50 protein-coding genes (2 of these 50 only partly in view) are annotated in these 56,475 nt (G+C 71.3%); 16 read left to right on the top strand and 34 right to left on the bottom strand.

Annotated elements, in window-relative coordinates; all coding sequences use genetic code 11:
* A protein-coding gene (locus GIS00_RS08015; RefSeq protein WP_322097680.1) for a MarR family winged helix-turn-helix transcriptional regulator crosses the window boundary here: on the bottom strand, positions 1-368 show its 5' portion. 109 nt of this gene lie to the left of the window's left edge; only the first 368 of its 477 coding nucleotides appear in the window; it begins with the start codon at positions 366-368; the stop codon falls past the left edge of the window.
* A 110-nt stretch (positions 369-478) separates the two neighbouring features.
* Between GIS00_RS08015 and GIS00_RS08010 the strand changes: the two genes are divergently transcribed.
* From GIS00_RS08010 to GIS00_RS08000, 3 genes are all read left to right on the top strand, one after another.
* On the top strand, positions 479-994 hold the full coding sequence (locus GIS00_RS08010) for a hypothetical protein (protein ID WP_154767636.1): 516 nt from the start codon (positions 479-481) through the stop codon (positions 992-994).
* A complete protein-coding gene (locus tag GIS00_RS08005) occupies positions 991-1,236 on the top strand; it encodes a hypothetical protein (RefSeq protein WP_154767635.1) in 246 nt (81 codons plus the stop codon). Before GIS00_RS08010 ends, GIS00_RS08005 begins: the two co-directional genes overlap by 4 nt.
* A 71-nt stretch (positions 1,237-1,307) precedes the next feature.
* On the top strand, positions 1,308-1,745 hold the full coding sequence (locus GIS00_RS08000; RefSeq protein ID WP_154767634.1) for a VOC family protein: 438 nt from the start codon (positions 1,308-1,310) through the stop codon (positions 1,743-1,745).
* Here the strand turns inward: GIS00_RS08000 and GIS00_RS07995 are convergent.
* Positions 1,714-2,520 (bottom strand): hypothetical protein, encoded by an 807-nt coding sequence (locus GIS00_RS07995; RefSeq protein WP_154767633.1) that lies wholly within the window; start codon positions 2,518-2,520, stop codon positions 1,714-1,716. The two genes, GIS00_RS08000 and GIS00_RS07995, sit on opposite strands and share 32 nt — an antisense overlap.
* 137 nt (positions 2,521-2,657) lie before the next feature.
* Here GIS00_RS07995 and GIS00_RS07990 point away from each other — a divergent pair, with 137 nt between their 5' ends.
* Positions 2,658-4,934 (top strand): LLM class flavin-dependent oxidoreductase, encoded by a 2,277-nt coding sequence (locus GIS00_RS07990; RefSeq protein WP_154767632.1) that lies wholly within the window; start codon positions 2,658-2,660, stop codon positions 4,932-4,934.
* A gap of 362 nt (positions 4,935-5,296) precedes the next feature.
* On the opposite strand, the gene GIS00_RS07985 is transcribed toward GIS00_RS07990, so the two are convergent.
* Complete coding sequence (locus tag GIS00_RS07985; protein WP_196073168.1) at positions 5,297-6,046, bottom strand: SDR family oxidoreductase; 750 nt, start codon at positions 6,044-6,046, stop codon at positions 5,297-5,299.
* A gap of 66 nt (positions 6,047-6,112) precedes the next feature.
* Between GIS00_RS07985 and GIS00_RS07980 the strand changes: the two genes are divergently transcribed.
* The 3 genes from GIS00_RS07980 to GIS00_RS07970 all read left to right on the top strand — a co-directional run bounded on the left by GIS00_RS07980 (position 6,113) and on the right by GIS00_RS07970 (position 8,449).
* Positions 6,113-6,931 (top strand): nuclear transport factor 2 family protein, encoded by an 819-nt coding sequence (locus GIS00_RS07980; RefSeq protein WP_154767630.1) that lies wholly within the window; start codon positions 6,113-6,115, stop codon positions 6,929-6,931.
* The gene (locus tag GIS00_RS07975; RefSeq protein ID WP_154767629.1) at positions 6,928-7,455 is read left to right on the top strand and encodes a VOC family protein; all 528 of its coding nucleotides are present in this window, start codon (positions 6,928-6,930) and stop codon (positions 7,453-7,455) included. Before GIS00_RS07980 ends, GIS00_RS07975 begins: the two co-directional genes overlap by 4 nt.
* Positions 7,456-7,615: 160 nt before the next feature.
* On the top strand, positions 7,616-8,449 hold the full coding sequence (locus GIS00_RS07970) for a PhzF family phenazine biosynthesis protein (protein WP_154767628.1): 834 nt from the start codon (positions 7,616-7,618) through the stop codon (positions 8,447-8,449).
* Between the two features lie 16 nt (positions 8,450-8,465).
* Here the strand turns inward: GIS00_RS07970 and GIS00_RS07965 are convergent, their stop codons facing one another.
* The 3 genes from GIS00_RS07965 to GIS00_RS07955 form a co-directional block, all read right to left on the bottom strand.
* A complete protein-coding gene (locus tag GIS00_RS07965) occupies positions 8,466-9,218 on the bottom strand; it encodes an SDR family NAD(P)-dependent oxidoreductase (protein ID WP_154767627.1) in 753 nt (250 codons plus the stop codon).
* Positions 9,215-11,308, bottom strand: coding sequence for a 3-hydroxyacyl-CoA dehydrogenase NAD-binding domain-containing protein (locus tag GIS00_RS07960; RefSeq protein ID WP_154767626.1), 2,094 nt, complete (start codon positions 11,306-11,308; stop codon positions 9,215-9,217). Before GIS00_RS07960 ends, GIS00_RS07965 begins: the two co-directional genes overlap by 4 nt.
* Before the next feature lie 110 nt (positions 11,309-11,418).
* Entirely contained in the window at positions 11,419-12,240 is an 822-nt protein-coding gene (locus GIS00_RS07955) for an alpha/beta fold hydrolase (protein WP_196073167.1), read from the bottom strand.
* Positions 12,241-12,357: 117 nt separating this feature from the next.
* Here GIS00_RS07955 and GIS00_RS07950 point away from each other — a divergent pair, with 117 nt between their 5' ends.
* Positions 12,358-13,191: an SDR family NAD(P)-dependent oxidoreductase gene (locus tag GIS00_RS07950; RefSeq protein ID WP_196073166.1), complete on the top strand. Its 834-nt coding sequence runs from the start codon at positions 12,358-12,360 to the stop codon at positions 13,189-13,191.
* A 32-nt stretch (positions 13,192-13,223) separates the two neighbouring features.
* Positions 13,224-14,024 carry a nuclear transport factor 2 family protein gene (locus tag GIS00_RS07945; RefSeq protein WP_154767624.1) on the top strand — a complete coding sequence of 267 codons (801 nt, stop codon included), beginning with the start codon at positions 13,224-13,226 and terminating at the stop codon, positions 14,022-14,024.
* Here the strand turns inward: GIS00_RS07945 and GIS00_RS07940 are convergent.
* From GIS00_RS07940 to GIS00_RS07875, 15 genes are all read right to left on the bottom strand, one after another.
* A complete protein-coding gene (locus GIS00_RS07940) occupies positions 14,008-15,690 on the bottom strand; it encodes a class I adenylate-forming enzyme family protein (RefSeq protein WP_154767623.1) in 1,683 nt (560 codons plus the stop codon). The two genes, GIS00_RS07945 and GIS00_RS07940, sit on opposite strands and share 17 nt — an antisense overlap.
* Positions 15,691-15,777: 87 nt before the next feature.
* Positions 15,778-18,015, bottom strand: a complete 2,238-nt coding sequence (locus GIS00_RS07935) for a molybdopterin-dependent oxidoreductase (protein ID WP_154767622.1) — start codon at positions 18,013-18,015, stop codon at positions 15,778-15,780.
* 4 nt (positions 18,016-18,019) lie between these two features.
* Complete coding sequence (locus tag GIS00_RS07930; RefSeq protein WP_154767621.1) at positions 18,020-19,174, bottom strand: thiolase family protein; 1,155 nt, start codon at positions 19,172-19,174, stop codon at positions 18,020-18,022.
* Positions 19,167-19,652 carry a MaoC/PaaZ C-terminal domain-containing protein gene (locus GIS00_RS26850; RefSeq protein ID WP_196073165.1) on the bottom strand — a complete coding sequence of 162 codons (486 nt, stop codon included), beginning with the start codon at positions 19,650-19,652 and terminating at the stop codon, positions 19,167-19,169. The genes GIS00_RS07930 and GIS00_RS26850 overlap by 8 nt, the downstream gene beginning before the upstream one ends.
* Positions 19,649-20,074 (bottom strand): hypothetical protein, encoded by a 426-nt coding sequence (locus tag GIS00_RS26845; RefSeq protein ID WP_196073164.1) that lies wholly within the window; start codon positions 20,072-20,074, stop codon positions 19,649-19,651. The genes GIS00_RS26850 and GIS00_RS26845 overlap by 4 nt, the downstream gene beginning before the upstream one ends.
* A gap of 11 nt (positions 20,075-20,085) precedes the next feature.
* Positions 20,086-21,249, bottom strand: coding sequence for an acyl-CoA dehydrogenase family protein (locus tag GIS00_RS07920; RefSeq protein ID WP_154767620.1), 1,164 nt, complete (start codon positions 21,247-21,249; stop codon positions 20,086-20,088).
* Positions 21,250-21,317: 68 nt separating this feature from the next.
* Positions 21,318-22,289, bottom strand: coding sequence for a zinc-binding dehydrogenase (locus tag GIS00_RS28875; RefSeq protein WP_322097679.1), 972 nt, complete (start codon positions 22,287-22,289; stop codon positions 21,318-21,320).
* 24 nt (positions 22,290-22,313) lie between these two features.
* Positions 22,314-23,483, bottom strand: coding sequence for a CaiB/BaiF CoA transferase family protein (locus GIS00_RS07910; protein WP_154767619.1), 1,170 nt, complete (start codon positions 23,481-23,483; stop codon positions 22,314-22,316).
* Between the two features lie 30 nt (positions 23,484-23,513).
* Entirely contained in the window at positions 23,514-24,212 is a 699-nt protein-coding gene (locus GIS00_RS07905) for an ABC transporter ATP-binding protein (RefSeq protein WP_230312926.1), read from the bottom strand.
* Entirely contained in the window at positions 24,193-24,978 is a 786-nt protein-coding gene (locus GIS00_RS07900; RefSeq protein ID WP_154767618.1) for an ABC transporter ATP-binding protein, read from the bottom strand. Before GIS00_RS07900 ends, GIS00_RS07905 begins: the two co-directional genes overlap by 20 nt.
* Positions 24,975-25,877 (bottom strand): branched-chain amino acid ABC transporter permease, encoded by a 903-nt coding sequence (locus GIS00_RS07895; protein ID WP_154767617.1) that lies wholly within the window; start codon positions 25,875-25,877, stop codon positions 24,975-24,977. The genes GIS00_RS07900 and GIS00_RS07895 overlap by 4 nt, the downstream gene beginning before the upstream one ends.
* Complete coding sequence (locus tag GIS00_RS07890) at positions 25,874-26,770, bottom strand: branched-chain amino acid ABC transporter permease (protein WP_154767616.1); 897 nt, start codon at positions 26,768-26,770, stop codon at positions 25,874-25,876. The genes GIS00_RS07895 and GIS00_RS07890 overlap by 4 nt, the downstream gene beginning before the upstream one ends.
* A 93-nt stretch (positions 26,771-26,863) precedes the next feature.
* On the bottom strand, positions 26,864-28,141 hold the full coding sequence (locus tag GIS00_RS07885) for an ABC transporter substrate-binding protein (RefSeq protein WP_154767615.1): 1,278 nt from the start codon (positions 28,139-28,141) through the stop codon (positions 26,864-26,866).
* A 154-nt stretch (positions 28,142-28,295) separates the two neighbouring features.
* Positions 28,296-28,823, bottom strand: coding sequence for a nuclear transport factor 2 family protein (locus tag GIS00_RS07880; RefSeq protein ID WP_196073163.1), 528 nt, complete (start codon positions 28,821-28,823; stop codon positions 28,296-28,298).
* Complete coding sequence (locus GIS00_RS07875) at positions 28,820-30,493, bottom strand: class I adenylate-forming enzyme family protein (protein WP_154767613.1); 1,674 nt, start codon at positions 30,491-30,493, stop codon at positions 28,820-28,822. The genes GIS00_RS07880 and GIS00_RS07875 overlap by 4 nt, the downstream gene beginning before the upstream one ends.
* A 178-nt stretch (positions 30,494-30,671) precedes the next feature.
* On the opposite strand from GIS00_RS07875, the gene GIS00_RS07870 reads away from it, so the two are divergent.
* The 3 genes from GIS00_RS07870 to GIS00_RS07860 all read left to right on the top strand — a co-directional run bounded on the left by GIS00_RS07870 (position 30,672) and on the right by GIS00_RS07860 (position 33,376).
* Positions 30,672-31,616 (top strand): LLM class flavin-dependent oxidoreductase, encoded by a 945-nt coding sequence (locus GIS00_RS07870; protein ID WP_154767612.1) that lies wholly within the window; start codon positions 30,672-30,674, stop codon positions 31,614-31,616.
* Complete coding sequence (locus tag GIS00_RS07865) at positions 31,613-32,416, top strand: SDR family oxidoreductase (RefSeq protein WP_322097678.1); 804 nt, start codon at positions 31,613-31,615, stop codon at positions 32,414-32,416. Before GIS00_RS07870 ends, GIS00_RS07865 begins: the two co-directional genes overlap by 4 nt.
* 114 nt (positions 32,417-32,530) lie before the next feature.
* Positions 32,531-33,376: a TetR family transcriptional regulator gene (locus GIS00_RS07860; RefSeq protein ID WP_154767611.1), complete on the top strand. Its 846-nt coding sequence runs from the start codon at positions 32,531-32,533 to the stop codon at positions 33,374-33,376.
* On the opposite strand, the gene GIS00_RS07855 is transcribed toward GIS00_RS07860, so the two are convergent.
* A complete protein-coding gene (locus GIS00_RS07855; protein ID WP_322097677.1) occupies positions 33,339-34,505 on the bottom strand; it encodes an acyl-CoA dehydrogenase family protein in 1,167 nt (388 codons plus the stop codon). The genes GIS00_RS07860 and GIS00_RS07855 overlap by 38 nt on opposite strands.
* Positions 34,506-34,721: 216 nt before the next feature.
* Between GIS00_RS07855 and GIS00_RS07850 the strand changes: the two genes are divergently transcribed.
* On the top strand, positions 34,722-35,510 hold the full coding sequence (locus GIS00_RS07850; RefSeq protein WP_154767610.1) for an SIMPL domain-containing protein: 789 nt from the start codon (positions 34,722-34,724) through the stop codon (positions 35,508-35,510).
* A gap of 368 nt (positions 35,511-35,878) precedes the next feature.
* On the opposite strand, the gene GIS00_RS28870 is transcribed toward GIS00_RS07850, so the two are convergent.
* On the bottom strand, positions 35,879-38,167 hold the full coding sequence (locus tag GIS00_RS28870; RefSeq protein ID WP_322097675.1) for a bifunctional lysylphosphatidylglycerol flippase/synthetase MprF: 2,289 nt from the start codon (positions 38,165-38,167) through the stop codon (positions 35,879-35,881).
* Between the two features lie 580 nt (positions 38,168-38,747).
* Here GIS00_RS28870 and GIS00_RS07840 point away from each other — a divergent pair.
* Positions 38,748-39,941: a ScyD/ScyE family protein gene (locus GIS00_RS07840; protein WP_154767609.1), complete on the top strand. Its 1,194-nt coding sequence runs from the start codon at positions 38,748-38,750 to the stop codon at positions 39,939-39,941.
* A gap of 12 nt (positions 39,942-39,953) precedes the next feature.
* On the opposite strand, the gene GIS00_RS07835 is transcribed toward GIS00_RS07840, so the two are convergent.
* From GIS00_RS07835 to GIS00_RS07800, 8 genes are all read right to left on the bottom strand, one after another.
* Positions 39,954-41,273 carry a DUF1501 domain-containing protein gene (locus GIS00_RS07835; protein ID WP_196073162.1) on the bottom strand — a complete coding sequence of 440 codons (1,320 nt, stop codon included), beginning with the start codon at positions 41,271-41,273 and terminating at the stop codon, positions 39,954-39,956.
* A 76-nt stretch (positions 41,274-41,349) separates the two neighbouring features.
* Positions 41,350-42,876, bottom strand: coding sequence for a DUF1800 domain-containing protein (locus tag GIS00_RS07830; RefSeq protein ID WP_154767607.1), 1,527 nt, complete (start codon positions 42,874-42,876; stop codon positions 41,350-41,352).
* Between the two features lie 185 nt (positions 42,877-43,061).
* Entirely contained in the window at positions 43,062-43,673 is a 612-nt protein-coding gene (locus GIS00_RS07825) for a hypothetical protein (protein ID WP_154767606.1), read from the bottom strand.
* Positions 43,673-44,140 carry a MarR family winged helix-turn-helix transcriptional regulator gene (locus GIS00_RS07820; RefSeq protein ID WP_154767605.1) on the bottom strand — a complete coding sequence of 156 codons (468 nt, stop codon included), beginning with the start codon at positions 44,138-44,140 and terminating at the stop codon, positions 43,673-43,675. Before GIS00_RS07820 ends, GIS00_RS07825 begins: the two co-directional genes overlap by 1 nt.
* Before the next feature lie 63 nt (positions 44,141-44,203).
* The gene (locus GIS00_RS07815) at positions 44,204-46,699 is read right to left on the bottom strand and encodes an ABC transporter permease (protein ID WP_154767604.1); all 2,496 of its coding nucleotides are present in this window, start codon (positions 46,697-46,699) and stop codon (positions 44,204-44,206) included.
* 2 nt (positions 46,700-46,701) lie between these two features.
* On the bottom strand, positions 46,702-47,496 hold the full coding sequence (locus GIS00_RS07810) for an ABC transporter ATP-binding protein (protein ID WP_154767603.1): 795 nt from the start codon (positions 47,494-47,496) through the stop codon (positions 46,702-46,704).
* Between the two features lie 167 nt (positions 47,497-47,663).
* Entirely contained in the window at positions 47,664-48,365 is a 702-nt protein-coding gene (locus GIS00_RS07805) for a response regulator transcription factor (RefSeq protein WP_154767602.1), read from the bottom strand.
* Positions 48,362-49,600 (bottom strand): sensor histidine kinase, encoded by a 1,239-nt coding sequence (locus GIS00_RS07800; protein WP_154767601.1) that lies wholly within the window; start codon positions 49,598-49,600, stop codon positions 48,362-48,364. Before GIS00_RS07800 ends, GIS00_RS07805 begins: the two co-directional genes overlap by 4 nt.
* A gap of 115 nt (positions 49,601-49,715) precedes the next feature.
* On the opposite strand from GIS00_RS07800, the gene GIS00_RS07795 reads away from it, so the two are divergent.
* Positions 49,716-51,773, top strand: a complete 2,058-nt coding sequence (locus GIS00_RS07795) for an NAD(+) synthase (protein WP_230313318.1) — start codon at positions 49,716-49,718, stop codon at positions 51,771-51,773.
* Positions 51,774-51,825: 52 nt separating this feature from the next.
* On the opposite strand, the gene GIS00_RS07790 is transcribed toward GIS00_RS07795, so the two are convergent.
* Positions 51,826-52,179, bottom strand: a complete 354-nt coding sequence (locus GIS00_RS07790; protein ID WP_154767599.1) for a histone-like nucleoid-structuring protein Lsr2 — start codon at positions 52,177-52,179, stop codon at positions 51,826-51,828.
* Between the two features lie 572 nt (positions 52,180-52,751).
* Between GIS00_RS07790 and GIS00_RS07785 the strand changes: the two genes are divergently transcribed.
* Positions 52,752-54,248: an MFS transporter gene (locus GIS00_RS07785; protein ID WP_154767598.1), complete on the top strand. Its 1,497-nt coding sequence runs from the start codon at positions 52,752-52,754 to the stop codon at positions 54,246-54,248.
* Here GIS00_RS07785 and GIS00_RS07780 read toward each other — a convergent pair.
* Both GIS00_RS07780 and GIS00_RS07775 read right to left on the bottom strand, forming a co-directional pair.
* The gene (locus GIS00_RS07780) at positions 54,227-54,943 is read right to left on the bottom strand and encodes a DUF429 domain-containing protein (RefSeq protein WP_196073161.1); all 717 of its coding nucleotides are present in this window, start codon (positions 54,941-54,943) and stop codon (positions 54,227-54,229) included. The two genes, GIS00_RS07785 and GIS00_RS07780, sit on opposite strands and share 22 nt — an antisense overlap.
* A gap of 40 nt (positions 54,944-54,983) precedes the next feature.
* Positions 54,984-56,475: the 3' portion of a SulP family inorganic anion transporter gene (locus GIS00_RS07775; protein ID WP_154767596.1), read on the bottom strand. 11 nt of this gene lie beyond the right edge of the window; only the last 1,492 of its 1,503 coding nucleotides appear in the window; its start codon lies beyond the right edge, outside the window — the gene reads right to left on this strand; it ends in the stop codon at positions 54,984-54,986.

Genomic DNA, 56,475 nt, shown 5'->3' with positions numbered 1-56,475 from the left:
GGTGGGATCTCCAACGCCTTTGTCCGCAGTGCGCGACCGGGGCCGGTCAGCGTCACCGCGAGCAGCCGCTCGTCGGTCGTCGAGCGCCGTCGCTCGACCAGACCGGAGGCCTCCAGGCGCTTGAGCAACGGCGAGAGCGTGCCCGGGTCCAGGTCCAGCACCTCGGACAGCTCCTTGACCGACCGCGGATCCTTCTCCCACAGCGCCAGCATCACCAGGTACTGCGGGTGCGTCAGCCCCATCGGTTCGAGCAGCGGCCGGTACAGCGACAGCACACCCCGCGACGCCACGACGAGGGCGAAACACACCTGCTGATCGAGCGTCAGCGGATCGTCGGGTGGGGCAGCGGTAGCGGGCCTGTTGGTCACGGTTCCATGCTACGCCATTGTTTGCCACACCAATCATTGCCGCACCGCTTCATCGGATCGGACAAACTGCCGTTCCGGTGTCATGCTGGTCCACGCCATCGTTCTCGCAGGTGACGAGCGGATCGGAGGGCCAGTCGTCGATGATCAACGAGACCTACCGGTTCGCCTACGACCTCGCCGATGCCCGGCTGAAGGAACAGCTGCAGACGATCGCGGATCTTCGGACACGCTCGGCCGGGCTGCTGGCCGCTGCCGCGATCGGCACCTCCTTCACGGCGGGTCTGGGCTTGTTCGGCGCCGATCAGTCGTCCCCCGAGTACCTGCTGCCCACCTGGGCGACGTGGGTGCTCGCGGCGGTGGTTCTCTCGGTCGGTGGTTGCGCGATGTTCGTGCTGTTCCCGGTGAAGCGGTGGGCGTTCGGCATCAACGCGCTGGACGTGCTCGACGAGGAGTCGCGGAGAGATGCCAACAAGATCCTCCGGATGGCGACTGTGAGTGCAAGCCGCGCAGCGGACAGGAACCAGCCGTTGATCGAGCGGCGGTTCAACGCGTACCGAGCCGGCGTGGCACTGCTGGTCGGGGAGGTTGCCGTGTTGATGATCGCGATCGGAGTCGGGCGCCCATGACCGAGGACGAGTTCCGCATCCGTGAAGGGTCGAACTTCGGCCCGCCGCAGCCGTACGGATCGCCGGAGAATCCGATGGACCGGCCACATACCGGGGTTCCGTTCGCACCCGGCCAGGCCCCGTCGATGGAATTCGTCCCGGCGCCATCCGCACAAAGGTCCCCGGGCACACTCCGGTTCGTCCTGGTCGGGCTGCTGGTGATCCTGGTCGCCCTCGTCGTCCTTCTCCTGGTGTTGATCTGACGCCCCAAGAAGTCTCTACTCCCGACGAGAGTCCCGATTCCGGTAAGCGCGAGGCGGGAACCGCCGGAAACATGGCCATCATCGACAGTTCCGGTTTCTCCCACGTCCGGCTCACCGTCAGCGACATCGCCCGGTCCAAGGCCTTCTACTCGCAGGTGTTGGGCTGGCCGATCGCCGTGGACATGTCCGACCACGTGGACGAACCGGGGGTCCGTGAGGCTCCCGAGAAGTTCTACGGCGGCACGGTGTTCAGCACGCCCTCCGGCGCACTCCTCGGGCTTCGCCCGGTGGCGCCCGGTGACAGCGTCTTCGATCCGGACCAGGCCGGTCTCGATCACGTCAGCTTCGCGGTCGCGTCCCGGGACGACCTGGTCGCGGCGGCGGAGCGCTTCTCCGCGGAGGGCATCGAGCACGGTGAGGTCATCGACCTGACCGCGGCCGGCATGGCGATCCTGTCGTTCCAGGACCCGGACGGCATCAACCTGGAGTTGTCCGCTCCGCTGGGCTGAGCAGATCGGCAGGGGCGCCGGCACCGTTGCGGAGAGCGTCGACCACCTGACGGGCGAGAGCACTGTGGGCGATCAGGGTGCGATGCTCGACCCCGAACACGGCGAGCCCGAGATCATCTGCGGCGTCGTCGATGTCAGGTGGCTGGTCGGGATCGGCCGACAGGAAGACGATCGGTCCGCCGGGAGCAACACGACGGATCGCATCAGGCGACGGCGCGGACACCACGACGCGCAACCGCCCGTCGGCGGCACCCAAGCGGCGCATCCAGGCCTCGGCCGCGCGCTGGTCCGTGCCGGCCGGCGGCACCGGTCCGTACGGTCGCCAACGACCTCCCACCTGGCGGGACCAGACCGTACGGGCCGCGTCCTCGGCCACCGCGGCGAGCCCCTGACTCCGCAGATGTCCCCAGCGGATGCGTCGCTCCTTCACCCGGTGCCGGCCGGCCACCGTGCCGAACACCAGCGCCACCAGGACCGCGCCCACGCAGATCAGCACGGTGAGTCCGGGGACCGGGCGGGCTGCGCTCGATCCGATGACGAGCAGGCTGACGTCGACAGCCACGGCCCAGGCCAGGGCGAACGCGAGGGAACCGGCGAAGAGTCGACCCCGGGCCGGCACCGCCGCCTCGGCCTGCGCCCGCACGCCGTCAGCCAGATCGGCGGGCACCCGGCGGACGATCTCCGCCAGCGGCATGTCGCTGTCCGCCCAACGCGCGGCCGCGTCCCACGCCTGCTGCTGCAGGGTCGACGTGGTGACCTCCGGCGGGGTTGCCATCCCGCCATTCTCGCGCGACGACGCGCGCGGCACACCATCGCCTCGACGTCCAGGAAGCGATCAGCCGTTGGCTAGGAATTTCGAAGTAACTTCTCCGTGGTTTGCACCGGGTGCGCTCACCGGCGCAGACTCGGAGCATGCCCGACTACCACCGGCCGCTCAGCTTCGGCACGTTCCTCACCCCGGTGAACGATCCGCCGTCCCAGCCGGTCGACCTCGCGCGGCGCAGCGAGGAGTGGGGCTACGACCTCGTCACCTTCCAGGACCACCCCTATCAGCCGACCTTCCACGACACCTGGACCTTGCTCTGCTGGGTGGCTGCCCGCACCACCACGATCCAGTTGTCGGCGAACGTGCTGAACCTCCCGCTGCGCCTGCCGGCGGTCGCGGCGCGGGCGGCGGCGAGTCTGGACCTGCTGTCCGGCGGCCGGGTGCAGCTCGGCCTGGGATCGGGCGCCTTCTGGGACGCGATCGAGGCGATGGGCGGGCGCCGTCTGACGCCGGCCGAAGCGGTGACCTCCCTGGAGGAGGCGATCGGGATCATCCGCGGCGTCTGGGATCCCGCCGAGCGCCGACCGTTGCGGGTGGCCGGCACCGTGTACTCGGTCGACGGCGCGAAGCGTGGGCCGGCACCGGCGCACGACATCCCCATCCACATCGGGGCCTACAAGCCCCGGATGCTCCGCTTGGTCGGGCGCTCGGCCGACGGCTGGCTGCCGTCGCTGCCGTACCTGCAGCCCGGGGATCTCGAGAAGGGGAACCGGACGATCGACGATGCCGCGGTCGCGGCCGGGCGGGATCCGCGCGAGATCCGGCGGCTGCTCAACGTGATGGGGCAGTTCGGTTCGGCCCGGGCCGCCGACAAGATCCTCACCGGGCCCCCGGCGACCTGGGTCGAAGACCTGCTTCCGCTGGCCGTCGAGCAGGGCGTCGACACCTTCGTCCTCGGCTCCGACGACCCGTACTCGCTCCAGATGTTCGCCGAGGAGGTCGCGCCTGCGCTGCGGGAGGCGGTCGCGGAGCACCGTGGCCCGGGTGCCGCCGATCTCGCCCCGGTGCGGAGTGCAGAGGTGCGCGCGCGTCGACGACCGGGAATCGACTACGAGGCCGTCCCCGCCCGGCTCACTGCGATCGAGCCCGGGGACGCGCGGTTCGGCCGGGTCCGCAACACCTACATGCGCGGCGGCTCACCGGGTCTGGTCCTGCAGGCCGGATCCGTGCAGGACGTGGTGACCGCACTCGAGTTCGCCCGCCGGCAGCAGGTCCCACTGGCGGTGCGCAGCGGCGGCCACGGCATCAGCGGGCGGTCGACGAACGACGGCGGCATCGTGATCGACCTGGCCGGGATGAACGAGATCACCGTGCTGGACGAGGCGCGGCGGATCGTCCGGCTCGGCCCGGGGGCGAGGTGGGGCGAGGTGGCCGCGGCCCTCGACCCGTACGGCTGGGCGCTCAGCTCCGGCGATTACGGCGGGGTCGGCGTCGGCGGGCTGGCCACAGCGGGCGGGATCGGCTGGCTGGCCCGTCAGCACGGGTTGACCGTCGACCACCTGCGCGCGGTTGAGATCGTGCTCTCGGACGGGACTCTCGTGCGGGCCGACGCGGAGCACGAGCCGGATCTGTTCTGGGCGGTGCGGGGCGCCGGGGCCAACTTCGGCATCGTCACGGCGTTCGAGTTCGAGGTGGACGAGGTCGGTGACGTGGGCTGGGCCCAGCTCGCGATCCGGGTGGACGACATCGCCGACTACCTGGTGCGGTTCGGTGCGGTGATGGAGGCAGCGCCCCGCGACCTGACCTGCTTCCTGATCATGGGCGCGACCCGGCCCGGGCGGCCGCAGGTGGCCCAGCTGATGGCAATGGTGGACTGCGACGACCCGGACACGATCATCTCCCGCCTGCAACCGCTCGCCGACACCGGACCGCTGCTGGACCAGTCGGTCTCGCTCACCCGGTACGCGAGCGTGATGAACAACGCCAGCCCGGCCGCCCACAACGGTCAGGGTGACCCGGTGGCGAGATCCGGTCTGATCGACCACCTGACCCCGGCGTTCACCTCCGGGATCGCCGGCCTGCTCGACGCAGGCACCAGCTATTTCTTCCAGATCCGCTGTGTCGGCGGTGCTGTCGGCGACGTCGATCCTGCCGCCACCGCCTACGGCAACCGGTCGGCCAACTTCTCGGTGATCGCGTTCGGCGGTGACAGGGCGCGGCTCGACGACCGCTGGGACGCCCTGCACCCGCACTTCTCCGGCCTGTACCCCAGTTTCGACACCGACCTGCGCGAGGCGAGACTCGACGATGCCTTCCCACCCGCGACCATCGCGCGGCTGCGCGATCTCAAGCGCCGCTACGACCCGGACAACGTGTTCCGTGACAACTTCAACATCCGTCCCGAGCAGGCGGTGACCGGCTGAGGTCGGTGGGGCGGTCGGGTTCAGTGCCTGCCCTGGCGAGCGAGAGCTGCTACAGGCGTGAAGTTCTCGAGTCCGGCGGCAGCGGGTGGGTGGTCGCGTTCACTGCTTGCCCTGACCACCGAGAGCGGCTGCAGGCATGGAGTTCTCGAGCCGGCCGGCGGTGGGGAGTTCCTTCACGGTCCTCAGATTGACACCACGTGTACCTGAACGGCCCCGGAGGCAGCGGCCCTCCGTAGTTCGCCTTCCCTGGCCCGTCAACCACAACGGATCCGTCGCCATCCCCATTCGTTGGCCGAACAACCGTCTGGAGAACGGATGTCGGGCCAACGAACTGCGGGACGTCCGGTTCCCGGGGCAAGGAATCAGAAGGCCATGCCACCGTTCACGTCGAGGATGTGGCCGGTGACGAAGGAAGCGTCCTCGGAGCAGAGGAAGGCCACCGCTCCGGCGATGTCGGCCGGCGTGCCGGCGCGGCCGAGCGGGCTGGCCGCACGCATGGCCGCCTGTGCTTCCTCCGGCATCGCCGCGGTCATGTCGGTCTCGATGAAGCCGGGCCGGATGCCGTTGACGGTGGTGCCGGCACGGGCGAGCTCGGAAGCCCCGGAGCGGACCAGTCCGACAACCCCGGCCTTGGCTGCGATGTAGTTCATCTGGCCGAAGTTGCCCGCCTTGGCCACCACCGACGAGATCAGCACCACCCGGCCGGGCCCAGGTGCGCGCAGCCACGGCGCGCAGGCCCGTAGACCGTTGAACACACCGGTCAGGTTGACGGCGATGACGGCGTCCCAGTCCTCGTCGGTGAGCTTGTGGAAGGCCTTGTCGCGCGTGATGCCGGCGTTGCCGATGTAGCAGTCCAGGCCGCCCATCTCGGCAGCGGCCTTCCCCACGGTCGCCCCGAGGCCGGCCGCATCGGTGACGTCCGCGCCGTACCCGAAGACCCGGCTGCCGGTGGCCTCGCCGATGGCAGCGGCGGTCGCCAGTGCTCCCTGCTCGTTCCGGTCGACCAGGGCGACGCTCATCCCTTCCTCGGCGAGCCGCCGACCGATCGCGGCACCGATGCCCTGGGCGCCCCCGGTGACCAGGGCCTTGCCGACTGCGAACCGGGACGTCATCCCGACACCTCCATCACCGCCGCGCACGGCATCGACATTTCTACCAACCGATTGTAAGGTAACCGGATGCCCGGCCCGGACCTGCATCCGCTCAGCGCACTGCTGCGCCGATACGCCTATTCCTACACCGCATCTCACGACCTGTCGATCATCGGCGAGCTGATGGTGGACGACTACGAGCTGCTGATGGGCCCGTTCGTGGCCCGCGGCCGGGAGCAGCACTACCGGCCCGCGACCGAGAAGCAGTACCGGCAGTACCCCGGGCTCGGATTCACGGTGCACGAGCTGCTCAACAACGGCTCGCGCGCCGCGTTCCGCTTCTCCGAGCACGGCCGTTCGCTCCGCAACGGGCAGGACGCCGTCTGGCGCGGTATCAGCCTGTACGAGTACGACGGGGAGCGGTTGACCCGGTGCCGGGTCGAGCAGGACTACGAGTCGCGGCAACGGCAGGCCGCCGACGGACGGGCCGACGTCATCCCCGCGCCCGCGATGGATCCGTGGACCGCCCCGCCCGCGCCTGCGGACGCCGCGGGCGAGCAACTCGTTCGGGACCATCTCTGCAGCGCAGCGTTTCTCACGGCGCCGGGGATCGTCTTCGACGCCGAGGACGCGGGTGACCATCCGGAGAACCGGGTGCGGCTCGATGCCCCGACCGTGGAGGTGCTCGACCTGTTCGGCGCCGGCCCGGCGGTGGCCGCGCACGTGGCGGTCGACGGCAGCTACCTGGGCGGCCTCGGCGACGGGTTCGCGTCGGCCGTCGGCTCGACCGCGCGGCTGTACGCCACCGCCATCCTGCACGTCGCGCCGGCCACCGGGGACATCACCGGCCACGTGGTGACCGACCGGCTGGCCTGCGGTCGCCGACTCTCGGCGGCGATCGCATGACCGCCCTCCCCGGCGGACTGCCCACGGGTTCGCTGCCGGACGCCGCCTTCGAGGTCTTCCACACCGGCTTCGTGGTCTCCGACATCGAACGCGACATGGCGGATCTCAGCCGTCTGCTCGGAGTGCGCTGGACGCCGATCGAGGACCGCACGATGGTGCTGAAGGGCCCGGACGGCCCGGTGCGGCCGGAGATGCGTCTGGCCTACACCGTCGAGGGCCCGCATCACCTCGAGGTGATCCAGGCCGTGCCCGGCACGCTGTGGGCACTGCAGCCGGTCGGGGTCGGCGGCATCATCGCCCCGCACCACATCGGCGCCTGGTGCGACGACGTGCCCGCGGCGTCCGCCGCGCTCGCGGCATCCGGGTCCCCGATGCTGGCCACCTACGACTCCGGCCAGGACGGCGCGTCCGGCTTCGCCTACCACCGGCTCCCCGGCGGCGTGCTGCTGGAGATCTGCGCGTCGTCCCGGCGGCCCGGGTTCGAGGCATGGTTCGCCGGAGGACCCTTCCCGGTCGGCAACTGAGCCCCCCCCCGGTCGCGGAGCCGGTGCACCGCGATGGGACGACGAGAGCGGGCGCCTCTGGTCGCAGGCGGGAACAATGGAAGCGCCCGACGACGCAGCGGGTCTGCCGCCGATCGGGACGGGCGCGCAGCAGCGGCCACCGCCGTGACAGGGTGTTCCCATGCGCTTCAGCCAGATCGACGTGTTCACCGATGAGTTCCTGCTGGGCAACCCGGTCGCGGTGGTGCACGACGCGGACACGCTCGACGACGCGACGATGGCCGCGTTCGCCCGGTGGACGAACCTCAGCGAGACGACGTTCCTGCTGTCCCCCACCGACCCGGCCGCCGACTACCGGCTGCGGATCTTCACCGCGGCCGGCGAACTGCCGTTCGCCGGCCACCCCACCCTCGGATCCGCCCGGGCCTGGCTGGAGGCGGGAGGAGTCCCCCACCGGTCGTCCGAACTCGTCCAGGAATGCGGCGTCGGGCTGGTGCGGGTGCGGATCACCGACCAGCGGCTGGCCTTCGCGGCGCCGCCGCGGCTGCGGTCCGGACCGGTGTCCGAGGCGGACCTGGCTGCGGTGTTGGACGGTCTCGGGCTGAGGCCGGACGAGATCCTGGGTGCGCAGTGGGCGGACAACGGTCCGGGCTGGCTGGCGGTGCTGCTGCGGGGCGCCGACGCCGTCCTGGCGCTGCAGCGCGAGGAACTTCGGCTGGACGGCGTCCCGAACATCGGCGTGGTCGGCGCCTACCCGCCGGGCTCGCCCGCGCAGTACGAGGTTCGGGCCTTCGTGAGCCGAGAGGGAGAGGACCCGGTGACCGGTAGTCTCAACGCCTCGATCGCGCAGTGGCTGATCGGGGCCGGCATCGCGCCGCGCTCCTACCTCGCGTCCCAGGGCACCCGGTTGCAGCGGCGCGGCCGGGTGTCGGTCGAGGCCGTCGGCGATGACATCTGGGTGGGCGGCGGCACTGTCGTCGGCATCACCGGCGAGGTGGCACTCGGCGCCGACTGACGCCGGCCCACCCGGGTCAGACGGTCAGCGGGTCGGTGTCCAGGGTGCTGTCGAAGCCCATGGTCACCGAGGTACCGGTGATGCCGTCGGCCTCCGGGCCGGTGAACCGGCAGATCTGCTCGGCCACCTCCTCCGGCTCGATCAGCCGGCCCCAGGTGGACAGCGCGCCGAGCTTGGCCTCGGCCTCCTCGATCGGACCACCGAGCAGCTCGGCGTTGGCGCGCGTCATGTCGGTGCGCACGAAAGCCGGGGCCACCATGTTGGCGGTGACCCCCTTCTTCCGGCACTCCACGGAGACCGCCCTGGTCAGTCCCCACAGCGCGTGCTTCGAGGCGGTGTAGGCGATCCCGTAGCGGATCGGCACGTGCGCCGCCATCGACCCGACGGTGACGATGCGCCCCCACCCGGCCTCCAGCATGTGCGGCAGCACGGCCTTGATCGCGACGAACGCACTCGTGACGTTGGTCGCGATGACATCGTCCCAGTCGGTGAGCGGGGTGGAGGCGACGGTGCCGGAGTAGCCGACACCGGCGTTGGCGACGAGGATGTCGGGCGCCACCTCGGCGAACGAGGTCGCCGTCCCGGCCACGTCCGCGGCGTCCATCGCCAGGGTGCGGACGTCCCCGCCGAGCTCGGCGGCAGCCTTCTCCAGCCGCTCCGGGTCCCGGCCGGTGATCACCACGGCATGGCCCCGGGCCAGCAGGATCTCCGCCGTGCACCGGCCGATGCCACGGCTGCCGCCGGTGACCAGCGCCAGTCGGGCGGTCATGCCGGCCGGCCCGGCACCGCGAGCCGGGTCTCGGCGGCGAAGCTGCCGCCATCGGCCGCGAACGCGGGCAGCCGGGCACCGACCGGGAAGGCCACCGGATCCAGCTCGGCCGCCCGGGCGACGACGGTGGCGGCGCCGACGGCATCGGCCCAGTGGTACGGGCCGCCCAGCGGGCGGGGGAACCCGATGCCCAGCACCGCGGCCACGTCGCCATCGTCCGGGTGGCAGACGATGCCCTCGTCCCAGCAGACCCAGCACTCCGAGGCGAAGGCGTACAGCAGCCGGTCGCGGACCACGTCGGCCGGAACGGCGTCGACATCGGCAGTGACGCCCAGGGTGTCGGCCACCAGAGGGTTGGCGCCGGACCGGCGGCCGTCGGCGTAGGCGTAGAAGCCGGAGCCGTCCTTACGGCCGGTGACCCCGGCGGCGATGAGCTTCTCCAGGGCGGCCCGGACCGTCGCGACATCGAGCCGGTCGGTCATCACCGCCTCGGCGACCTGGGTGATGCTGGCCTTGACCACCAGGTCCAGCGACGCCTCGTCGTGCGCCTGCAGTGGCCCGACCGGGAAGCCGCCGGCCTTGGCCGCCGCGTCGACGGCCGGTACCGGCACGCCCTCCAGCAGCAGCCGGACGCCCTCGATGAGCCAGCGGGCGTAGACCCGCGAGGTGAGGAAGCCGGGCACGTCGGCGACCACGACCGGCACCTTGCCCAGGGACCGGGCCAGGCCGGCCACCCGGGCCACCGTGGCCGGGTCGGTGCCGGTGTGCGGGATCAGCTCGACCAGCGGCATGCGGTCCACCGGGGAGAAGAAGTGGGTGCCCATGAACCGGCCCGGGTTGGACACCGCGGGGGCCAGCGACGAGATCGGGATCGCCGAGGTGTTGGTGCTGATCAGTGCATCCGGTGCGACGAGACCGGAGATCGCGGAGAGGGTCTCGTTCTTGAGCGAGGGCAGTTCGAAGACCGCCTCGATCACCGCGTCAGCGCCGGCGAAGCCCTCCCACTCCGTCGTGCCCGACCATCGTTCCTCGGCCGCGGCCCGCTTGTCCGGCGAGGCCTTGGTGCGCGAGAGGACCTGGTCGAGGTAGCCGTGCGCCTCGTCCACCTTGTCCTGACCGACGTCCCTGACCACCGCCTGCAGACCCTTGGTGACCGCGGTGGCAGCGATCGCCGCACCCATCCGGCCGGCCCCGACCACGCCGAGGGCCGACACCGGTGCACCGTCGGACCGGCTGCGGCGCTTGATGTCCGCCTCGGCCTGGAACAGGTGGCGCAGTGCGAGGGAGGTGGGCGAGACGGCCAGGTCCAGGAACGCGGCCACCTCCGCAGCCGACCCGGCGGCGAATCCGCCGGCTGCCCCTGCGGCCACCGCCCCCAGGATCCGGTCGGGCGCGGAACCGGCGGCCGGGGCGAGGGTCTCGCGCCGGGATGCAGCTGCGGCTGCGAGCGACTCGCTGCTGTCGCGGTCGGTACGACGGGTGGTGCGGGCGGCAGCAGCCCGCGCCCGGCCGATGGCGACGGCCAGCAGGTCCTCGGGGGCCACGATCTCCTGCACCAGGCCGGCCTCCTGCGCCGCCGCGGCGGTCAGCGGACGGCCGGTGAGCAGGACGTCGAGGGCCTGCTCGGCGGTGAGCCAGCGGCGGACCAGCTGGGTGCCGGCCCCACCGGGCAGCAGCCCGAGTGTGACCTCCGGCAGGCCCAGGGTGGCCGACGGCGTCACCACGATCTCCTCCCCGGCGAGCAGCAGTTCCAGGGCGCCGCCGAACGCGAACCCGTCGACCGCCGCGACCATCGGTGTACCGGAGCCGGCGATCCGTGCCATCAGCGCGTGCACACCACCGAGGTACTCGGCGGCATCCGGTCGGGCGACGAGCTGCGGGAGCCAGTCGAGGTCGGCACCGGCCCCGAAGCCGCTCTTCTTGCCCGAGGTGACGACGAAGGCCTCGATCGCCGGGTCGGCCTCGAGAGCACTGTGGTGGTCGGCCAGCTCGGCGAGCACCTGCTCGTCCACCACGTTGGTGGACCGGCCCGGGACGTCGAGCGTCAGGACGGCCACGGACCCGTCGTCGGTACGGCTGATCACGGTCATGAGGTCTCCAGTCGGGCGACGGCGGTGTCGGGCTCGGGATGCCTACCGTATACCTAGCGCTCGTCAGATCGACCAGTGACCTCGCCGACATCAGAACGACGATTCACGCCTCACCGGATGCGGAGCGCCCGGACCGAGGCGCCGAGCACGCGCGCGGTGCCCTCCGGGTCCTCCAGCATCATGTGGTGGTCGGTACCGGGCACCTCGGCCCGCACGACGGGACGCCCGAGCGCGGCCGAGAACTCCGCCGCCATCGGCGGCGTCGCGATCGCACTCAGCGATCCCCGCACCACCGCCACCGGGCACCGCACCCGGTGGACCAGGCCGTTGATCGAGACCAGGTCCGCCGCCTCGAAGGTCCGCGGGTCGAAGGCGAAGGTCCAGCCGCCTGCGTCCTGCACCACTGACTCCTCGGCCAGCACCGAGAGGATGGCCGGATCGACCAGGCCGGTCCCGGGCCGCAGCCGGAACCGACGCAGCGCGTCCTCGCGGGTCGGCTGCCGGACCGGACCTCCGGGCCGCCGCGGGTCGGGTTCGCCGGACCGGGTGGGGATGATGGTGTCCAGCAGGACCAGGCCGGCCACGGCGTCCGGGTGGCGGGCCGCAGCGGCCACACCGGTGCGGCCGTGCATGCTGTGCGCAACGACCACCACCGGACCTCCGCACACCTCTCCGGCGACCGCGACGAGTTCCTGCGCCCAGCCCTGGTAGCTGTACCGCTCCCGGGAGCCGGACCGGCCGTGCCCGGACAGGTCGAGCGCCACCACCGGGCGCCCTCGCACGACAGCTGCCATCGGCCGCCACCAGCCCGCATGGGCTCCGCCGCCGTGCAGCAGCAGCCACGGCGTACCCGGGCCGGTACCCGCTGTCCACCAGGCGATCCGGGACCCGTCGACGTCCAGGGTGCCCGCTTGCACCGGATCCGTTGCCACCCCCGGATCATGCACCATCGACGGCGCGCGGTCGGTGTGCCACTATCTACCTAGCGACCGCTAGAACCGGTCGGGTGGACCGGCACCGGGGCCGGCACCGGGAGAAGGGACTTCAGCATGGGCACCGCACCCACCGCCGGCCTGCTGGCCGGCAAGGTCGCCGTCGTGACCGGCGCCGCGAGCGGCAACGGCCGGGAGATCGCACTCGAGTACGCCCGGCAGGGCGCTGCCGCGATCATCCTCGCCGACCTGATCTCCGAGCCGCGGGAGGGCGGGAAGCCCACCACGGAGCTGCTCGACGAGCTCGGCGCCACCTACCGTTTCGTCACCTGCGACGTGAGCAGCGAGTCGGACTGGGAGGCGCTGATGGCCGCCGCCGACGAGTTCGGCGGCGTCGATGTCCTGGTCAACAACGCCGGCATCGTCGGCAAGCCCGGTTCAATCCTGGACCTTCCGGTCGAGGAGTTCGACCGCATCCTCGGGATCAATCTGCGCAGTGTGTTCTTCGGGATCAAGGCCGCGGGCAGCCGGATGGCGGAGAAGGGCGGCGGCAGCATCATCAACATGTCCAGCGTCGCCGGCCTGCACGGCTCGGTCGCCTCCCCCGGCTACTCGGCGAGCAAGGGCGGGGTGCGGCTGATCACCTATGCCGCGGCCGGCGATCCGAAGCTGGCCGGGCGCGGAGTCCGCGTCAACGCCGTGCACCCGGGTGTCATCGAGACGGCGATGACGCTCATCGATCGGCCGTTGGCCAGCGGCGCGGACCACCACCCGATGCTCGGCGTGGTCCCGCTGGGGCGGCTCGGCACCCCTGGTGACATCGCCGGTGCCTGCGTGTATCTCGCCTCGGACCTGAGCGCCTACGTGAACGGCCAGTCGATCGTGGTGGACGGCGGCTGGACCGCGGTGCTCTCGGCGGCCGGCCGCGGCGACAAGTACGACGACCGCTGACCGAGTACGACGCCGACCGCTGAGAGGCCCGGATGACGCCCCGCACCGCCCCTGACCACCTGTCCGAGCTGCTCCGGCGCTATGCGTTCGGATACACCGCGGCCCATGACTTCTCGGTCTGCGACGAGCTGATGGTCGACGACTACCTGTTGATCATGGGCCCGGCGCAGGTCAGTGGCCGGGAGGAGAACTACAAGCCCGCCACGGCCCGCCTGTACCAGCAGTTCCCGACCCTCGGCTTCACCGTGCACGACCTGGTGCTGGGCACCGACCGGGCGGCGCTGCGGTTCAGCGAGCACGGCCGCTCACTGCGCACCGGGACGTCCGGGTCCTGGCGCGGCATCAGCATGTACCGCACCCGGGACGGGTTGTTGTCGGAGTGCCGGGTGGAACAGGACTACCACTCCCGGCGGGAGCAGCTCGAGGGCGTCCTCGGCCCGTTGCCCGTCCCCTCCCCCGCGCTCGACCCGTGGCTGCAGGAACCGATGCCGGCCGACCCGCGGATCGAGCAGGTCGTGCGGGACCTACTGGCGGACCCGGCCTTCCTGCAGGACGAGGTCCTCGAGGTGGACGACGCACATGGGCCGCGGGTACGGCTCGACGACGCGACGGTGACCGTGCTGGACCTGTTCGGGGCCGGGGAGCGGGTCGCGTTCCACGTCCGGTTGGACGGGTCCTACCGCAGCGGACTGGCCGTCCCGGAGGACCGGGCCGGCCGGCCGGCGGATCTGTACATCACCGGCATCGTGACCGTCGGCGGCGGTGACCAGGTGACGGGTCACCTGGTCACCGACCGCTACACCGCGGCCCGCAGGCTCACAGCAGCTCCCTGAGCTTGTACTTCTGGATCTTGGTGATGGACATCGGCCACTCGGTCACGAACCGCACCTCGCGCGGCACCTTCCACTTCGCCAGGTTCTTCCGGCTGTAGTCGATCAGCGCCTCCTCGCTGATCGACCGGCCGGGGATCAGCTCCACGAACGCCACCGGGACCTCGTCGTACTTCGGGTCGGGCTTTCCGATGACGGCCGCGATCGCGACGTCCGGGTGGGCGGCGAGCAGCGCCTCGATCTCCACGCACGCGACGTTCTCGCCGCCGACCTTCAGCATGTCCTTGATCCGCCCGAGGAAGGTGAGATTGCCGTCGGCGTCGACCTTCCCGAGGTCACCGGTGTCGAACCAGCCGTGCTCGTCATGGCTCTCGGCCGTCTTCACCGGATCGTTGTGGTACTCGGTGAACAGGTTGTAGCCGCGGATCCAGATCGAGCCCTGGGTGCCCGCCGGTACGACCTCGCGGGTCAGCGGGTCGCGGATCTCCAGCTCGATGCCGGACAACGGCTTGCCCGATGTCGCACGGACCTCCACCGGATCGTCCAGCCGGCCCAGCGTCACGATCCCGCCGAGCTCGGTGGAGCCGTAGCAGCTGATGTGGATCGTGGTGTCGGGCAGCTGCTCCTGGTAGGAGATCAGCAACTCCGGCGGGCCGACGGTGAGCATGGCCCGGACCCCGGCGAAGGTCGTCTTCGGGTCCCCGGAGACGTTCAGCAGCGGCTGGGTCAGCGTCGAGTACGCCGGGAACATGGCGGTGACGCCCTCGCGGAGGATCAACGCCAGCGACTCCTCGGCGTCGAAGTGCAGTTCGGAGACGTAGGTGGCACCGGCATTGAGCACACCGGTCATCGGCGCCTGCGCACTCACGTGGAACAGCGGCAGCGCGTTCCACAGCTTGTCCGTCTCGGTGAACCGGAACCCGTGCCGGCCGACCTCGAACCCGGTGCGCAGGATCGACCGGTGCGGCAGCCGGCAGCCCTTCGGGTTCGCCGTGGTCCCGGAGGTGTACATCATGATGTAGCAGTCCTCGGGGTCGGTCTGCCCGATCCCGGCCAGCACGCTGTCGGCGGACACCGGCTCCGCGGCGGCCAGCAACTCGGCCCGACCGAGGAACCCGCGAGCCGTGGTGTCGCCGAACAGGAAGCAGGCCACCAGGTCGGGGGCGGCGTCGGACCGGCCGGCCACCCCCTCGGGTGCGTCGGCGAGACCGGGCAGGGCCGTCCGCATGCGACCGGGCAGGTCGCTGAAGTCCAGTGCCAGGTCGTCGGTGACCAGGAACCGCATGCCGGAGTCGCGGGCGATGTAGGCCAGCTCCGGCGGGGCGAGCCGGATGTTCATCAGCACCGCGGTCGCCCGGGCGAAGGCGCAGCCGAACAGCAGGTGGATGTAGTCCAGGCTGTTGTGCAGCAGCACCCCGACCCGGTCCCCCGGCTGCACGCCGAGACCGACCAGGGCACGGGCGATCTCGAGACTCCGGTCGAGCAGCTCGGCATAGGTCTCGCGGGTGTCGTCGAAGATGAACGCCTCACGGTCGGCGTACCGCTGCGCGCTGCGCAGCACCATCTCGGGCACGGTGCGCGGGAAGTCGTCCGGCACGGTGCCCCCGCCCGGCTGTGCGCCGACGGTGCTGTCGGTGGGAGTGTCGGTCGGAATGTCGTGGAGCGTCATCGGGGTCCTCTCGAGCTGCAGCGGTCGATCAGGAGGTGCTGGGAAGTGCTGGGGCGGTGCGGTTCACAGCGCGGTTCACAGCGCGGTTCACAGCGCCGTCACCGTGACCAACTGTCCGGTGAGCACGGCAGTTCCGGAGACCGGGTCCAGATCGGCGTCGTCGTTCAGCAGGTTGGCGTTGACGCCGGGGGTGGTGACGGCGATCTGCTGCCGGGTGCCGTCGGCGGAATGACCCCAGCCGTGCGGGATGCTGATCAGGTCGTCGGGCACGGTGTCGGAGATCTCCAGCGGGATCTCGACCTCGCCGACGGCGGAGGCGACCCGGACCAGGCCGCCGTCGGCGGCGCCCAGTCTCTGTGCCGAGGCTGGCGAGACCTGCGCCGTGCACGGGTGGTTCCGGTTGACCGGCAGCGCGTTGTGCAGCCAGGAGTTCATCCCGCGCGGCTGCCGGCGCCCGATCAGCAGCATGGTGCCGGGCGGCTCCGGGGCCAGGTCCTGCTCCAGCCTGTCCAGGTCGGCGACCAGATCCGGCGGGGCCAGCTCGATGCGGCCGCTCGGTGTGCGCAGCACCTCCGGCAGTCGTGGCTCGAGCGGCCCGAGATCGACGCCGTCCGGGGCGTTCTCCACGGCGTCCAGGTCCAGCCGTCCGGGCCGGCGGCCGAAGAGGTCGCCGTAGGGGCCGGTGCGCAGGCCCAGCTCGAGCAGCCGTTCGGCCCCGCGACGGTGCCGGATGCCGGCCCAGGCGGTACCGGGCTCCAGGCCGTACAGCGTGTCGCTGCGGTCGGCCGCCTTGCGGGCGAAGGCCTCGTCCAGTTCCTCGACGGGAAGGTCGCCGTCGCCGCGGGCGACGGAGGCGAGCCGGAGCAGCACCTCCCGTTCCGAGCGTTCGCCGGGCCGCAGCGCGGACAGCGGACGCGAGTAGCGGGCGACGTTCCGGGTGGCGAACTGGTTGATCGTGAGATCGAAGTGGCCGCGGGTGACCAGCCGCGGCGGCGGCAGGATCACGTCGGCGTACCGGGTGGTCTCGTTGAGGTAGCCGTCCAGGCAGATCAGCAGGTCCAACCCGGCCAGCGCCTTCTCGATGCGCGCCGAGTGCGGCAGCGAGCGGGCGACGTTGCCGGCGATGCTGATCAGGGCGCGGACCTGGCCCGGCCCCGGGACCTCCATCTCCTCGGCCAGGCAGGCGGCCGGCAGCTCGCCCTGACGCTCCGGGAACCCGCGCACCCGACTGGTCCAGCGGGAGTGCGGCCAGCCCCGCCCGTCGGCGGGCCGGGTGTTCGGGGCACCACCGGGCGCCGCCGCGAACATCACGCCGCCCGGCCGGTCCAGGTTGCCGGTGACGATGTTGAGCACGTCCACGAGCCAGTTCGTGGTGGCGCCGAAACGCTGCGTGCTGCCGCCGATCCGGACGTGCGCGGCGGCGCCGTCGGCCGCGGCGAACTCGATGGCCAGGTCTTCGATGGCGGCCGGCTCCAGCCCGCACCGGGCTGCCACCGCGGCCGGGGTGAACGGCGCCAGCGCGGCGAGCAGCTCGTCCAGGCCCTCCAGATGCGCTCCGGCGGTGCCGGTGTCGATCAACCCGCGTCCCGCCAGGGTGGTGATCATCGCAGCAAGCAGGTGCGCGTCGGCGCCGGGCCGGATCGCCAGGTGCCGGTCCGCCATCGCCGCGGTCCTGGTGCGGACCGGATCGACCACGGCGAGCCGGCCGCCGCGCGCCTTCAGGTCCCGCAATTTCCCCGGGATGCCCGGTGCCGACATCAGGCTGCCGTTGGAGACCATCGGGTTCGAGCCGATCACCAGCAGGTACGAGGTCCGCTCCAGGTCGGGCACCGGCACCCCGAACCCGGTGCCGTACATCATGCCGTTGACCAGGTGCCGGGGCATCGAGTCGACGGTCGCCGCCGAGAACAGGTTCCGGCTGCGCACGGCGCTGACCAGGGCGGCCTCGTAGAAGCCCAGGTCCAGGTTGTGACCGGACGGGTTGCCGAGGTAGATCGCGCAGGCGTTGCGGTCCTCGGCGAGCAACGGCGGCAACCGCTCGGCGATCACCGCGAAGGCCTCGTCCCAGCCGACCGGGCGGAGCACGCCGTCGATCCGCACCATCGGCGAGGTGAGCCGATCGGGATCACCGTCGATGCGTTCCAGCGCGAGCCCTTTCGGGCAGGCGTAGCCGTGGCTGAACACGTCGGTGGCGCGCGGTACGACCTTCACCAGGCGCCCGTCCTGCACCGACGCGTCCAGCCCGCAGCACGCCTCGCAGAGCGGGCAGATCCGGGCGCCGGCGGCGGTCTCGTACCCCGGCGCGGTGCCCTGATCCACGGGCATGGTGTCAGTTCACCAGTTCCAGCACGGCCGCGTTGGCCAGTCCGCCGCCCTCGCAGATGGTCTGCAGGCCGTAGCGGACGTTGTTGTCCCGCATGTGGTGCACCAGCGTGGTCATCACCCGGGCGCCGGAGCAGCCCAGCGGGTGACCCAGGGCGATGGCGCCGCCGTTGACGTTGACCCGGTCGGTGTCCGGCCCGATCTCGTTCTCCCAGGCGCCGATGACGGAGGCGAAGGCCTCGTTGACCTCGAAGGCGCCGATGTCGTCGACGCCGAGACCGGTGCGCTGCAGGATCTTCCGGGTGGCCGGGATGGGCCCGGTCAGCATGGTGACCGGGTCGACGCCGACGACGGTGGAGGCGGTGAACTTCACGATCGGCCGCAGACCCAGCTCGGCCGCCTTCTCCGGGGTCATGATCAGCAGCGCCGCGGCGCCGTCGGAGATCTGGCTGGCGTTGCCGGCAGTGACCCGGCCGTTCTCCCGGAACGGGGTCTTCAGGGTGGCCAGGGTCTCCAGGCTGGTGCCCGGCCGGACGCCCTCGTCGGTGTCGACCTTGACGCCGTCGCCGTTCTCCACCGGCACGATCTGGCCGGCGAACCGGCCGCCGGTGATCGCGGCCTGCGCCCGCTCGTGCGACCGGACGGCGATGGAGTCCAGCCGCTCCTTGCTCAGACCCCACTGCTCGGCGATCATCTCGGCGCCGATGCCCTGCGGGACCAGTCGGTCCTGGTAGCGGTCCAGCACGCGCGGCGAGTTCGGGTGGCCCGGTCCGTCCTGCACGGTGGAGAACATCGGCACCCGACTCATCGACTCGACGCCTCCGGCCACTGCGATGTCGTAGTGCCCGGCGATGACTCCGGCCGCGGCGAACGTTGCGGCCTGCTGGGACGACCCGCACTGCCGGTCGACGGTGGTGGCGGGCACCGACTCCGGCCAGCCGGCGGCGAGCACGCCCATCCGGCCGACGTTCATCGCCTGCTCGCCGATCTGGCTGACGCAGCCCCAGATCACGTCGTCGACCAGCGCCGGATCGATGCCGGTCCGGTCCACCAGCGCGTTCAGCACCGCCGCGGACAGGTCCACCGGATGCACCGACGACAGTGCGCCGTTGCGCCGGCCGATCGGGGTGCGGACGGCTTCGACGATGACTGCTTCACGCATGGGTGCTCTCCTGTGGGGGTGCCGGGGTGGGAACTGCTGGTGCGGACTCGGTGTCGGCTGCGGACTCGGTGTCGGCGGCGGGATCTGTGCCTGTGGCAGGTGGGGCGACGCGGGCGGCGCCGGTCACCACGGTGGCGCCGCCGTCGACGGTCAGCGTGACGTCGACCAGGGTGCTGCCGTCCTCGCCGGTGCCGGTCACGGTGCCCGCGGCGGTCACCGCATCACCGGCGAAGACGTTGCCCTGCAGGGCGACTGACAGTTCGGTGATCCGGCGGCCCGGGAAGGCCTCGGCCAGTTGCCGGTAGATCATCGCGATGTTGGACGGCCCCTGGTTGACCTCGCGCGGCGTGCCGAGCACCTGTGCCGCGGCGGCCCGGTCCCAGTGGATCGGGTTGGGATCGGCGAGCAACAGCGCCAGCACCTTCATCGGCGCCGCCTGCACCTCCGCCAGGTGCCACTCCGGCAGGGCGCCCGTCATGCCGACCGCCGGAGGGCGTAGACGTTGGTCACCGTGGCGGCCCGCCCCGTCGCATCGTCCATGGTGAACTCGCAGGTCACCAGGTCGAAGTCGCCCAGCGCGCGACCGGACTTGCGCCGCACGTCGGTGACCGCGCCGGCCACCGCATAGGGCGTGTCGGTGTGCAACGCCGCCGGGACGGAGATGGTGGTGCGGGCCAGCAACGGACCGTCGTCGATGTCGAACTCCAGCAGCTCGAACAGCTCGCGGACCGAACAGCCCATCCCGCGCTGCACCCCGATGAAGGCCATCACCGGATGCGGCTCGTCGTCGGCCACCGCGTGCAGCGCCTCCCGGGCGAGCCGGCTCTCGTACGGCTCCATCCGGTAGGTGCCTCCGGGCACACGCCGGCCCACCAGGTGGGCCATCGGTCCGTCGCTCATGGAATCCGGCCTCAGAACGACCGGGGCAGGCCGAGGTCCTCGGCGATCGTGTTGCGGGCCATCTCGTTGGTGATCGGCCCGATGCGGAACAGCCGGACATCGCGCCAGTAGCGCTGCATGTCGGTCTCCGCGGAGTAGCCCATGCCGCCGAGGATCTGCAGACCGAGGTCCGCACCCTGCCCGGCCAGCTCGGAGGCGACGATCTTGGCCATCGTCGACTCGCGCTTGCAGTCCCGGCCGAGCGACTGCATCCAGGCGGCCTTGAACACCATCAGCTCGGCCTGGTCCCGCCACATCGCGATGTTGGCGACGTGGTGCTGCAGCGACTGGAACCGGCCGATCGGGCCGCCGAAGGCCTCCCGCTCGTGCATGTACCGCAGGGCGTCCTCGAGGACGCCGTCCAGGATGCCCACGCAGAAGGACGACAGCATGATGCGCTCGTTGTTGAGCGTCGGCAGCAGCATGTACCAGGCCTTGTTGGCCTCGCCGAGCACGTTCTCGTCCGGCACGAACACGTCGTCCAGGTAGACGTCGCAGGAGCCGAGCGCCCGCATGCCCAGCTTCGGGATCTCGTTGATCTGCACGCCCTCCGACTTCGTCGGCAGGATGAACAGGGTCAGCCCCTGGTGCCGCTTCGCGACGTTGTCGTCGGTGCGGGCGAGCAGCAGGATGTAGTCGGCGACGTGCGACATCGAGCTCCAGGTCTTCTGCCCGGAGATCCGCCAGCCGCCGTCGACCTTGGTGGCCTTCGTGCGCATGGCACCGAGCACGTCGGTGCCGCCACCCGGCTCGGTGAACCCGATCGCCCACTTGTCCTGGCCGGCGGCGATCCGCGGCAGGTACTTCTGCTTCTGCTCCTCGGAACCGTAGTAGCCCACCGACTTGCCGCCGGCGAAGGAGGTGATGCCCCACACCCAGGTCAGGCCGGCCAGCGACCGGGACAGCTCACGGGCCAGGATCATCTGGGTGAGCACGTCACCGCCCTGCCCGCCGTACTCCTCCGGGATGCCGATGCCGTGGAAGCCGGCCGCGGCCAACTTGTCCCACAGCTCGAACGGGAACTCGTGCTCGTTCTTCTCCCACTCGCGGGCGGCCGACTTCGGCGCTTCCTTGTCCACCCACTCGTGGACCATCTTCGCGAACGTCTGCTGGTCCTCGTCGAGGCCGAAATCCATTGTTGTCTCGCTTCTCTCGTCGATGAGTAGGTGTCAGGAGGGCAGATCCCGGGGCGGTGCCCGGTGGTTCAGGGGGTGACGACGATCTTGCCGAAGGCGTCGCCGTCGGACAGCCGGCGGATCGCCGCGGCCGCATCGTCGAGCGCGAACACCGAGTCGATGGGCGGTGAGATGCGCTGCTGCACGCAGAAGCTCACCAGGTCCTGCAGGTCGCGGATGCGGCCCATGGCCGACCCGATCACCGAGATGTGCTGCAGGAACAGCCGGTTCAGGTCCGTCGACACCACGGCGCCGGCGGTGGCGCCGGCCACCACGATGCTGCCGCCGGGCTTCGTCGAGCGGACGCTGTGGTCCCAGGTGGCGCCGCCCACGGTCTCGATCACGACGTCGACCCGTTCCGGCAGCCGCTCGCCGGTGGCGAAGGCGCGGTCGGCGCCGAGTTCGACCGCACGGGCACGTTTCTCCTCGCTGCGACTGGTCGCCCAGACCCGCAGTCCGGCCGCGGCACCCAGCACCACGACCGCCGTGGACACGCCACCGCCCGCGCCCTGGACCAGGACGGTCCGGCCCGGTCGCAGCGCCGCCTTGACGAACAGCATGTGATAGGCCGTGAGCCAGGCGGTGGGCAGACAGCAGGCCTGCTCGAAGGTGAGTCCGGCCGGCTTGTCCACCAGGTTCCGGGTCGGCACCAGCACCTGCTCGGCCAGCCCGCCACCGGAACCGGCGTCCGCCAGCAGCTTGCGCCGCGGGTCCAGCAGCTCGTCACCGCCACCACCCACCGGATCGGCGACCAGCGAGTGCACCAGTACCTCGCGGCCGTCGGCGGTGACCCCGGCGACGTCGGAGCCGAGCGGCAGGGGCAGGTCATCGGCGGTGACGCCGACGCCGGCGATGGACCACAGATCATGACGGTTCAGGGAGGCGGCGCGGACGTCGACGACGGACCATCCGGGGCGGGCGACCGGGGCGTCGACGTCGACCACCTCGATCACCGCTGCCGGCTCCTCGTCGGTGAACCGCACGGCACGGGCAACTCTCACAGGACCGACCTTACCGCATTCTCTTTAACGAGCGCTAGTGTTTGTGACGTGCACCCCTGCGGTACGCACCGGAGGCGCGACCTGCCAGACCTCTCCCGCGGCCGTCTCGGCGCGGACCAGCGAGCCGCGGTCGAGCACCCCGGGATCGGCTGGCAGGTCGGCGATGTCGAGCACCGCGGTGACGCAGGTGTCCTGTCCGACCAGCAGGTCGACCCAGTGCCCGCGGGGGTGCCCGGCGAACAGGTGGCGCACCTCGGGGATCAGCGAGCGGTCGAACTGCCGGGCCGCCCAATCGGGATGCCCGACGAGGGTGGCGGTGCGGGCCCAGAACTTGGGCTCCACCGCGGCCACCGCGATGCGGAGCCCGTCGGAGCAGCGGTACAGGTTGTAGCAGGGGCTGGACCCCAGCAACGGCGACTGCACCGGCTCCCCCAGTTCCGCACTGCCCAGCCGCTCGGCGATCTGCTGACCACCCAGGTAGAGCGCGGCATCGGCCAGCGCGAGATCCAGGTGCACCCCGGCACCGGTGGTCCGGGCCTGTTGCACACCGGCCACCAGGGCCAGTGCCGCCAGCGTTCCGCCGGTCATGTCGGCACCGAGCACCGTCGGTGTGCGCAACGCCGGATCACTGTCGGCGTCGGGTGTTCCGCCGCCGTTCACCGCGTCGGCGCCCGGCCCGGCGGACCTCTCGTCCGGCTCCGGGCCGAGCAGCCCGGCCGAGCCCCAGAAGTTGAGGTCGTGCCCGGCCTCGGTGGCCTTCGGACCGTCGGCGCCGTATCCGGACAGCGACAGGTAGACCAACCGTGGCTGCACCGCCAGCAGGTCGGTGTAGCCGACGCCGAGCCGGTCGGCCACGCCGGGACGGAAGCTCTCGATCACCGCGTCCACGGTGCCCGCCAGCCGGACCGCCTCGGCCCGTCCGTCCTCCGACTTCAGGTCCAGGAACACCGATTCCTTGCCCCGGTCCAGGTACTGGTGCTGCACCGACGAGTCGGTACCCACCCGCGGTGCCAGCCAACGGGTCTCGTCCCCGCGTGGCGGGTGCTCGATCTTGATCACCCGGGCGCCCAGGTCAGCGAGCACCATCGTCGCCGTACCCCCGGGCAGCATCCGGGTGAAGTCCAGGACGGTGATGCCGGTGAGCGGCCGCCAGCCCCCCGGACCGGCCCGGCCCGGGGTCGTTCCCTCTGTCATCGCTGTCCCCTTCAGCCCCTGCCGGCCATGTCAGGCCGCACCGAGGAACGCGCTGATCACCCGCGGGTCGTCCCGCAGTTCGGCCGGGGTGCCCTCGAGCACCACCAGGCCCTGCTCGAGAACCCTGACCTCGTCGGCGATGTCCAGGGCGGAGGCGTTCTGCTCGACCATGACCACACCGATCCCCCGCGCGGCGATACCGGTGACCGCCTCCAGCACCCGGTCGACCATGACCGGGGCCAGGCCCATCGACGGTTCGTCCAGCAGGATCACCTTCGGGTCCGCCATCAGTGCCCGGCCGAAGGCCAGCATCTGCTGCTGGCCACCGCTGAGCAGGCCGCCGGCCTGGTCCTTGCGCTCGCCCAGGATCGGGAACAGCTCGTACACCTCGTCGAGGATCCGGGCGGCGGTGCCGGTCCGGTTCGCGTAGCCGCCCAGCCGCAGGTTCTCCTCCACGGTGAGCGGGCCGATGATCTGCCGCCCCTCGGGCACCAGCACCATCCCGCGCTGGGCGACCCGCCAGGCCCGCTGCCGGGAGATGTCGGTGCCGTCCAGGTGCACGGTGCCCGCCCGCTTCCGGACCGATCCGGCGATCGCGCCGAGTGCGGACGACTTCCCGGCGCCGTTGGAGCCGAGGATCAGTTGCACCTGCCCGGCTTCGACCGCCAGGTCCAGCCGGCGCAGGCCGACGACGTTGCCGTACGCGACCTCAAGCCCCGAGACTGTCATCAGCGGCGACGTGCTTGCGTCCAAAGTAGGCCTCCCTCACCAGTTCGTTGCGGGTGGTCGGGACCGGATCGCCACTGGCGATCACCTTCCCGAAGTCCATGACCACCAGGAAGTCGCACACCCGGGTCACCATGCCGAGGTCGTGCTCGATCAGCAGCTGGGTGGTGCCGTCGGCCTTCAACGAGAGCAGCAGCTCGCCGATCTCGATCCGTTCCGCCGGCGACATGCCGGCCACCGGCTCGTCCAGCAGCAGCAGGTCCGGCTCGCCGGCCAGCGCCCTGGCGATCTCCACCCGGCGCTGGTGCCCGTAGGGCAGCGCCGTGGGCCGGACGGAGGCGAGGTGGGCCACGCCGACCCGTTCCAGGGCGGTCATCGCGGCCTCCCGGGCCCGGCGCTGGGCGCGTGCCGCGCGCCAGGGTGCGAATGCGGGCTGCAGCACCTTCTCGCCGTCGTCGGCGCCGAGCATGGCGTTCTGCAGCACCGTCAGGTCCGGCAGCAGCCGGATCGCCTGGAAGGTGCGGCGCACGCCCGACCGGGCGATGACCGACGCGGTCCGGCCCGAACTCACCCGGCCGCCGACTGAGATGCTGCCGGCGGTCAGGTGCACGAGCGCCGAGATCGCATTGATGGTCGTGGTCTTGCCCGATCCGTTCGGACCGACCAACCCGCACAGCGAGCCCTGCTCGACGGTGAAGCTGACGCCGTCCACGGCCTTCACGCCGCCGAAGTGCACCTTGAGGTCGTCGACCTCCAGCATCGGGGTCATGACCGCACCGCCGGCTGCCGTTCGGCCTGTTCCGGTGCCGCCGTCGGCGGCCCGTCCGGCGGCGGTCGGTGCCGGAGGTCCCCGACCTTCCGGAGCAGGCCGAGCAGGCCCTTCGGGGCGAACAGCACCACGACCACCACCAGCGCTCCGTAGACGAGATCGCCCCACTCCGAGAGGAATCCGAGGAACTGCGGGAGCAGGGTGACCACCACGGCGCCGATCAGCGCACCGACCCAGGACGAGGAACCGCCCAGCACCACGATGGTCAGCGCGAGCACGACCAGTGAGAAGCCGGAGTCGTTGGGGCCCAGCACGCCGTAGGTCAGCGCGGCCATGGAGCCGGAGACCGCTCCGAGCCCGGCACTGAAGACGAAGGTGGCGACGCGGAGTTTCTGCGTCTCCACCCCGAGCGTCTTGGCCAGCGGCTCGTCGGTGCGCAGCACGTCGGCGAACCGGCCGCCGGCCCGGGAGTGCCACAGCGCCACCGCGAGCACGCACACCACGGCGATGGCCAGGCTGCCCACCAGGGACAGCGGGCGCGGGATGTTGAACAACCCGGCCGGGCCGCCGGTCAGCGAGTCCCAGCTGTTCGCGAGGGCGACCACCAGCAGGTCGAACGCGATGGTGGCCATGCCGAGGTACAACCCGCGCAACCGGCCGAGCAGGAGCGCGAGCAGCGCCGAGATCACCAGGGACAGGACGAGTCCGACCAGACCGGCCAGGGCCCAGCCGAGGTCGTCGACGAGCAATGCCGTGGTGTACGCGCTGATGCCCCAGAAGCCCGCGCTGGCCAGCGAGAAGACGCCGGCGCGCAGGACCACCTGGACGCTCAGGCCCATCACGACGTAGATCAGCAGGGTCTTGAACAGGATGTCGTTGCTGGAGAAGAAGCCGCTCATGCCCGCTGCCACGCCCTCTGTCCGAAGATGCCCTGCGGCCGCACCAGCAGCACGATCAGGATCAGGGCGAACGCGATGATGTTGCGCACGTCACCGGACAGCCAGACGACGGCCCCGGTCTCGGCGAACGCCAGCGCGAACGCGCCGACCGCCGCGCCGACCACACTGCCCACACCGCCCAGGATGATCACGGCGAAGGCCTTGATCAGCAGGCCGTCGCCCATGTGCGCCTCGATCGCGTTGGCGTTCGCGGCGAGCAGCAGGCCGGCCGTGCCGGCCAATGCGCCGCTGACCGCCATGGTGATCACCGACATCCGGGCCACCGGGACGCCCATCAGCTCGGCCGTGCCCGGTGAGTGCGCGATGGTGCGCAACGCGCGCCCGGTCTGCGTCCGGGACACCCACCACCAGAGTGCCACCGTCAGCACGAGAGCCAGCACCACGATGGCGATCTGCAGGTTGGTGATGGCCAGCGAACCCCAGCGGTGACGCTCGGTCCGGGTCACCGACAACGGCAGGTTCACCACCTCGGCGGTGGACAGGTTGAGCGCCACCGCCACCGGGATCAGCCCGACGCCGATGCTGGCGATCAACACGTTCAGTTCACCCGCGTGTTTGTCCTGGGCCCTGGACAGCAGTGGTCCGTAGACCAGGATCTGGAGCAGCGCCGCTAGCACCGCACCGATCACGGCCGCGATCACCACGAGCACGGGAAGCGGTATGGCGTCGGAGATCTCGCGGGTGATCAGGTAGGCGCTGAAGGCGCCGAACATGAAGATGGAGCCGTGCGCGAGGTTGAGGATGCTGAGCACCCCCCACGACAGCGTCAGTCCCAGGGCGAAGAGCAGGTAGATCGACCCGAGTACGACGGCATTGCTGAGTTGTCCGAGCATCGCCTTCCCGATTCTGCAAGAGCGGTGGTGCCGTGGTGTACCTGTCGGACCCGCGGTAGGGCCGGGAAGTCCGGCCCCACCGCGGGTGTCACATCACTCGACGATCTTGGTGGCGCCGTCCTCCCACTCGACGAGCAGGCCGCCGATGCGGGCGTCCCGGTTCTCGAAGGTGATCGGGCCGACCGCACCGTCCAGGCCGTCCTGGGTAGCAGCCTCGATGCCGTCCCGCAGACCGGCGCGGGTGTAGTCGGTGGTCTTGTTCAGGCCGGCGACCAGCAGCATCACGGTGTCCCACGACTCGGCGGCGAAGGCATCCGGAGCCTTGCCGGTCTTCTCGGTGTAGTACTGGACGAAGGCCTGGGTCGACGGCTCCGGCGAAGCGGGGTTGAAGTCGGTCGGCCAGGTGAAGCCGTTCGCGTCGGCCCCGAGCGGCTCTAGCACACCGTTGGCGAAGCCGGCGGATCCGCCGACCCGTCCCTCGAATCCCTGCTGCAGCAGCTGGGTGGCGACGGTGACGTTCGGGGTGCCCTGGCCCATGAGGAAGACGACGTCCGGGTTCTCGCCGACGACCTTGCTGGCCAGCGCGGAGAAGTCGAAGTTCTCGCCCTGGAACGCCTCGGTGGAGATGAGCTCGATGCCCTTGGCCGCGAGCAGGTCCGGGTAGATCTTCTCGGCCAACTCGGTCAACGTCGGGTTATCGCTCTGGTACACCATGGCGGCCGTCTTGGCCCCCTGCGCGGCGTAGTAGTCGACCTGCACACCGTGGTAGGTGGACTGCGGCGCGGTGGTGCGGAAGACGTAGTTGCCGGCGTCCAGGATGGCCTGAGTACCGGACTGCATGGCGATCACCGGCACGCCCGCTTGCTGTGCGACCGGCACGGTGCCCTGACCGACCGCGGACGCGCAGCCGATCAGCGTGGCCATGGTGTCGGTGCCGGCGATCTGCGACATCTGGGTCGCAGCCTGCTTGGGATCGGAGCCGGTGTCCTGGAAGTCGACCGACAGGGTGACACCGTCGCCGAGCATCTTGTCCTCGTTGACCTTGTTCACCGCCTGCTCGATGCCGGTGCGGGCGGAGCCGCCGCAGAACGCCGCGGCACCGGTCAGGTCACCGAGGAAGGTCGCCTTGACCTCGGCGGGCAGTACGTCCGAGCCGCCGGCGGGGGAGGTCTCCGAGCCGCCGGACGACGCATCGGTCGACGCACCCGTCGAGGAGCTCTCGGCGCTGGTGGGTGCCGAGGTGGCGGCGCTCGCCGAGGTCGTCGGTGCCGCGGTGCTGCTGGACGTGGTGGTGCTGCTGTCGCTCCCGCACGCGGCGGCGGTCAGCGCCACCGCGGCGAGCAGCGCGAACGACTTTGTTCTGAGGCGCATTGCTGTCTTCTCCGGTTCTCTCTGGACGGGGGGACGTGCGATGACAACTGCTGGTGGTGGGAGGCTCTCGTGCACCGATGCTGCGGTGGTGCGGTGGTGCGGTGGTCCGGCGGCGCCGGACCATGGGTCAGCGGGATTGGCGGGATCGGCGGCGTCAGCGGGTGGCGGCGCGGTCCACGATCAACGGCGTGCGCGGGGTGTCGGTGATCTGCGACCAGACCCGCAGGGCGCCGCGCACGGCGAACCGCCACCGGCCGTCGACCCGGACGAAGGTGTCCTCGTACTGCACACCCAGGGTCTCCAGCGAACGACCGCCGCCGTTCGCGGTGTCGTTGACGATGTGGTAGGCCAGGCAGTAGGTGAGACCGGTGGCCCGGTCGGGGTTCCCGTCCGGATCGGGATGCACGACCTGGCCGGTGATGTGGTGCATGGTCGACTCGTAGAGCTCGCCGAGCAGCAGCGCGATCCGGCCGACGCCGTCCGGGCCCGGCCCGTGGAAGACGCCCATCGTCGCCTCCCGGCCCGGGGCGCGTACCTCCAGTCGCCCGTCCGGGACGAACAGCCGGGCGAGCTCGTCCAGGTCCGTGCGGTCCATGGCGACCGCGTAGCGCTCGGCCAGGCGCCGGAGCTCGTGCTCGGTGCGCAGGTCCGGGGTCGTAGCGGTGTCGAGATCGGTGGTCACACCGAACCTTCCGTCGTCGGGCGGGCGCGCGGCGCCGGCGCCTCGGTGATGTGGGCGTCCTCGAGTTCCTGCCGGATCCGGTCGCGCAGTTCGTACTTGCGCACCTTCGTCCCGGACATCGGCCACTCGTCGACGATGCGCAGGTAGCGCGGGATCTTGTACGTGGCGATGCGGTCCAGGCAGAAGTCGATGACCTCGTCCTGGGTGATCGACGCACCGGGCTGCAACTGCACGAAGGCCGCCGGGACCTCGCCGTACCGGGCGTCCGGCGCGGCCACGACCTGGGCCACCGCGATCGCCGGGTGCCGGACCAGGTAGTCCTCGATCTCCAGTGCGGCGACGTTCTCGCCGCCGACCTTGAGCATGTCCTTCAGCCGGCCGCGGTAGATCAGCCGGCCGTCCTCCACGGAGGCGAGATCACCGGTGTGGAACCACCCGTTGCTGTCGATGGTGCGGGCGGTGGCCTCCGGGTCCTTGTAGTACCCGAGGAACCGCGCGTACCCGCGGAAGCAGAGTTCGCCCCGCTCCCCCTCGGCGACCTCGACGCCGGACTCCGGCGAGACGATCTTCATCTCCATGCCGCCGATGGGCCGTCCGGTGGTGCGCATCCGGACCTCGTAGGGTTCGTCCGGCTCGGTGAGCGTGAGGTGGCTGGCGGACTCGGTGGAGCCGAAGGAGGACACCTGCGGCGCCCAGGGCATCTGCTCCTCGTACCAGGCCAGTCGCTCCGGCGTCGCGATGTTCATGACCATCCGGATCGACGACAGATCGGCCGAGCGCCGCCGCGGGTGGTTGAGGATGCCCAGCCAGATCGCCTCGAAAGCCGGGTAGGCGAGCGTGATCCGTTCGGTCTCCAGCACCCGGAGCGCGGTGTCGGCGTCGAAGTGACCGGCGTGGTGGTACTCGGCGCCCACCTGGATGCAGGAGACCATCGGGACGATGCCGCCGCAGTGGAACAGCGGCAGCGGGTCCCAGAAGCGGTCGTCCGCGGTGAGGTGGAAGCGCTCCCGGCCGATGTTGGTGGCGTGCCGGACGATGGCCCCGTGGGCGAGCAGGCAGCCCTTGGGCAGCGCCGTCGTCCCGGACGTGTACATGAGGATTGCGACATCGTCCGGGCGGACCCCGGCGGACCTGCGCTCCACCTCGGTGGCCTCGACACCTGCTGCCGCGGTGAGGAACTCGTCGGGCCGGACGGTGCCGGACAGTGCTTCCCCGGACCAGACGACCAGCTCCAGCAGGCCACGATCGGCGTCGCCGAGGGTGCCGAGCAGGCGTGCGTAGTCGGCGCCGGCCGCCGGTGCGGCGAGCAGGATCCGCAGATCGGCGTGGCGGACCACGTGCCCGAACTCGGTCTCCTTGAAGCGGCCGTTGATCGGGACCGCGACCGCGCCGGCACGGGCGATGCCGAAGAGCGCAACCACGTAGTCGCCGGAGTTCGGCATCAGGATGCCGACCTTGTCCCCCGGGCCGATGCCGTGGCCGATCAGGGCCGCGGCCAGTTCGTCGGCACGCCCGAGCAGCGCGGCGACGGTGAGCCGGTGGTCGGGGAACGCCACCGCCACGGTCGACGGGTGGTCCTGCGCGGCGGAAACCAGTACCCCGCCGAGGGTCTCGCCCGCCGGACCGGCGGGAGCACCGGAGTCGCGCAGGGAGAGCACCGGACCGGACATGTTCACCTCTCGCGACGGTGCGGGACGGGCGGGAGACGCCCGTGATGATCGAACGCGACGAGCCTACCTATCGTTGGTTAAACAGTGCAAGCCCCAATTGTGGCGCGGGCCACGCGGATCCGGACCTCTCCGCCAGTTTCACTTGACCTATACCTAGCGGTTGATAAACGATGGGGCGATGCGCATCGGCCTGTACATGGACCTCCGTAACCCCGGCGCCAAGGAGGACTGGGCGGAGCTGTACGCCGCTGCCCTCGACCGTGTGGTGCACGCGGAGCAGGCCGGCCTGGATGCGGTGTGGACCACAGAGCACCACATGGCGCCGGACGGCTACCTCTCGCAGCCGCTCACCCTGCTCGCCGCCCTCGCCGCCCGGACCAGCCGGGTGCGGCTGGGCACCGCCGTCGTCGTCACCCCGTTCCGCAGCGACCGGCTGCTCGCCGAGGAGGCGGCGCTGGTGGACATCCTCAGTGCCGGAAGGCTCGAGCTGGGGCTCGGTTCGGGCTGGGACCCCAAGGAGTTCACCGCGTTCGGTGCCTCCCACGCCGATCGCTACCGGGACTTCCGGCGCACCCTCCGCGCGCTGCCCGGGCTCTGGTCGGACGGCACCGTGACGCCGGGGCCGGTCCAGGATCCGGTACCGCTCTGGTACGGCGCCCGCGGGCCCGTCGGCGCCCGGTGGGCGGGGAAGCTGGGCGTCGGTCTGCTCTGGCTGGACCGGGACCTGCTCGAGCCGTACCTCGACGGTCTGGACGAAGGCGGCCACGACCGGTCGGTCGCCAGGATGGGCGGTCTGGCCAACATCGTGCTGTGCGACGACCCGGAACGGGCCCGCTCGGAGATCATCGAGCACGCCCGCGCCGCCCGGCGCGCCACCTACACCGACGCGGAGCCGAAGGGCCGGCCCTCTGCCCTGCCGAAGCTGCAGTTCCTCACGGTCGACCAAGCGGTACAGCGACTCTCGGCCGACCTGGACGGACTCCCGGTCACCGACGTGTTCCTCTTCGACCGCATCGGTGGAATGAGTGAGGAGCTCACCGGACGGCACCTGGAACTGCTCACCGGACCGTTCCGCACCGGACTGCAGCAGGCGGTCACGCCCCGGATCGGGGCCGCCGGGTGAGTCCTCGACGCACCGCGGTGGTCACCGGAGCAGCATCCGGTATCGGTGCCGCGACCGCGGACCTGCTGACCGCGCAGGGATGTCGGGTCATCGGGGTGGATCTCCGGGATGCCGCGGTGACCGCCGACCTGTCGGCTCCGGACGGTCGGGCCACCGCAGTGGCGGCGATCGGCGACCTGCTCGGCGAGGACCCGTTGGACGTGGTCGTCACCTGCGCGGGCACCATCGCGCCGACCCTGCAGACCGTCCGGTTGAACTTCGACGGCACCGTGCGACTGCTGGAGTCGTTACGCCCCTGGTTGGCCCGTTCCGATGCGGCGCGGGTGGTGGCGCTCGCCTCCTTCGCTGCCGCCTTCCCGATGACCGGTGCACGTTCCGGCCTGGTGGACGCCCTGCTCGCCGGGGACGAGGCGGAGACCGAGCGTCTCACCCTCCGTATGGCCGGCGAGGTCGACGGTGCCGAGCCGGACCGGGCCGGGATCTACCCGGCGGCGAAGACGGCTCTGGCCCGCTGGGTACGCCGCAGCGCCCCGGGCTGGGCGGCCGACGGGATCACGCTGAACGCGGTCGCGCCGGGAATGGTCCGCACCCCGATGATCGCCGCGCAGCTCGCCACGCCGGAACGGCGGGCCAGGCTGGAGGACACCGTGCCGATGCCCCTGCGCGGCCCGGCCGCCCCGGAGGAGATCGCGGCCGTGGTGGCCTGGCTGGCCGGTGCGGGGAACACGCTGATCACCGGACAGGTGCTCTTCGCCGACGGTGGTGCCGATGCGGTGCTGCGCGGGGACTCGGTGTGGTGACCTCCGTCGTGCTGCCCCCATCACGGTGTAACGGTCGCTAGCATGTCCCGGAACAACGCCGCCGGACAGCGGATCGACGGACGACGGAACCGCGCAGGAACTGGAGCAACAGCCATGGGAGGGATCGTGCAGGACAACGACGGGACCGCGGGCGACGCCGCAGGGTGGCGGGATTCCATCACCACCCCGCTGAGTCCCATCCTGACCGCGGCGCTCGAGGCGTTCAACGAGAACGGTTACCACGGAACGTCTGTCCGCGACATCGCCGGGCGCGTCGGGGTGACCGTGCCCGTCCTGTACTACTACCACGACAACAAGGAAGGGATCCTGACGGCGCTGCTGGACGCCGGGATCTCGCACGTGAACCTGCTGGCGGCACAGGCTCTCGAGGACGCGGGTACCGATCCGGATGCCCGGTTCCTCACCCTGGTCGAGTGTCTCGTGCTCTACATGAGCACCACCGGCCGGCTGGCGCACCTCGATGCGGAGGTGCGCAGCCTCGGGCCGGAGAACCGCACCGTGTACGCCGCCAAGCGCAAGCAGGTGGAGGACATGCTCCGGGTCGCGATCGAGGACGGCGTGCAGGCAAGGCTTTTCGACGTGGTGTCGCCGAAACAGACGGCACGGGCGCTGCTCGGCATGATCCAGTCGGTCGCCACCTGGTACCGCCCGGAGGGGCGGATCAGCCCGGACCGGATCGCCGCCGACTACGTCGAGATCGCCGCGCACACGGTCGGCGCCTCCACCGGTGTCATCGAGCAGGCGCGGGCCCGGATCCGTGAGCTGGAGGCCACGCCCGACACGCGCACCGCGCCGGCGGCCGCCGCGGCCACACCGGACGCCGGTGTGCCGGCGGAGCCGGAGGAGTCGGTGGTCACCCCGCTCCCCCCGTCGCCCCGCCGGCGGGCCCGGGCGGCGACCGTCACAGGCCGATCGAGCGCCCGACGATCTCCTGCATGATCTCGGAGGTCCCGCCGTAGATGCGCTGGACCCTCGCATCCCGCCAGCGGCGGGCGATGTCGTACTCGTTCATGTAGCCGTACCCGCCGTGCAGCTGCAGGCACCGGTCCAGCACCCGCCACTGCAGCTCGGTCGCCCAGTACTTGGCGCCCGCCGCCTCGGCGTCCGGCAACGCCTTCCGGCTCTGCCGCTCGATGCAGTCGTCGACGTAGACCCGCCCGATCCGGACCTCGGTCACCATGTCGGCCATCGAGAACCGGTTCGCCTGGAAGGTGCCCACCGGCGCGCCGAATGCGGTCCGCGTGGACACGTACTCGAGCGTGTCCTGCAGCGCCTGCTCCGCATCGGCGATCGCGGACACCGCCATCGCCAGTCGCTCCTGCGCGAGATTGCCCATCAGCAAAGGCAATCCGCGGCCTGCCTCGCCCAGCACATCGGCGTCCGGGACGAGCACGTCGTCGAAGAACAGCTCCGCGGTGTCCTGCGCCTGCCGGCCGACCTTGTCCAGTTTGCGGCCGCGCCGGAACCCGGGGGTGGTGGCGTCCACCACGAACAGTCCGATCCCGTTGATCTCCGGATCGACGACCTTCGCCGCGACGATGATCAGGTCCGCCTGGATCCCGCTGGTGATGAAGGTCTTGGACCCGTTGACCAGCCAGCCGCCGTCGGTCCGGGTGGCGGTGCTGCGGATCCCACGGAGGTCCGATCCGGTGCCGGGTTCGGTCATCGCGATCGCCGGCACGGTGCTGCCGTCGACGATCCCGGGCAGCCAGCGCTCCTGCTGCTCCGGCGAGGCCAGGTCCCAGAAGTACGGGCCGACGATGTCGTTGGTCAGTTGGAACGCATCGGTGGCGGCGCCCAGGTAGGCGACCTCCTCGTCGATGACGGCGTTGAACCGGAAGTCGTCGATACCCAGGCCGCCGAACCGCTCCGGGGCGGTGAACGCCACGAATCCGTCGGCCGCAGCCTTCTTCCAGAAGTCGCGGTCGATGATGCCGTCGGCCAGCCACCGCTCCCGGTGCGGCAGCGCCTCGCGCTGCAGGAAGCTGCGGAAGGCCGCCCGGAACTGCTCGTGCTCGGGGCCGTAGATGGTGCGCGGGCTGCGCAGCGCGGCGATCTCCCGACTCACCGCGACACCGTGCCCTTCGGCCGGGCGAGCGGTGTGAACGACAGTTCCATGACGTTTCTCCTCGGGGCGTGGCAACGGTGCCGGGTGTCCGGCTCATGTTAACTAGCAATCGCTAGGAACCGGAAGCAGCCTCGCGGTGCAACCGGTCACCGGTGGTGTTCCGTCCCCTCACCCAGCGGGCGGCGACGGATGCCGGCCGGTACCGAGGAGGCAGACATGAGCCGTACCGCAAGGATCCGCACCGTCGTCGTGGCGTCCGGGATCGCCACCGCACTGCTGACCGCCGCCGGGTGTTCGACCGGCACCGCCGCCGCCGGCGCCCCGGCAGGGGCGACGGCCACCGTCACGTCGTCGGGCACCGCGCCCGGTGGCGGCAGCACCGCCGACCGTCGGGTGATCACCGCGACCGGGGTCGGCATCGTCACCGGCACGCCGGACACCTTCACCCTGCAACTCGGTGTCGCGACCAGTGGCGCCACGGCCAAGGGTGCGATGGAGTCGAACGCGGAGAAGGCGACCGCGCTGATCGCCCAGCTCAAGGCCGGCGGTGTGCTGCCCGAGGATCTGCAGACCAGCCAGTTGTCGGTGCAGCCGGTGTACGACAAGGAGGGCCGGACGGTCACCGGGTACCGGGTGAGCAACATGGTCACCGCCACCGTGCACGACATCACGGCCGCCGGCGACCTCATCGACGCCGCGCAGTCCGCCGCGGGCGACGCCATCCGGGTCGACGGCATCTCCTTCTCGATCGACGACGACAGCGAGCTCAAGGCGGCCGCCCGGGCCGATGCCGTCCGGCAGGCGCAGGCCCAGGCCCAGCAGATGGCCGAGGCAGCCGGCGTCCCGCTGGGCGCCGTCGCCTCCATCACCGAGGCCCCGCGCACGGTCTCCCCCTACCCCATGGGCTACGCAGCGTCGGCCTCCGACTCCGCCATGTCCATGCCCGTCGAGGCCGGCAGCCAGGAACTCAGCGTCACCGTCCAGGTGGTGTATTTGATCGGGTGAGGGTGGGTGGTTTCCCCAGCCGCCATGTCCGGTCGGAGGCCGGGATCGTGCAGTGTCGTTCGGGTTCGACCGGGTTCGGGGTCGTGGTACGGGCCGCGGTTCGTTCCGGGTCCGTATGGCTACATGGGTTGTCGGTATTCGGCCCGGCGCGGTCGAGCATCGCTCGCAATGTCGGGTCGTCGGTCCCGGGATCGTGCGGTCGAGCATCGCAGCCGTCGCGAGGAACGGGCAGAGGCGAGAAGCACAGGACGCGGGATCCCCTCTGGGGACCAGCGACACGCGAGCGCCAGCTCGCCATGTTCAGCGCAGAACGCGGGATCCCTGACAAGACGAGCGACCCGCCGAGCGCCAGCTCGCCAAGTCACAGCTCAGTGTCTTGCGAGGGCGATGAGGTCGCGGATGCCGGAGTCGGGGAGGTAGGCCTTGGTGATGGCGATGCCGATGCGGGGCAGGTCGGCCTCGTCGCGGTAGACCATGTACATCGGCGAGAGCCGGGGCTGGAACTTGCTCTTGAAGGAGTGCAGGGAGCGGAACCCGTAGACCGGCTCGAGCTGCTCCCCCAGGGTGTCGAGGAACTTCTCGACCGCGGTCTCCTGGCGGTCGCCGCCGGCGGACCGGGCCAGCGGTGCGCCGGAGAGCGAGAGGAACTGGGCACCGTCGGCCTTGAACCACAAGCAGGACGAGGCGATCAGGAACTCCATGGTCGACCGGAAGCCACCGTCCTTGCGGCGCATCAGGTCCAGGGTCCACCCGGCGACCTTCCCGTCGCCGGCGTACACCGGCATCCAGGAGGTCACCCCGTGCACGGTGCCGTCCTCGCCGATGGCCAGCCCGACCTTGACCAGTGGGTCGAGGGCCTCGGTCATCCCGCCGAGGGTGAAGCCCATCTCCGGCAGTTCCTTGTCGCCGAGCCATTCCTCGGAGAGCTTCTCGACCTGGTTCACCAGCGTCCAGGACTGCTCGGCGAGGGTGAGCATGCTGAAGGTGATGCCCTCCTTCGGCGCCTTGTTCAGCGCGGTCCGGATGTCCTGCCACTTCTTGCCCTTGAACTCGAGCTGCGGCAGGTCGATCAGGTTGTCCTCGGCCACCTGCGCGCTCTGCCAGCCGAGCGCGTCGGTGATCTCGGCGGTCCGGGCAGTGCAGGAGAAGATGTACGGCACCAGCGCGGCGCGGTCGCACAGCCCGACGAAGGCCTGGATGGTGGCGGCGGTGGATTCCGGCGGGCCGACCGGATCCCCGAGCGCCACCGCGACCCCGGCATGCCGGCGGAAGGCGAGGTAGCTCTGGCCGTCCTCGGTGATCATGTGCCGGTTCTCCGGCCAGGTGGTCATCCAGGAGATGGTGTCGCCGCCCCAGCGCTGCAGCAGGTCCCTGGCCACCCCGGGGTGCGAGGTGCTGATGGCCAGCCGGCGTTTGCTGCGCCGCGGCACCTGGAACGCGCGTCGGCCGAGCAGCAGCAGCAGGAAGAAGGCCGCGGAGAGCACGGCATTCGCGGCGAACTGCGGGATCGCGTCGATCTGTGTCTCGGCGCCGGGGATGAACGCCAGCACGATGACCAGCAGGACCACGAGCACACTGAGCACCAGCGGGATCGACACCTGGATGAGCGCGACCCACCAGGCCAGCCGGTAGCCGCGGCGCAGTCCGTTGGCGATGAGCAGGGCGACGACCAGGTTGATCGCGAGGTACCACCAGGTCTCGGGGTCGTCATCGGTCGGCCCGAAGGGCGTCAGCCGGTCGGGCAGCAGTTCGCCGACCAACTGGGAGGCGGCGGTGAACAGCACACCGATCGCGGCCAGCATCCGCAGCTCGTGCCGCGTGGGCAGGGCCCGGGCCCGGATCCCCCGCGGACCGGCCAGCCGGGTGGAGAACGGCAGGCTCAGCGCGACGGCCACCAGGTGCTCGGCGTCGGCCATCTGGCCGACGAACATGATGGAGAAGATCACGTAGACCCAGATGGCCAGCCGCAGCCGCAGCCGCCACGGCGGGCGGACCGCCGCCGACGCGACGCCGAGGACGGCGAGCATGCCCGCGGAGAACCCCACGTCGGTCTCGGTCGCGCGCTGGGCGACCCATTCCCAGTCGGCGTTGCGGAAGATCAGGAAGAACAGTGCGACCAGCAGCACCGCGGCGAACTGGTAGACGACGGTCAGCACGATGGTGCGCTTGGTGCCGAGCTTCCATTCGGCGAACCCGGTGAGGAGGGCGAAGGCACCCGCGACGAAGAGGTAGTAGACGGGGTAGAGAGCGAAGAAGTTGCCGAGGACCAGGGTGTACCAGCGGCCGTCCTCGAAGGCCGGCAGCCCGTAGGCGACGACGTCGTACCAGGACTTGTCCTCCACCGGCGACCACAGGGTGCCCAGTACCACGGAGAGCACGACGGTGATGACGACATAGGTGGCGGTGAAGGGGATCCGCCGGGCCAGAGTGAGGATCGGCGGCAGGGTGCGCGGTGCGGTCGGCACCGGGGCGGACGCGGCAGCCGGGACCGTGGCCGCAGCGGCCGTCGACGCAGCAGTCTTCGTCGCAGCAGTCTTCGTCGCAGGGGCCGTGGAGGGGGCGGTGGACTTCGGCGACGCCACTTGGTCCGGTGCCGTCCCCGGTGCCGCCGTCTGCCCCTCGCCCCGTCCGCCGGCCGGGTCGTCCACTTCCGTCACGGGTTCCCCTGCTTGTTCGTGTGAGTCGTCCGCAGTGCTGGTGCCTGCCGACCACCTGCATCGACCGGCCGCGGGCGCGCACACGGCGCACCGCTGCCGATCAGTCCGCAGTCTAGGAGAGCCCTGTGCCCGCGCGCCGTTCGGGCGCAGGCCGGGCGCGGCGGGTGGGTGAAACCCGGATCGGTGGGACGGCAGACGGTCTCCCGGCGACCTGCGTCCGAGAGGGTGGTGGCGAGCGGCCGCATCGGCGGAAGTGTCTCCGCACCAGCGGGTTCCGGTCCACCGGGGCACTGATACATGCCGAACGGAGGAACCCCGGAACGGAGTGGTGGGAACAGGGCATCCGAGGGACGACCACGGGAACTGTCAACCGGATATTTCACCCATATGGGCCGAGCGGGTGATTTCTCGGCCGGACCTCCGGCATTGCCCGTCCGTGTTCCACCCTGTGAACGCGTCTTTACCCGGGCCTCACCTTCGACGGCGCCGCCCGGGCAGTTCCCGACAGGTCCTCCCGACAGTGTTGTCCAGCGTTCCTCCAGAGTTGTCCCGACAGTGTTGTCCCGAAAGGAGTACGAAGTTGCGCTGTACCCGTGCACTCTCCGTCGCCGCCCTCCCCGTCGTGCTGGCCGCCTCGGTGCTCGCCGCCGGCCCGGCCGGCGCCGCCCCGGCACCCGCTGCCCCGTCGCCGATCTCGTCGTTCTCGGCGAAGACGATGGCCGGCGGGCTGTTCTCCCCGCTGAGCTTCGCCGTCGCCCCGAACGGCGACGCCTACGTCTCGCAGAACTTCATCGGTGTGCTCACCAAGGTGTCGGCCAAGGGCGGGCAGAAGGTGGTGGCCGGTGCCCCGATGGGCGACGAGATCGGTGCCGTGTCGTTCCGGAACAACACGGTCTACTACTACCAGGGCTCCCAGCCGGCCGGCACGGCGCTGCTGATGCGCATGCCGGTGGGTGGGACACCCACCCCGCTGGGTGATCTCGGTGCGCACGAGGCCACCGCGAACCCGGACCAGGGCACCACCTACGGGTTCGTCGGCCTGAACCAGGACTGCCTGGACCAGGTCGATCCGTCCGGCCCGGCGGGACCGCCGGTGTACCAGGGCATCGTCGACAGCCACCCGTACGCCTCGGTGGCGACCGCCGCGGGCGTGTACGTCGCCGATGCCGGCGGCAACGACATCGTGAAGGTGGCCTACGACGGGACGGTGACCACGGTGGCCGTGCTGCCGCCGGCCGCACCGATCACGATCACCGCGGACCTCGCCGCCGGCGCGGGCTTCCCGGACTGCACGGTCGGCGCGCAGTACCGGTTCGAGGGTGTGCCCACCGATGTCGAGGTCGGACCCGGCGGCTGGCTCTACGTCACCTCACTGCCGGGCGGCCCGGAGGACCCGAGCCTGGGCGCCCGTGGCACCGTCGTCCGGGTCAACCCGGCCACCGGTGCGGTACAGACAGTGGCCACCGGGCTGGTCGGGCCGACCGGATTGGCCGTGGACGCGGCAACCGGCGTGATGCTGGTGGCAGAGCTCTTCGGCGGACCCACCGGGCGCGGCCAGGTCTCGGCGCTGCTGCCGTCGTCGGGCAGCACCCCGGCCACGCCGGTCGGTGCGCTCCCGGTCAGTTCGCCGGCGGCGGTCGAGATCGCCGGCGGTGCGGTCTACGTCAGCAAGGACGCGTTCGTCTCCGATGCGACCGGGGCGCCGCAGAAGATCGGGAAGCTGGTCAGGGTCAGCGTGTCCGGCGCGGCCGCGGCCTTCCGCCCGGCGGCCTGACCGGACGGCTCGTCAGGACGCGGTGGCGAGATCCAACGGTCGGGGTTGGAACCCTGGGAACACGGTGCCCAGGGTTCCGACCCCGAGCCGCTTCTGGATCAGTTCGCCGAGCACGTCGAAGGCCTGGTTCCGGACCGGCACGTCGCCGTCCTGCAGGGTGCCGGCCGAGAGCGGTTGCCAGGCACCCGCGACCGCGGACCGGCGCAGTCCCCCGCCGAGCAGGAACATCAGCGACCCGGTGCCGTGGTCCGTGCCGTTGGAGGCGTTCATCTGCACCCGGCGGCCGAACTCGGTCATCACCGCGACGGTCACCCGCTTCCGCCGGGTGGGCCCCAGATCCTTGAGGAAGGCGGCCAGCGCCGTCGAGGCGGCGGTGACCAGTCCGTCGAGATCGCCCGCCTCGTTGGTGTGGGTGTCCCACCCGCCGACGTCGACGGTGGCCACCTGCAGCCCGACCTCGGACTTCAGCATGGTCGCGAGATCGGCCAGGGCACCGGAGAAGTCGCCCGACGGGTACACCGCGCCATTGGCCGGGGTGCTGTTCTTGCGGGCCTGCTCCGCAGTCCCGAGCGCCTTCATGGTGACCGGGACGTCCTGCCCGAGGACCGAGACGTCGCCGCGGTAGAGCGTGGAGATCGCCTTCATGCTGGCGTCCCGGACGCCGTCCCACCCGGGGAACGAGAAGTTCGCCAGCGAGCTCATGCTCAGCTTCTGCTCGTTGCCCGACATCGAGGCCGGCGAGGCGTAGCCGCGGGAGACCGCGCGGAACGTGGTACCCGGCCCGAGTGCGGTCAGTGTGCGGTCCAGCCAGCCGCTGGGCGCCGAACTGCCGCCGCGCTCCAGCTGCTGCTGCGCCTGGAAGTGGCTGCGGGTCACCCCGGCCGCCGACACAGCGGGGACGAAGGTCATCTCTCCGCTGTTCCAGAACGGCATCAACGACGAGAAGCCCTTGTTGAGGGCCCATCCCGGGGCGCCGGCCAGGGTGAGCAGGTCGCTGTTCTGCTGCACCAGCGGGCCGCGGACGGTGCGCAGGTAGTCGCCGCCGAGTGCGCTGCCGGCCGGGACCAGCATCCGCAGGCCGTCGGCGCCGCCGCGCAGGAACACCACGATCAGCGTGTTGCCGTTGGAGGCGCCGGTGGCGGCGAAGCTCACCTTCGTGGTCACCAGCTGGGTGCCCAGGGCGGCGACGCCGGCCATGCCGATGCCCTTGATCATCCGTCGCCGGGTCCACTTGCCGGACCACTGCTGCTCCTGGCACACCAGGTCGGCGCTCACCTGGTCGGCGTGGGCCTGCAGTTGCCGTGCGAGGGCAGGGTTCTCGGGCGTGTTCATCGGTTCTCCGGCTGACGGGGGTGGGGTGCAGGCAGGTGGCGTGCTCGGTGGACCTGGCGGAACGGCCGCATCAAGGTCATCGACGACCATGCCGTGGGCCGTCGAGGATCAGCGGCACCAGGTGGTCGAGATACCAGCGCAGCATGGAGTTGTCGAGCAGGGTGGAGGCGGGCTCGCCGAGGAACTCCTGCAGCGCCGCCTGCTGCGTCGCGGAGGTCTCGTTCCCCAGCAGTCGGACGTTGAGCACCCGGATGGCCTCGCCGCTGGTGCGCGGCCGGGTCGCCGGGTAGAGCGCGGTGGTCGGTGGCACGACGAACGCCTCTTTCCACCAGTTCTGCGCGAGACCGCGGTGGTACTGCCACATCGACAGCAGGTTCGAGGAGGAACGCCAGGCCCCGGCCACGTCCGGGTACCCGTTGGGCGGTGCCCACTCCAGCGGCACATTGCCCATCGTGCGGGTCATCCACCACAGGGTGTCCAGGGTCTTGACCGGGTCGGACCCCATCCGCCCGTCGAGGATGCGCAGGGTGGCGTAGAGGTTCTCGGCCGGCCGGCGCACCTTCTTGTAGGCAGAGGCCCAGAACTCCGCGGAGGTGAAGATCGCCCGCACCGTCGGCAGGATCGCGGTGCCGTTGGCGGTGTAGGCGGCCGCCACGCTGTCGATCAACGCCTGCGACGGGGTGTCGGAGACGAACCGGATGCACAGCTTGCGGGCCAGGTTCTTCGCCGTCGACGGGTGCTTGGCGAGGTACCGCAGGTAGGAGTCGCCCACCGCCTGGCCGTCGGCGGCGTTGGTGTTCGGGTGGGTCCAGCCCAGGATGGTGACCCGGCCGGTCCAGTGCCGTTCCGGCTTGTAGACGTAGGTCATGTAGGTGGCCTTGGACTGGTCGCGCTCCAGGGTGCGGCCGGTGAGCACCTTCGACGACGCCTTGACCATCGCCTCGTTGTAGCCGGCACCGATCCCGACGGTGTGCAGCTCCAGCAGCTCGCGGCCGTAGTTCTCGTTGATCATCGACTTCGTCGAGTCGGCGAGGTTGAGGTACGAGAGCATCGCCGGGTTCCGGGCGGAGGCCAGCAACATGTCGGTGAAGGTGCCGAACGCGTGCTTGCGGATCACGTCGCGGTCCATGGTGTGCCGGACCCAGGTCTGGTCGTCGGCGTGGTTGGCGACATTGAGGTGGTTGGCGAAGAAGTCGACGACGGTCTCGTAGAGCTGCGAGTTGCTGAACGCCTGCAGTCCGAGGGTCACCCGGGTCACCTGGTTCATCAGGTCCCAGCCGTACTCGTTGCCGTTGGACTTCTGCCAGGCCCGGACCTGCGCCGGGGTCTTGTTCAGCAGGGTGCCGGTCGCGGCGACGCGGGGGGAGGCGCTGTACCCGGGATAGAGCTTCCCCCGGCTGACCTGGTCGTTCCACCACGCCTCGGCGCCGTACTTCGTGACGTAGTTCAGGGTGGCCGTCGTCGCCCCGTAGGAGAAGCGGGACAGCAGGTGGAAGGCCTGGCTGCGGGTGGGCCGGGACGGGACCGCGCCGGCGGCGACGAGCGGTGTGGGCGCCGCGGTGGCGGCGGCCGGTGCTCCCGCGGTGAGCGTTGGTGCGGACATGACGATCGACCCTCCCGACGGACCACGTCGGGCACTCGGGCCAACAGCGAAGCGTGGTCAACAGCTACGAAGAGTAGTCGTTCGACTGCTGTGAGCGCCAGATCCCGGCCGTGCGAATCGGTGCGGCGACCGCACCACCGATGCCGAGACGGCCACGGGTGAACATGACGGACAGCGACGGTCTGTCACTCTGCGGGGGTGTTCTGCCGTTCCTCGAGCTCGGCCCGGACGGCGCCCACGAGTGCCGGTGCGTCGTCCGCCCAGAACCGCACCGCCGTGACGGTCGTCGGTCCCTTCGGCAGGTCGAGCACCACAGGATGCCGGAGCTGCAGGTCGACGGAGGTCTGGCCGGCCAGCACGATGTGCACCGTCTCCCCCTCGACCTGGACGGTGCCGCGGCCGGTCTTCAGCCGGGTCACCGGCCGGATGGACTCGATCGAGTCCCACGGCACCACCACGTCGAGTGACATCCCGTGCCGGACGGCCACTCCGGCCGGCAGCACCTGGTGCGGATGTACGTACATGCTCGCCAGCAGCCCGATCATCCAGAGCAGTCCCCAGACGCCGAGCACGTCGATGACGATCCGGACCGTGGGCCACGGCACCAGGAAGTGGAAGGCGGGGATCTCGATGGCGGAGACGAGGATGAAGGTCCAGATCAGCGGCGCGACCTGGCGGACGTACCCGAAGCTGCCCGGACCGCCGTAGCTGTGGCGGCGGAAGACCCAGCGGAACAGCGAACTCCACATCCGGGACTCGTAGGTGCCGGCCGACCTCAGTGCGGTCCCGACACTCATCACGCACTCCCCCGCACAGTCGGTGCGGTGGCCACAGCCACCCGGAGGCGGTCCACCGCGGCGGCGAGAACATCGGCCACCACTGCGATCTCAGAGTCCGGTCGATCGGCGAACAGCACACCCGCGAGCTCCTGCTGTCCGGCCTCCAGACCGTCCACCAGTTGCTCCCCCGCATCGGTCAGCGCGACCACGACCGCCCGGCGGTCCGTCGGGTGCGCATTCCTGCTGACCAGCCCGGCCTGCTGCAGCCCGTCCACCAGGCCGGTGACGTTGCGCGGGGAGGTCCGCAGTGCCTCGGCCAGCACCCGCTGGTGCGCCGGGCCGGTGGCCCGGAGTTGCCACAACACATGGGATCTCGCCGGGGTGAGGCCGAGAGCGGCCAGACCGTGCTGCATGTCCTCGCCGAGTTCGACGACCAGGGCGAGGACGGCGTCCAGCGCGGCCTGCCGGGGATCGGGTGCACTCATCCGTGATGTCCCTTCATAGTGAAGTGACTTCACGATAGCACCCGATCCCCGGCGGTGCGCAGGTCAGACCTCGGCGAGCGCCTCCACCGGGGTGGCCCGGGCCGCCCGCCGGGCGGGCAGCACCGCGGACACCGCGCCGGCGACCAGGGCTGCAGCCACCACCACCAGCAGGCCGATGACCGGGACCGCGAAGGCCGGCTCCTCGCCGGACTGCCGGAACGCCGTCGCCGCGGCGGCCCCGCCGAACCCGAGTCCGACGACGACCCCGACGACGGCGGCCACCAGTGCCAGCAGCACCGCCTCGACGACCACCGTGAGTCGCAGCCGCAGGCGCGACAGGCCCAGCGCCCGCAACAGCGCGGATTCCCGGGTGCGTTCGAGCACGGACAGCCCGACGGTGTTGCCGATACCGACGATCGCGATCAGCACCGCCACCGCGACAAGGGCGATGGCCACCCGGATGACCAGTCCGATGGTCTCCTCGGTCGCGGCACGCTCCACGCCCGCGCCGGACACGTCGATGCCGTCCCGGGAGACGACCAGCTTGTTGACCGCGGCGACCACGTCCTGCGCCGCGGCGTCCGGCGCGAAAGCGGCCCACACCGCGCGGGTCCCGGCCTGCGGGTCGATCGACAGCAGGTCGGGGGCGAACACCACCACCGAGCTGTCGTCGGTGACCGGCCGGTCGGCCAGGGTCAGCGTCACCTCTCTGCCACCGACGGCCAGTACCACCGGATCCCCCGACGTCAGGCCGAGCATCCGCACCATCCAGGCCGGTGCCGCGAGTTGTCCGGCCTGCAGGTCACCGCCGTTGCGCACCGAGTGGTACTGCTCCAAAGTGGGCGCGAACACCGGGGTGGGGATCGGGGCGCTGTCGGGATCACCGGTGGCACCAGCGGCAGGAGTGCTGTCGGCCCGGCGGAGTTCCGCGTCGGCCCCCAGCACCGCGACCGCGGTGCGGATCCCGGCGACCTGCTGCACCGCCGGGAGAATGTCACCCGGCAGCGGTCCTGCCGCCTCCCGGCTGTCGATCACCTGCAGGTCGAGCTGGTAGCGCAGAGCCACTGCCCGGTCGGCGCCGGCCTGCGCGGAGGTCGCGGCGACCAGCAGGGTGGTCACGGTGCCGACGCCGATCGCCAGCGCCGTGCAGGCGGCCGCCGCGCGGGCGGGGTTGCGGACGGCGTTCGCCAGGGCCAGCCGGCCGGGCACACCGGCCAGCCGGGCGAGCGGCGACGTCCGGCGCAACAGACCGGGCAGCACGACGCGCAGCAGCAGCACGATGCCCACCGCACACACCACCCCACCGCCGGCAGCGATCAACAGGTCCCCGACGACGACGCCGAGACCGAGCACCGCACCGCCGACCAGGAAGCCGCCGGTGCCGAGCAGGACGCGTCCGAGCGAGACCCTCCGCCCGGCACCGTCGATCTCGGCCGGCCGCAGGGCCGCCAGCGGAGCGACCCGGGTGGCCCGGACCAACGGCGCCCAGGCGGCGAGCAGGCAGCCGATCACCCCGACGACCCCGCAGAGCACGAGACCCAGTACCGGATAGCGCATGTCGGTGGCGCCAATACCGGTGAGCGCGCACACGAGCCGACCGAGGCCGGCCCCGCCGGCCACCCCGATCGCGGCACCGAGCACCGCGACGACGCCGAACTCGACGAGGAAACCGCGGGCCAGCTGACCGCGGTCGGCACCCACGCACCGCAGCAAGGCGATCTGCCGGCGGCGGGCCGCGAGCAGGATGGTGAAGGTGCTGGTGACGACCATGGCGGCGACGAACGCGGCGAGCACCACGAAGGCCCCGAGCACCGCCGCCACCACGTCGGTGTCGTTGCCGAGCCGTTGCACGGCCTCCTCCCGGATGTCCGCGGCGGTCTGCACCTCGGCGCCCGGGAAAGCAGCGCTGAGCCGATCGGCCACGGTGGTCGCGTCGACGCCGTCGGCGACCGCCACGTCCAGGGCGACGTATCCGGCGCTGCCCGGGTCGTCGTTGATCGCCCGGACCGTCGCCGGCACGGCGAAGGCGACATCACCGGCACCGGCCAGCGGGGAGATCCCGGTGTCCACGGTGCCGACCACGGTCATCTGCCGGGCGACGTCCCCACCGCCGACGGTCAGCACGCTGCCGACCGCGATCCCGTTGCGGCGGGCGGTGTCCGCCCCGACGACCAGGTCGTCGGCGCCGGTCGGCCAGACCCCGGAGGCGAGGCCGTACCAGCGGGCGGCCTCGGGCGCCAGGCCGGTCATCCTGAACCAGCCGCGACTCTCCGGGCCGCGGAAGTCGGGGTAGGCGCGGTCCACCGGGAAGGCGAGCGCGACGCCCGGGACGGCGGCCACCGCGGCCGCCTCGATCGGCGCGCTGCCGGGCTGCACGACGAGGTCCACCGCGGCGACCTCGGCCGCCGCGGCGCGACCGAGTGCCGCGGAGAAGCTGCCGGAGAAGACCACGGTGGCGGCGGCGAAGCCGACGCCGAGCACGATGGCCAGAGCGGCCGCGACGACACGTGCGCCGTGGGCCCGCAGTTCGGCGCGGGCCAGCCGGACGGGAACGCTCATGGTCAGGCCCCCAGGGTGCGCAGGGCCGCGAGGACCTCATCCGGTGTCGGAGACTGCAGTTCGCCGGCGATCCGGCCGTCGGCCAGCAGCAGCACCCGGTCTGCGTACCCGGCGGCCATCGGGTCGTGGGTCACCATCACCACCGTCTGCCCCGCCTCCCGCACGCACAGCCGCAGGTAGGCGAGCAGGGCGGCCCCGGTGCGGGAGTCCAGGGCACCGGTCGGTTCGTCGGCGAACACCACGTCCGGCAGGGTGATCAGCGCCCGGGCGATCGCCACCCGCTGCTGCTGGCCGCCGGACAGCTCGGCGGGACGGTGGGACAGCCGGTCCTGGAGGCCGAGGGAACCGACCAGTGCGGTGAACCGCGCCCCGTCGACCGCGGTGCCGGCCAGGTCCAGCGGCAGCAGGATGTTCTCCTGCGCGGTGAGCGTCGGCAGCAGGTTGAAGGACTGGAAGACGAAACCGATGCGCTCGCGCCGGATCCGGGTCAGCTCGTTGTCCCGGAGCGTGGTCAGGTCGGTGCCGCCGATCGCCACCCGACCGGCGGTCGGCCGGTCCAGACCGGCCATGCAGTGCATCAGGGTGGACTTGCCGGAGCCGGAGGCGCCCATCACCGCGGTGAACGACCCCGCAGCGATCCGCACCGAGATCCCGTCCACCGCGCGTACCTCGCCCTCGCCGGTACCGTGCACCTTGACGAGGTCGACGGCCTCGGCGGCGACGCCCGGTGACGGAGCGGCCGTCCCTGCCGCCCCGGTGGTCGCCGGCGTGCCGGTTGTTCCTGTGGTGCCGATCATCTCGGGTCCTCCCTGTCAGTGCGGACTGCGCACGGGCCGGTGCGGCCCGGGGAGAACACTGCCCGCGAGGAGGGTGTCGGCGCCTCCGACCACGGCACCCGGTTGCCGGCCACCGATCGGGACCGGGACTAGTACCACGGGAGGAGTCGGACCCGGGCCCGGCGCCCTCAGGGCAGGTCGGCGATGTCGACGAGGCCGGCACGGAAGGCGAACAGCACCAGGGCAACCCGGTCCCGGGCTCCGGTCTTGGCCAGCAGGTTGCCGATGTGCGTCTTCACCGTGGACTCGGCCATGTACAGCCGCGCCGCGACGCCGTGGTTGGTCTCCCCCAGCGCGACCAGCACCAGCACCTCGCGTTCCCGTGCGGTCAGCTCGTCCAGCCGTGACAGGTCCGCGGGGCCGGGCTGCACGGTCCGGTCCGGCGCGGCCGCCGGCGTGCCGGGGGCCGGGCGGTGGCCCAGATGGTCCAGCAGCCGGCGGGTCACCGACGGTGCCAGGACGGCGTCACCGGCGGCCACCGCACGGATGGCCCCGAGCAGTTCGTCCGGCCGGGCGTCCTTGAGCAGGAACCCGGACGCACCGGCCGCCAGCGCGGCGTAGACGTACTCGTCCAGGTCGAAGGTGGTCAGCACGATGACCTTCGGCGCGCCCGGGCGGGCGGTGATCAGCCCGGTCCCGGTGACCCCGTCCGTGCCCGGCATCCGGATGTCCATCAGGACCACGTCGGCCGGCACGGTGGCGGCCAGGCCGGCCGCAGCGGCGCCGTCGCCGGCCTGCCCGACCACCTCCATGTCGGCCTGCGCGGACAGCAGCATCGCGAAGCCGGTGCGGACCAGTTCCTGGTCGTCGACCAGCAGGATCCGGATCATGCCGCGCCCGGGACCGGCAGATCGACCCGCACCGAGAACCCGCCGCCCGGCGCCGGTGTCGCCATCAGCGACCCGCCCTGGGCCGCGACCCGCTCGCGCATGCCGAGCAGCCCGTGGCCGGAACCGGGGACGCCCGCGGCCGGGTCCGCACCCAGACCGGCGGCCGCGCCCCGGCCGTCGTCGTCCACCCGGACGGTGAGCACTGTTGCCGTCCAGTCGAGGGCGACCATCGCGGTGGCCTGCGGGCCGGCATGCTTGAGCACATTGGTGAGGGCCTCCTGCACCACCCGGTAGACGGTGAGCTCCAGACCCGCGGGCAACGGCCGCGGTTCGCCCCGGACGTCCATCGAGACCGTGACCCCCGCGCCGCGGATCTGCTCGAGCAGGTCGGGCAGGTCCACCAGACGCCCGGCCGGGGCGTAGCCGTCGCCGGTGCCACCGGTGCTGTCCGACCGCAGAACCCCGACCAGGGAACGCATCTCGGCCAGTGCCGCGCGGGAGGTCTCGGCGATCGTCCGCAGCACCGGCACCGCCAGCTCCGGCTTCGCGGCGGCAGCCGCCGCGGCACCGTCGGCCTGCACGATCACCACCGACAGCGAGTGGGCCACGATGTCGTGCAGTTCCCGGGCGATCCGGGCGCGTTCCGCGGCCAGCGTCACCTGCTCGCGCTGCCCCTGCTCGGCTGCCACCAGCTCGGCACGCTCGGCTGCGGAACGGATCTGCTCGGCCTGGAACTCGATGCGGTCCCGCCGCCGCTCCCCTACCGCGAAGGCGGCCACCACGCTCACGACGGCGGCTCCCGCGGCGACGAGCAGGAGCGACGGGTCCGAGTCCAGCCCCCACTGCAAGGGTCCGATGACCGCACCGATCAGGCCGGCCACCAACGCACCGATGGCCCAGGACCGGGGGGCCCAGACCGCAGCGGCGTGCACCAGGATCGGCGCCAGCAGGATCGGCAGTGTCGGTTGGGGGAAGACCCCCAGCGAGATCGCCAGGTAGGCGACGCCGAGCACCACCGCCAGCTCGGTGCGGGTGCGGCGGAAGATCATCGGCACGCCGGAGGCCAGCGAGTACACCATCGCCAGGTACGGCCGGCTGCTGTGGTAGCCGAAATACCCCGTCCAGTCGATGTAGCCCAGCGAGACCAGCACCGAGGCCAGGCCGAACACCGCCGCGAAGGCGGTGTCGCCGACCCAGCGGTGCTCCTCCAGCCATCGGTAGAGCTGCGCACGCATGCGCCCCACGCTATCGGCGGGGACGCGCCCCGGCCTCCGACCACGGGTGGAGCGGACCGCGCGACTATCGTGGGTGCCGGTCGGCAACCGCCGGCCGGCACCCGAGGAGTGGACCCTGACCAGCACGACGGCGGACTTCGCCTCGCTCTACCGGCACGGGTTCGCCCGGGTCGCGGCCTGTGCGGTCCCGGTCCGGATCGCCGATCCCACCGCGAACGCGGCGCTGATCCTGGACGCCGTGCGGGAGTGCTCGGCCGACGGGGTCGCGATCGCCCTGTTCCCGGAGCTGTCGATCACCGGCTATGCGATCGACGACCTGCTCGGCCAGGACGCCCTGCTCGACGCGGTGCACACCGCCTTGGACGAGATCGTCGACGCCTCGACCGATCTGCTGCCGGTGATCGTGGTCGGTGCGCCGCTGCGGCACCGCAACCGCCTGTTCAACTGCGCGGTGGTCGTGCACCGCGGCGCAGTGCTCGGCGTGGTGCCGAAGATCCACCTGCCGAACTACCGGGAGTTCTACGAGCGACGCCAGTTCGCCTCCGGCGACGGGATCCGCGGCGAGCAGGTGACGGTCGGCCGGCACACCGCGCCGCTCGGCACCGACCTGCTCTTCGAGGCGGTCGACGTCCCGGGCCTGACGCTCGGGATCGAGATCTGCGAGGACATGTTCGTGCCGGTGCCGCCGTCCAGCGGGCTCGCCCTCGCGGGTGCCACCGTCCTGGCGAACCTCTCCGGCTCTCCGATCACCATCGGCCGATCCGACACCAGGACGGTGCTCTGCCGGACGCAGTCGATCCGCTGCCTGTCCGCCTACCTGTACGCCGCGGCCGGGCAGGGCGAGTCGACCACCGACCTGAGCTGGGACGGCCAGACCACCATCTTCGAGAACGGCACCCTGCTCGCCGAGGGTCCGCGGTTCGCCCGCCGCCCGGTGATCACCGTGGCCGACGTCGATCTCGACCTGATCCGGCAGGAACGGGCGCGCACGGGCACCTTCGAGGACAACCGGCGGACCCTCGGCGCGGTCCCGGACCACCGCCGGATCCCGTTCCGGCTCGAGCCGCCCGCCGGGGACCTGGGCCTGCGCCGGGTGTTGGAGCGTTTCCCGTTCGTCCCGGCCGACCCGGCGCGGCTCGCCCAGGACTGCTACGAGGCCTACAACATCCAGGTCGACGGCCTGGTGCAACGGCTGCGCAGCACCGGCAGCCGGTGTGTGGTGATCGGGGTGTCCGGTGGCCTGGACAGCACCCATGCGCTGATCGTCGCCTGCCGCGCCACCGATCTGCTGGGGTTGCCGCGCACCGCGATCAGGGCGTACACGCTGCCCGGTTTCGCCACCGGCACCCGGTCCAAGGCCCAGGCCTGGTCACTGATGCGGGCGCTCGGCGTGACCGCCGAGGAGATCGACATCCGGCCGGCGGCACGACAACTGCTGACCGACCTGCAGCACCCGTTCGCCTCCGGCGCCGAGGTCTACGACGTCACCTTCGAGAACGTCCAGGCCGGGCTGCGGACCGACTACCTGTTCCGGCTGGCGAACCACCACGGCGGCATCGTGCTGGGCACCGGCGACCTGTCGGAGATCGCGCTCGGCTGGAGCACCTACGGTGTGGGCGACCAGATGTCGCACTACAACGTGAACACCGGGGTACCGAAGACGCTGATCCAGCACCTCATCCGGTGGGTGGCGTCCGGCGAGGACTTCTCCGCCGACGTGTCGGGCACACTCCTGGACATCCTGGGCAGCGAGATCTCCCCGGAGCTGGTGCCGGTCAAGGAGGGCGAGGCGCCGCAGAGCACGGAGAAGGCGATCGGCCCCTACGAACTCCAGGACTTCACGCTGTTCCACGTCCTGCGGTACGGGTTCCGGCCGTCGAAGATCGCCTTCCTGGCCTGGCACGCCTGGCGGGACACCGAGCACGGCCGGTGGCCGGAGGGTTTCCCGCCGGAGCGGCGGCGTTCCTATCCGCTGGGCGAGATCCGTTCCTGGCTGCAGGTCTTCGTGCGGCGCTTCTTCGCCTTCAGCCAGTTCAAGCGATCCGCGTCGCCCAACGGGCCGAAGGTGTCCGCGGGTGGTTCGCTCAGCCCCCGTGGCGATTGGCGGGCGCCGTCCGACGGCAACGCGCAGGTGTGGCTGCGCGACATCGAGCAGAACGTCCCGGAGGCCTGACGGCCCCCGGGACGTCCCAGGGTGGTTCTTCGCTGCCTGGTGCGCGGACCGCTCAGGCCTGTGCGGCCTCGTAGCGATCGATCACGTCCTGGGCGATGCGCCCTCGGTTGGACACGTCCAGGCCCGCCTCCTCGGCCCAGGCGCGGACCGCCGTCAGGTACTCGCGGCGACGACGCCGGTCGTCGCCCACGGAGGCCCGCGACGCGGCAGTCGGGCGCGGGGTGGAGGAACGGCTGACCCGCCGCCCGTGCTCGATGTACTCGGCCAGGGCCTTGCGCAATGCGTTGGCGTTCGTCTTGCGCAGGTCGATCTCGTAGAGCACGCCGTCCAATGCGAATGCGACGGTCTCGTCGGCCTTCTTGCCGTCGATGTCGTCGGTGAGTGACACCGTGGTGACGGAAGCCATCGGATGTTCCTTTCACAGGAAATAACGGGTCCGGTCGGACGAGGAACTGCGGCACCACTCTAGCCCGACCCGGGACGCCGGCGATACCAGCCGTTCGGGGTGTCGTCCCTTTTCCCGTTCCGGTGGCCCGGTGTTCGCAAGTGCCGGTCCGGGATCATGGCAATGGTGTGACGCCAAGCCGTCGCCGCACGGTTTTCCCCTGCACCTCCCAGCGAATTCCAACACTGTTTTGCCGCCCTGTCATCCGGGGGTTGTGCATGCGACTCCGGCGGTCCGGCGAAAGAACGGAATTCCCAGCCTCCTCGACACCTGTTGCCACTCGGTCCATCTCGACCCGGCGCTGGCGCCGGGGTGGAGGCACCGACGGGCGGTGGGCCACCGCGACGAACCACCGCATGCGTACCCCGGTCTTTCGGGAGCACATTTCGATGACGGATCAACGGGCATTTTCGGACCCATCCGGGACCCACCGGCGGTGCCGTCGGTCACACGTCGGGTGATGTGATCCGATCCGGCCGGCGCAACGCCACGGCGATGCGGTACCGAAGGCGATCGGCGGGTACAACGTTCGCATGGCGAAAAGCGAGCGGCCCGATCCGGGCACCGGTTCGACGACGACGGACGGGCCCGATCCGCGGCGGTGGCGGGCGCTCGCGGTCTGTCTCATCGGGAGCTTCATGGTGCTGCTCGACGTGTCGATCGTGACGGTGGCACTGCATTCCATCACCGTCGGCCTGGACGCATCGGCGGAGAGTGTGCAGTGGGTGCTGTCCGGGTACGCCCTCGCCTTCGGCCTGCTGCTGGTGCCCGGCGGCCGGCTCGGCGACATCCGGGGCAGGCGTGGCATGTTCGTGCTGGCGCTGGTGTTGTTCGTGGCCGCGAGCGTGCTGTGCGGGGCGGCGCCCACCGACACCTGGTTGGTCATCGCACGTCTGCTGCAGGGTCTGGCGGGCGGCCTGCTCACCCCTCAGGTGAGCGGCCTGATCCAGCAGCTCTTCCAGGGGGCGGAACGTGGCCGTGCCTTCGGGATGTTCGGCGCCGTCGTGGGTATCGCCACCGCCCTCGGTCCGCTGGTGGGCGGTCTGCTGATCGGCGCGTTCGGCGAGGAGCACGGCTGGCGGTACGTCTTCTTCGTCAACATCCCCATCGGGCTGATCGCCGTTCCGTTCGCCCTCCGCCTGCTGCCGGGGCGGTCGTCGACGTCGCGGCCGACCGGGCGGCGCCGCTACGACCCGGTCGGGGTGGTCCTGCTCGGTGCCGGCGTCGTCCTGCTCCTGCTGCCGTTCGTCCAGGAGCAGGAGTGGCAGGGGGCGGGGAAATGGCTGCTGGTCCCGGCCGCCCTGGTGGTGCTCACCGGTTTCGTGCTCTGGGAACGGCGGCAGGCCAGGGTCGGGCACGAGCCGATGCTCGACCTGACACTCTTCCGGCACCGCTCCTACACCGTCGGGATCGCGCTCATCGCCGCCTATTTCGGCGGCTTCACCACACTGTTCTTCGTCCTCACCCTGCTGCTGCAGGCCGGTGCGGGATTCTCCGCGCTGGGCGCGGGCCTGGTCACCGTGCCGTTCGCCATCGGCTCCGGGATCTCAGCAGCCCTGGCCGGCCGGGTGGTCAGCCGCATCGGCCGACCGCTGGTGCTGATCGGGTTGGTGCTGGTGCTGGTCGGCTTCCTCGGGGTGGCGCTGGTGGTGGACGTCGTCGAGGGCCCGGCGCTGGGCTGGGTGCTGGCCGTGCCGTTGCTGATCGGCGGAGTCGGCTCCGGGCTGGTGATCTCGCCGAACCAGACGCTCACCCTGGCCGACGTGCCGGTGCAGCAGGGCGGCACCGCCGGCGGGCTGCTGCAGACCGGGCAACGCATCGGGTCGGCCATCGGGATCGCGGCGGTCGGGTCGGTGTTCTACGCCCGGCTCGCCGAGAACCCGCAGTCCCCCGACTTCCCCGCCGCCCTGACCGCCGGGATGGCCGTTGCCGCCGGCTTCCTCGTGCTGGCGATCGTGGTCGGCACCGTCGACGTGGCCGGGGGGCGCCGTGAGCGGCTGCGGCGGGATCAGGCGAAGATCACGGCCTGACCGGAGGTGCCCGGATCGGCGCCGTCGGCCGGGAACCGGTCGGCTGTCCCGGCCAGCACCCGGCGGGCCGACCAGGCGACGGCGGCGGCGTCGAGCACGTCGTCCGGACCGCACTCCCGGCCGGCATCGCCGATGTCCTCGCCGATGTCGATCCCGGCCGCGGCGAGCAGACGGATCCGCTGCCGGATCCCGGACCAGCTCCGCTTCGACCCCGGCACGACCACCGGTATCACCGCGGTGCCGAGACGGCGGAAGGACAGTTCGGGGTGGATCTCCACCAGCGGTACGGGTGAGCGGGGCGCGAAGTCGTCGACGTCGAGGATCTTGTGCCGCAGACCGTGCGCCTGACGGGAGATCCCGGCTCCGGTGACCTCCCGGCTGATCCGGGTGGCCGCGGCATGGTCGGGCTCGAGAAGAGCGGCCCGCACGGGGGTCAGGAAGACCGAGGCCGCCCGGCCGGGCAGTGCCGCACGTGCGGCGAGATCCGCTGCGCGCACCCCGGTGTCGGACAGTCCGATGGGCACGTCGATGCCGATCAGCGCGGCGTCGCGTCCGAGGTCGGCGACGATCCCGGCGATCGTCGGGGCGAGAGCCGCACCGTCGAACCGGCCGTCGGCATCGAGCCGCACCGCCACCCACGAGCCGCGGCTGATGTCCACCCCGACCACCGGCCTGCTGATCCGTCCCGGCTGCACCGGACCAGTGTCCCGGATCATCGGCCGGACGGACCGGTGGCTACTCGTTGCCGCCGAGCCGCCCGCTGAGCCGGGCGTGCCGGTCCGCGCTGTGCGGATCCAGCCCTTCGATACGGACCTGCGACCCGTGCCGGCGGAACTTCTGCTCGACGGCGTCGAGCACCGCCACCGTCGAGGCGTCCCAGACGTGCGCCGCGGACAGGTCGATGACCACCTCCGGCGCCGGGTCGTGGTCGTCGAACTGCTGGTACAGGTCGTTGGAGGACGCGAAGAACAACTCGCCCCGCACCTGCCACCTGTCCACCACGGGATCGTCGCCGCTGCCCGTCGTCCGGACCCGCTCCACCGTGACCAGGTGCGCCACCCGGCGGGCGAACAGCATCAGTGCGAGCAGCACGCCCGCGATCACGCCGTAGGCCAGGTTCTCGGTGGCCACGGTGACGACGACGGTCAGCACCATCACCGCGGTCTCGCTGCGCGGCATCCGGCGCAGCGTGGACGGCCGGATGGAGTGCCAGTCGAACGTGGCGATCGACACCATCACCATGACGCCCACCAGTGCCGCCATCGGGATCAGGCCGACCACGTCGCCCAACGCGACCACCAGCACGAGCAGGAAGGCGCCGGCCAGGAAGGTCGAGAGACGGGTACGTGCACCGGATCTCACGTTGATCATGGTCTGGCCGATCATCGCGCAGCCGCCCATGCCGCCGAAGATGCCGGTGATGATGTTGGACGCACCCTGGCCCCAGGACTCACGGGTCTTGTTCGACCGGGTGTCGGTGATGTCGTCCACCAGCGACGCGGTCATCAACGACTCGAGCAGCCCGACCAGCGCCATGCCGATCGCGTACGGGGCGATGATCCGCAGCGTCTCCAGCGTGTACGGCACGTCGGGCAGCACCGGCACGGGCAGGGTGTCCGGCAGCGCACCCTGGTCGCCGACGGTCGGCACGGTGATGCCGACCAGCACGGTGAGCCCGGTGAGCAGCACGATGGACACCAGCGGTGACGGCACGGTCCGGGTGAGCCGGGGCCACAGGTAGATGATCGCCAGGCTGGCCGCCACCAGCGGGTAGACCGCCCACGGCACGTCCCACACCTGCGGCAGCTGGGCCAGGAAGATCAGGATCGCCAGCGCGTTGACGAACCCGACCATCACGCTGCGCGGCACGAACCGCATCAGCCGGGCCACACCCAGGACGCCGAGCAGGATCTGCAGGACGCCGGCCAGCAGCACGGTGGCGATCAGGTACTGCAGGCCGTGCTCACGGACCAGGGGCGCGATCACCAGGGCGACCGCCCCGGTCGCGGCGGAGATCATCGCCGGCCGACCGCCGAGGAACGCGATGCCGATCGCCATGGTGACCGAGGCGAACAGCCCCACCCGCGGATCGACGCCGGCGATCACCGAGAAGGAGATCGCCTCGGGGATCAGCGCCAGGGCCACCACCAGACCGGCCAACGTCTCGGTGCGCAGCACCCGGGCGGTGGGCAGACGGAACCGGCGGGCGAGGGTCGGCGCGAGTGTG

This window comes from Nakamurella alba (assembly GCF_009707545.1).
Lineage (GTDB): Bacteria > Actinomycetota > Actinomycetes > Mycobacteriales > Nakamurellaceae > Nakamurella > Nakamurella alba.
The sequence above is the reverse complement of the archived record's forward strand: the minus strand, read 5'-3'. Positions and strand labels throughout refer to the sequence as shown.

Coding starts and splice junctions, on each gene's coding strand:
- GIS00_RS08005 (WP_154767635.1), top strand. CDS start 991: ATGACCGAGGACGAGTTCCGCATCCGTGAAGGGTCGAACTTCGGCCCG.
- GIS00_RS08000 (WP_154767634.1), top strand. CDS start 1,308: ATGGCCATCATCGACAGTTCCGGTTTCTCCCACGTCCGGCTCACCGTC.
- GIS00_RS07995 (WP_154767633.1), bottom strand. CDS start 2,520: ATGGCAACCCCGCCGGAGGTCACCACGTCGACCCTGCAGCAGCAGGCG.
- GIS00_RS07990 (WP_154767632.1), top strand. CDS start 2,658: ATGCCCGACTACCACCGGCCGCTCAGCTTCGGCACGTTCCTCACCCCG.
- GIS00_RS07985 (WP_196073168.1), bottom strand. CDS start 6,046: ATGACGTCCCGGTTCGCAGTCGGCAAGGCCCTGGTCACCGGGGGCGCC.
- GIS00_RS07980 (WP_154767630.1), top strand. CDS start 6,113: ATGCCCGGCCCGGACCTGCATCCGCTCAGCGCACTGCTGCGCCGATAC.
- GIS00_RS07975 (WP_154767629.1), top strand. CDS start 6,928: ATGACCGCCCTCCCCGGCGGACTGCCCACGGGTTCGCTGCCGGACGCC.
- GIS00_RS07970 (WP_154767628.1), top strand. CDS start 7,616: ATGCGCTTCAGCCAGATCGACGTGTTCACCGATGAGTTCCTGCTGGGC.
- GIS00_RS07965 (WP_154767627.1), bottom strand. CDS start 9,218: ATGACCGCCCGACTGGCGCTGGTCACCGGCGGCAGCCGTGGCATCGGC.
- GIS00_RS07960 (WP_154767626.1), bottom strand. CDS start 11,308: ATGACCGTGATCAGCCGTACCGACGACGGGTCCGTGGCCGTCCTGACG.
- GIS00_RS07950 (WP_196073166.1), top strand. CDS start 12,358: ATGGGCACCGCACCCACCGCCGGCCTGCTGGCCGGCAAGGTCGCCGTC.
- GIS00_RS07945 (WP_154767624.1), top strand. CDS start 13,224: ATGACGCCCCGCACCGCCCCTGACCACCTGTCCGAGCTGCTCCGGCGC.
- GIS00_RS07940 (WP_154767623.1), bottom strand. CDS start 15,690: ATGACGCTCCACGACATTCCGACCGACACTCCCACCGACAGCACCGTC.
- GIS00_RS07935 (WP_154767622.1), bottom strand. CDS start 18,015: ATGCCCGTGGATCAGGGCACCGCGCCGGGGTACGAGACCGCCGCCGGC.
- GIS00_RS07930 (WP_154767621.1), bottom strand. CDS start 19,174: ATGCGTGAAGCAGTCATCGTCGAAGCCGTCCGCACCCCGATCGGCCGG.
- GIS00_RS26850 (WP_196073165.1), bottom strand. CDS start 19,652: ATGACGGGCGCCCTGCCGGAGTGGCACCTGGCGGAGGTGCAGGCGGCG.
- GIS00_RS26845 (WP_196073164.1), bottom strand. CDS start 20,074: ATGAGCGACGGACCGATGGCCCACCTGGTGGGCCGGCGTGTGCCCGGA.
- GIS00_RS07920 (WP_154767620.1), bottom strand. CDS start 21,249: ATGGATTTCGGCCTCGACGAGGACCAGCAGACGTTCGCGAAGATGGTC.
- GIS00_RS07910 (WP_154767619.1), bottom strand. CDS start 23,483: ATGACAGAGGGAACGACCCCGGGCCGGGCCGGTCCGGGGGGCTGGCGG.
- GIS00_RS07905 (WP_230312926.1), bottom strand. CDS start 24,212: ATGACAGTCTCGGGGCTTGAGGTCGCGTACGGCAACGTCGTCGGCCTG.
- GIS00_RS07900 (WP_154767618.1), bottom strand. CDS start 24,978: ATGACCCCGATGCTGGAGGTCGACGACCTCAAGGTGCACTTCGGCGGC.
- GIS00_RS07895 (WP_154767617.1), bottom strand. CDS start 25,877: ATGAGCGGCTTCTTCTCCAGCAACGACATCCTGTTCAAGACCCTGCTG.
- GIS00_RS07890 (WP_154767616.1), bottom strand. CDS start 26,770: ATGCTCGGACAACTCAGCAATGCCGTCGTACTCGGGTCGATCTACCTG.
- GIS00_RS07885 (WP_154767615.1), bottom strand. CDS start 28,141: ATGCGCCTCAGAACAAAGTCGTTCGCGCTGCTCGCCGCGGTGGCGCTG.
- GIS00_RS07875 (WP_154767613.1), bottom strand. CDS start 30,493: ATGTCCGGTCCGGTGCTCTCCCTGCGCGACTCCGGTGCTCCCGCCGGT.
- GIS00_RS07870 (WP_154767612.1), top strand. CDS start 30,672: ATGCGCATCGGCCTGTACATGGACCTCCGTAACCCCGGCGCCAAGGAG.
- GIS00_RS07860 (WP_154767611.1), top strand. CDS start 32,531: ATGGGAGGGATCGTGCAGGACAACGACGGGACCGCGGGCGACGCCGCA.
- GIS00_RS07850 (WP_154767610.1), top strand. CDS start 34,722: ATGAGCCGTACCGCAAGGATCCGCACCGTCGTCGTGGCGTCCGGGATC.
- GIS00_RS07835 (WP_196073162.1), bottom strand. CDS start 41,273: ATGAACACGCCCGAGAACCCTGCCCTCGCACGGCAACTGCAGGCCCAC.
- GIS00_RS07830 (WP_154767607.1), bottom strand. CDS start 42,876: ATGTCCGCACCAACGCTCACCGCGGGAGCACCGGCCGCCGCCACCGCG.
- GIS00_RS07825 (WP_154767606.1), bottom strand. CDS start 43,673: ATGAGTGTCGGGACCGCACTGAGGTCGGCCGGCACCTACGAGTCCCGG.
- GIS00_RS07820 (WP_154767605.1), bottom strand. CDS start 44,140: ATGAGTGCACCCGATCCCCGGCAGGCCGCGCTGGACGCCGTCCTCGCC.
- GIS00_RS07815 (WP_154767604.1), bottom strand. CDS start 46,699: ATGAGCGTTCCCGTCCGGCTGGCCCGCGCCGAACTGCGGGCCCACGGC.
- GIS00_RS07810 (WP_154767603.1), bottom strand. CDS start 47,496: ATGATCGGCACCACAGGAACAACCGGCACGCCGGCGACCACCGGGGCG.
- GIS00_RS07805 (WP_154767602.1), bottom strand. CDS start 48,365: ATGATCCGGATCCTGCTGGTCGACGACCAGGAACTGGTCCGCACCGGC.
- GIS00_RS07800 (WP_154767601.1), bottom strand. CDS start 49,600: ATGCGTGCGCAGCTCTACCGATGGCTGGAGGAGCACCGCTGGGTCGGC.
- GIS00_RS07790 (WP_154767599.1), bottom strand. CDS start 52,179: ATGGCTTCCGTCACCACGGTGTCACTCACCGACGACATCGACGGCAAG.
- GIS00_RS07785 (WP_154767598.1), top strand. CDS start 52,752: ATGGCGAAAAGCGAGCGGCCCGATCCGGGCACCGGTTCGACGACGACG.